Annotated in this window: 43 protein-coding genes and 1 pseudogene (1 of these 44 running past the window's edge); 25 read left to right on the forward strand and 19 right to left on the reverse strand. The window is 63.9% G+C overall.

All coding sequences use genetic code 11. The features are described 5' to 3' along the window. Both G3446_RS09895 and G3446_RS09900 read right to left on the reverse strand, forming a co-directional pair. Positions 1-185 (reverse strand): transposase (locus tag G3446_RS09895; RefSeq protein ID WP_164451031.1); only part of this gene is annotated, 185 nt, incomplete at its 3' end. Between the two features lie 183 nt (positions 186-368). Beyond that, positions 369-953, reverse strand: a complete 585-nt coding sequence (locus tag G3446_RS09900) for a hypothetical protein (RefSeq protein ID WP_164452673.1) — start codon at positions 951-953, stop codon at positions 369-371. A gap of 374 nt (positions 954-1,327) precedes the next feature. On the opposite strand from G3446_RS09900, the gene G3446_RS09905 reads away from it, so the two are divergent. Beyond that, positions 1,328-2,863 (forward strand): TMEM43 family protein, encoded by a 1,536-nt coding sequence (locus tag G3446_RS09905; RefSeq protein WP_164452674.1) that lies wholly within the window; start codon positions 1,328-1,330, stop codon positions 2,861-2,863. Positions 2,864-3,535: 672 nt separating this feature from the next. Here the strand turns inward: G3446_RS09905 and G3446_RS28955 are convergent. Beyond that, the gene (locus tag G3446_RS28955) at positions 3,536-7,231 is read right to left on the reverse strand and encodes a Calx-beta domain-containing protein (RefSeq protein ID WP_164452675.1); all 3,696 of its coding nucleotides are present in this window, start codon (positions 7,229-7,231) and stop codon (positions 3,536-3,538) included. 1,421 nt (positions 7,232-8,652) lie between these two features. Here G3446_RS28955 and G3446_RS09915 point away from each other — a divergent pair. From G3446_RS09915 to G3446_RS09950, 8 genes are all read left to right on the forward strand, one after another. Then, on the forward strand, positions 8,653-11,718 hold the full coding sequence (locus G3446_RS09915; protein WP_164452676.1) for a putative glycoside hydrolase: 3,066 nt from the start codon (positions 8,653-8,655) through the stop codon (positions 11,716-11,718). A 515-nt stretch (positions 11,719-12,233) separates the two neighbouring features. Beyond that, the gene (locus G3446_RS09920; RefSeq protein WP_164452677.1) at positions 12,234-13,028 is read left to right on the forward strand and encodes an SLBB domain-containing protein; all 795 of its coding nucleotides are present in this window, start codon (positions 12,234-12,236) and stop codon (positions 13,026-13,028) included. 34 nt (positions 13,029-13,062) lie between these two features. Next, positions 13,063-14,025, forward strand: a complete 963-nt coding sequence (locus G3446_RS09925) for a polysaccharide biosynthesis tyrosine autokinase (protein ID WP_164452678.1) — start codon at positions 13,063-13,065, stop codon at positions 14,023-14,025. Positions 14,026-14,351: 326 nt separating this feature from the next. Continuing rightward, entirely contained in the window at positions 14,352-15,371 is a 1,020-nt protein-coding gene (locus tag G3446_RS09930) for a glycosyltransferase family 2 protein (protein ID WP_164452679.1), read from the forward strand. A 7-nt stretch (positions 15,372-15,378) separates the two neighbouring features. Beyond that, positions 15,379-16,485 (forward strand): glycosyltransferase family 2 protein, encoded by a 1,107-nt coding sequence (locus G3446_RS09935; RefSeq protein WP_164452680.1) that lies wholly within the window; start codon positions 15,379-15,381, stop codon positions 16,483-16,485. Positions 16,486-16,510: 25 nt separating this feature from the next. Continuing rightward, positions 16,511-19,108, forward strand: coding sequence for a glycosyltransferase (locus G3446_RS09940; RefSeq protein WP_164452681.1), 2,598 nt, complete (start codon positions 16,511-16,513; stop codon positions 19,106-19,108). Continuing rightward, complete coding sequence (locus G3446_RS09945; protein ID WP_164452682.1) at positions 19,105-19,884, forward strand: ABC transporter permease; 780 nt, start codon at positions 19,105-19,107, stop codon at positions 19,882-19,884. Before G3446_RS09940 ends, G3446_RS09945 begins: the two co-directional genes overlap by 4 nt. Before the next feature lie 6 nt (positions 19,885-19,890). Further along, the gene (locus G3446_RS09950) at positions 19,891-21,120 is read left to right on the forward strand and encodes an ATP-binding cassette domain-containing protein (RefSeq protein ID WP_164452683.1); all 1,230 of its coding nucleotides are present in this window, start codon (positions 19,891-19,893) and stop codon (positions 21,118-21,120) included. Positions 21,121-21,231: 111 nt separating this feature from the next. Here the strand turns inward: G3446_RS09950 and G3446_RS09955 are convergent, their stop codons facing one another. The 10 genes from G3446_RS09955 to G3446_RS10000 all read right to left on the reverse strand — a co-directional run bounded on the left by G3446_RS09955 (position 21,232) and on the right by G3446_RS10000 (position 31,378). Next, a complete protein-coding gene (locus G3446_RS09955) occupies positions 21,232-22,500 on the reverse strand; it encodes an outer membrane beta-barrel protein (RefSeq protein WP_164452684.1) in 1,269 nt (422 codons plus the stop codon). Positions 22,501-22,943: 443 nt separating this feature from the next. Further along, a complete protein-coding gene (locus tag G3446_RS09960) occupies positions 22,944-24,092 on the reverse strand; it encodes a glycosyltransferase family 4 protein (RefSeq protein WP_164452685.1) in 1,149 nt (382 codons plus the stop codon). Between the two features lie 136 nt (positions 24,093-24,228). Next, a complete protein-coding gene (locus G3446_RS09965; protein WP_164452686.1) occupies positions 24,229-25,368 on the reverse strand; it encodes a radical SAM protein in 1,140 nt (379 codons plus the stop codon). 4 nt (positions 25,369-25,372) lie between these two features. Then, the gene (locus tag G3446_RS09970) at positions 25,373-26,716 is read right to left on the reverse strand and encodes a glycosyltransferase family 4 protein (RefSeq protein ID WP_209262337.1); all 1,344 of its coding nucleotides are present in this window, start codon (positions 26,714-26,716) and stop codon (positions 25,373-25,375) included. 370 nt (positions 26,717-27,086) lie between these two features. Further along, positions 27,087-28,352: an LbtU family siderophore porin gene (locus G3446_RS09975; protein ID WP_164452687.1), complete on the reverse strand. Its 1,266-nt coding sequence runs from the start codon at positions 28,350-28,352 to the stop codon at positions 27,087-27,089. Between the two features lie 839 nt (positions 28,353-29,191). Beyond that, positions 29,192-29,518: a DMT family transporter gene (locus tag G3446_RS09980; RefSeq protein ID WP_164452688.1), complete on the reverse strand. Its 327-nt coding sequence runs from the start codon at positions 29,516-29,518 to the stop codon at positions 29,192-29,194. Positions 29,519-29,761: 243 nt separating this feature from the next. Then, positions 29,762-30,085: a DUF190 domain-containing protein gene (locus G3446_RS09985; RefSeq protein ID WP_164452689.1), complete on the reverse strand. Its 324-nt coding sequence runs from the start codon at positions 30,083-30,085 to the stop codon at positions 29,762-29,764. Positions 30,086-30,122: 37 nt separating this feature from the next. Continuing rightward, the gene (gene crcB, locus G3446_RS09990; protein ID WP_164452690.1) at positions 30,123-30,506 is read right to left on the reverse strand and encodes a fluoride efflux transporter CrcB; all 384 of its coding nucleotides are present in this window, start codon (positions 30,504-30,506) and stop codon (positions 30,123-30,125) included. 276 nt (positions 30,507-30,782) lie between these two features. Next, complete coding sequence (locus tag G3446_RS09995; RefSeq protein WP_164452691.1) at positions 30,783-31,034, reverse strand: hypothetical protein; 252 nt, start codon at positions 31,032-31,034, stop codon at positions 30,783-30,785. Positions 31,035-31,120: 86 nt separating this feature from the next. Beyond that, on the reverse strand, positions 31,121-31,378 hold the full coding sequence (locus tag G3446_RS10000; RefSeq protein WP_164452692.1) for a hypothetical protein: 258 nt from the start codon (positions 31,376-31,378) through the stop codon (positions 31,121-31,123). Between the two features lie 390 nt (positions 31,379-31,768). Here G3446_RS10000 and G3446_RS10005 point away from each other — a divergent pair, with 390 nt between their 5' ends. Then, positions 31,769-32,338: a cell wall hydrolase gene (locus G3446_RS10005; RefSeq protein ID WP_342450083.1), complete on the forward strand. Its 570-nt coding sequence runs from the start codon at positions 31,769-31,771 to the stop codon at positions 32,336-32,338. Positions 32,339-32,398: 60 nt separating this feature from the next. Here G3446_RS10005 and G3446_RS10010 read toward each other — a convergent pair whose 3' ends face one another. The 3 genes from G3446_RS10010 to lexA all read right to left on the reverse strand — a co-directional run bounded on the left by G3446_RS10010 (position 32,399) and on the right by lexA (position 35,236). After that, positions 32,399-33,883, reverse strand: coding sequence for a Y-family DNA polymerase (locus tag G3446_RS10010; protein ID WP_164452694.1), 1,485 nt, complete (start codon positions 33,881-33,883; stop codon positions 32,399-32,401). Next, the gene (locus tag G3446_RS10015) at positions 33,861-34,487 is read right to left on the reverse strand and encodes a P-loop NTPase family protein (protein WP_164452695.1); all 627 of its coding nucleotides are present in this window, start codon (positions 34,485-34,487) and stop codon (positions 33,861-33,863) included. Before G3446_RS10015 ends, G3446_RS10010 begins: the two co-directional genes overlap by 23 nt. A 143-nt stretch (positions 34,488-34,630) precedes the next feature. Continuing rightward, positions 34,631-35,236: a transcriptional repressor LexA gene (lexA, locus tag G3446_RS10020; protein ID WP_245232416.1), complete on the reverse strand. Its 606-nt coding sequence runs from the start codon at positions 35,234-35,236 to the stop codon at positions 34,631-34,633. Positions 35,237-35,645: 409 nt separating this feature from the next. Between lexA and groES the strand changes: the two genes are divergently transcribed. From groES to G3446_RS10085, 14 genes and pseudogenes are all read left to right on the forward strand, one after another. After that, a complete protein-coding gene (gene groES / locus G3446_RS10025; protein ID WP_164452697.1) occupies positions 35,646-35,936 on the forward strand; it encodes a co-chaperone GroES in 291 nt (96 codons plus the stop codon). Between the two features lie 77 nt (positions 35,937-36,013). Then, positions 36,014-37,660, forward strand: a complete 1,647-nt coding sequence (gene groL, locus G3446_RS10030) for a chaperonin GroEL (protein WP_164452698.1) — start codon at positions 36,014-36,016, stop codon at positions 37,658-37,660. Positions 37,661-37,838: 178 nt separating this feature from the next. After that, entirely contained in the window at positions 37,839-40,262 is a 2,424-nt protein-coding gene (hsdR, locus tag G3446_RS10035; protein WP_164452699.1) for an EcoAI/FtnUII family type I restriction enzme subunit R, read from the forward strand. 55 nt (positions 40,263-40,317) lie between these two features. Beyond that, positions 40,318-40,857 (forward strand): REP-associated tyrosine transposase, encoded by a 540-nt coding sequence (locus G3446_RS10040; RefSeq protein ID WP_164452700.1) that lies wholly within the window; start codon positions 40,318-40,320, stop codon positions 40,855-40,857. Positions 40,858-41,022: 165 nt separating this feature from the next. After that, positions 41,023-42,039, forward strand: a pseudogene (locus tag G3446_RS28675) (class I SAM-dependent DNA methyltransferase); the annotation flags it as partial. 11 nt (positions 42,040-42,050) lie between these two features. Further along, positions 42,051-42,782, forward strand: a complete 732-nt coding sequence (locus G3446_RS28680) for an N-6 DNA methylase (protein WP_342450086.1) — start codon at positions 42,051-42,053, stop codon at positions 42,780-42,782. Beyond that, a complete protein-coding gene (locus G3446_RS10050) occupies positions 42,779-43,843 on the forward strand; it encodes a PDDEXK nuclease domain-containing protein (protein ID WP_164452701.1) in 1,065 nt (354 codons plus the stop codon). Before G3446_RS28680 ends, G3446_RS10050 begins: the two co-directional genes overlap by 4 nt. After that, positions 43,843-45,774: a restriction endonuclease subunit S gene (locus G3446_RS10055; RefSeq protein WP_164452702.1), complete on the forward strand. Its 1,932-nt coding sequence runs from the start codon at positions 43,843-43,845 to the stop codon at positions 45,772-45,774. The genes G3446_RS10050 and G3446_RS10055 overlap by 1 nt, the downstream gene beginning before the upstream one ends. A gap of 2 nt (positions 45,775-45,776) precedes the next feature. Next, positions 45,777-47,546 (forward strand): AAA family ATPase, encoded by a 1,770-nt coding sequence (locus tag G3446_RS10060; RefSeq protein ID WP_164452703.1) that lies wholly within the window; start codon positions 45,777-45,779, stop codon positions 47,544-47,546. Then, entirely contained in the window at positions 47,543-48,400 is an 858-nt protein-coding gene (locus tag G3446_RS10065; RefSeq protein WP_164452704.1) for an HNH endonuclease family protein, read from the forward strand. Before G3446_RS10060 ends, G3446_RS10065 begins: the two co-directional genes overlap by 4 nt. 76 nt (positions 48,401-48,476) lie before the next feature. Further along, a complete protein-coding gene (locus tag G3446_RS10070) occupies positions 48,477-49,403 on the forward strand; it encodes a D-hexose-6-phosphate mutarotase (protein ID WP_209262338.1) in 927 nt (308 codons plus the stop codon). Positions 49,404-49,412: 9 nt separating this feature from the next. Continuing rightward, positions 49,413-52,271, forward strand: coding sequence for a bifunctional [glutamate--ammonia ligase]-adenylyl-L-tyrosine phosphorylase/[glutamate--ammonia-ligase] adenylyltransferase (gene glnE / locus G3446_RS10075; protein WP_164452705.1), 2,859 nt, complete (start codon positions 49,413-49,415; stop codon positions 52,269-52,271). A gap of 101 nt (positions 52,272-52,372) precedes the next feature. Further along, positions 52,373-53,296, forward strand: a complete 924-nt coding sequence (locus tag G3446_RS10080; protein WP_164452706.1) for a branched-chain amino acid transaminase — start codon at positions 52,373-52,375, stop codon at positions 53,294-53,296. A gap of 59 nt (positions 53,297-53,355) precedes the next feature. After that, positions 53,356-53,550 carry a zinc-finger domain-containing protein gene (locus G3446_RS10085; protein ID WP_164452707.1) on the forward strand — a complete coding sequence of 65 codons (195 nt, stop codon included), beginning with the start codon at positions 53,356-53,358 and terminating at the stop codon, positions 53,548-53,550. Positions 53,551-54,008: 458 nt separating this feature from the next. Here the strand turns inward: G3446_RS10085 and G3446_RS10090 are convergent, their stop codons facing one another. Beyond that, positions 54,009-54,992, reverse strand: a complete 984-nt coding sequence (locus G3446_RS10090) for an MBL fold metallo-hydrolase (protein ID WP_164452708.1) — start codon at positions 54,990-54,992, stop codon at positions 54,009-54,011. A gap of 495 nt (positions 54,993-55,487) precedes the next feature. Between G3446_RS10090 and G3446_RS10095 the strand changes: the two genes are divergently transcribed. Then, entirely contained in the window at positions 55,488-56,276 is a 789-nt protein-coding gene (locus G3446_RS10095) for a DUF2189 domain-containing protein (RefSeq protein ID WP_164452709.1), read from the forward strand. Positions 56,277-56,352: 76 nt separating this feature from the next. Here the strand turns inward: G3446_RS10095 and G3446_RS10100 are convergent, their stop codons facing one another. Continuing rightward, positions 56,353-57,018: a sulfotransferase family 2 domain-containing protein gene (locus G3446_RS10100; protein WP_164452710.1), complete on the reverse strand. Its 666-nt coding sequence runs from the start codon at positions 57,016-57,018 to the stop codon at positions 56,353-56,355. Positions 57,019-57,157: 139 nt separating this feature from the next. After that, positions 57,158-57,671, reverse strand: the 3' portion of a protein-coding gene (xerC, locus tag G3446_RS10105; RefSeq protein ID WP_164452711.1) for a tyrosine recombinase XerC. Its footprint extends 470 nt past the window's final position; only the last 514 of its 984 coding nucleotides appear in the window; its start codon lies off the right edge, out of view; it ends in the stop codon at positions 57,158-57,160.

Consider the following 57,671-nt stretch of genomic DNA (forward strand, 5'->3'; position numbering starts at 1 on the left):
CACTGCAGCAGCGCTCGCGTGCGCAGGCGCACCGGTTCGTGCTGATGACCGCAGTGCGGGCAGATGAACCCCTGTGGCCAGCGCCAGCGCTCAAGGGCCTGCTCGCACTGCTCCTCGGTTCCGTAGTCCGCCAGAAACTGCTGTAGACTCAAGCCCTTCTGAAACTGAATCTGATTCTGTGCCATGGCGTCTCTCCAACCGATTGCCCTACTTGAAGTTTAGGCCGGTGGGGGCTGAGTCGGCTGAGATTCGTGAATAATCAGGTGCCGTTATGTGAGACAGCTTATCAGAGCCTAGGGCAAATGCCCGGTAGGGCGATCTGCCAGCTCCCTGTGCTGCGCGATTGCGGAACCGCTCCGTGGAAGGCCCTACGGCTGCTGCGTCAGACGCTCGATCAGGAGCAGGATCTCGGCGGACATCTTGTAATCCAAGCCCTCGGTGTCGGCCAAGGCGGGGTCGCGGCTGCCTTGGCAGATGGTCAGCAGAGACTGGAGGAAGGAGCGCGCCACGTCGGGCAGGTCCTGGTGCGCGAGTCCCTCGCTCAGCAGCGCCTCGGCGGTGGCTGAGTCGTCGGCGAGCAGGAGCTCGCTAATTCTCAGAGCCAATTGGCCTGGAGGGGAGCGGTTCTCGCCGCCATCGCGCCGGTAGGCCAGATAGGCGGCCACGGCTTTGGCGCGGGCGTCAAGGGCGGCATCCGGATTGCCGGTGTCTCGTTCGATGTCGGAGAGAATATCCCAGGTCTTCCAAGGCTCGGCAGCATGACCGAATTCTGCCTTGCATTCGCTGCTCCGATGCACCTCCCGGCGCGCCTCGTCAAGACGGCCGAGCCGGCGCAGAATCGCGGCCAGGTTGCTTCTGGCAACGCCCTCCTTGGCTGAATATCCGATCTCCCGATAGCGATCTGCCGCCTGACTGGAGAAGCGCACCGCGGCGGTGGGCGAGATTGTCGCCAATCGCCTCGACCGTACGCGGCGCCGAAGACCTGGCCGCGCGCGTCGTCGTCCTTCAGCGTTCGCTGACCTTCGATCGGTCGGTGACTGCTGGGACAGCTGAGTCAGTCGGCTTGGCCCCGTCGGTGACCGCTCTAAGTCGATTCCCGACCTTCCTTAGCGAGTGCCAAGTGCCGCTCCGGAATCGGGCAGCTTCGGCGAATTCCGAGAATCTTCGGCAGAATTAAGGTTCCTGGAAGTCGCCCAAGTGTCCGATTGCGAAGAGGAGCCCACTGAAGGCCGGCGGCATCCTTCAGGGTAAACTCTCGTCGAAGCGCGAGCCGAGTGGGCAAGGCGTGCGGAATTGACCCGAGCTGCGGTGTGGATGGGGCGAGATCATGGCGAGGAAGAAGAACAGCAAGCTTGCGGCCCTGCTCTTTGGGCCGACACTGGTCATCGGTGGGGGCATGGCCCTGTGGCAGAACGAGGGCCGTTTCGATTACTACGCGGCAGCGCGGGATGCCCGCGTGATTGCGGCGCCTGCCGAGCTGGCTGGCGATCCCATCGCCTACACGGATAGGCTGCGCACCGACATCCCGATCGCGGGAGACTATGTGACCGAGCTGACCGGTTACCACGTGGTCTACCGCAGTGCCGAGATCTACTCCTGGGACGAGTCGACGGATTCCGACGGCAACACCACCTGGAGCCGCGGCTGGCACTCAGGGCTAGAGAGCAACTCGCGCAATTCCGGCCTCAGCCAACGCCTGTCCTCGACGACGCTCTATCCGGATCGCTATGAGCTCGGCACGCTGGAGATCGCGCCGCGCGACATCCATTTCGTCGACGAGCGGATCAGGATTCCGATCCGGCAGATGGCTCTGAGCCCCCGAGGCGTCTCGTTCGGGCTCCGCGCCTCGGCGGATTACTTCTACCTGGACAAGGGACGCGGCGACGGTCTCGGGGACGAGCGCGTCAGCTATCGTGCGATTCCCAACAGCTCGGACGCCTCTTACTTCGGCACCATCTCCGGTGGCCGGGGCGTGAGTCTCGAGCTCGAGAAGCGGGACGGCTTCATCGCCGACATCATCGCCGACGACGGGATTCTTCACCATCTGGTCAATGGCGACCGCGAGACGGCGCTGGCCAAGATCAAGGCGGATCTCGTCAAGAAGCGCTGGCTCGTGCGCGGCGGCGGGACGGTGGCGCTCATCCTGGGCTTCTTCATCTTCTTCAGTGTCTTTGCGAGCCTGCTCTACCGCATTCCTGTGATCGGCAGGGTGGTCGAATCAGGTGTCTTCCTGCTGAGCCTGGCACTTGGCGTCTCGCTCGCACTGCTGCTGATGGTCACAGGTCTGCTGTTTCACAACCCGCTCACGCTGGCCCTTCCGCTGGCGCTGCTCGTCGGCGGGGGCATCTGGCTCCTGCGCCGCTCGAGCCATGCGAGCCGCAATGCCAAGTCGGCCCTGGATCAGCGTCTTTCTGTCCAGCGCGCTCCCGAGTCCCGGTCACTGCCCCCGGGGGCGGCACCCAGGGTGCAGCCAACCGCCGCGTCCGGCCGGCCTCAGGAGGCGTTGATCCCGGAGGAGGGGCCGGTCGAGCGCACCTTCACCCATCTGGCGGCCCTGGCGATGGCGGATGGACAGCTGAGCAAGAAGGAGCTGAAGCTCCTCAGCAACTGGGCAGGCGCCAATCGCATCACCCCCACCCAGATGAAGACACTGGTTGCCGCCGCACAGCGAGATCCAGCCGCGGCCGGGGAGGCGACGCGCGACGACCTGGAGCTGCTTGCGCTGATGGCCCTGACGGACGGCTCCGTCTCGACCGCGGAATGGGCCTTCCTGAATCGAATCGCCGCCAAGCTCGGCTTGACGAAGCAGGATTTGCGCGGCCTGCTGAGTGATATCGAAACCGGCAAGCTTATGCCTGCTTGAGCGATCCGGCAGGCGTTGCTCCGACCGTCGATGGTGGTCGCGATTCCGCCTGTGAGCGCTTGTCTTGCCGCTGCCTGCACTGGCGAGTGCTAGGCGAAGTCGACCGCTCTTGGCAAGGCTGTCTGCTCGGGGCCGGTCTCCCGCTGGGCCGGAGTAACCGAGAACACCCAAGCAAAGCGCGGAAAGCGCCGTCGGAATTCGGACTAGCCTTCGGTCCTGACTCGGGCCGGCAGGCGGCCTCGCGGCGGCTCTGTTGCAAGAACGGCCTGGGGCCAGGACGGTACAGGGTCTGCTTCGTGTCTCGGCTCAATGTGCCGCATTTCCGCGCGCGCGGGATGACGGACGCCTTTGCGACCAAGATCGTCAACTGTCTCGTTGGCACCTTTCACCAAGCCCGGTAGTCGGCCCCGCCTTGTGTCGGGCGTGCTCGCGAGCCTGGCTGCCCTGCGGGTCGGATCTGGCCGCGCTGGGCATTGGCGTGCGGTCTGGGGCCGCTCTGGATCTGACTGGGAGCTCGAGCGTCTGGAGGGGTGGGATCTGAGCGCAATTCGATCTTGCGCGTCTGAGGAGTGATGAGTCCCTTCCAGGTGCGGCCGCCAGTCTTGGCAAGACTGGCGGCCGCTTTCATGATGCCGTCCGTGGTCCCTCGGCGTCCCTGCCGAGTCGAGGCCGCTAAGGCACAGCGCAGGCCCCGAAGCCGGGAACCCCTACCGGAGAGCCGACGTCGGTGCCATCCACCCCGCCGAACACCGAGACATCCGTCGGGCTGTCGAGGGTGAAGCAGGCGCTCGACCCTTGGCTCAGGGTGAAGTCGATGCCGTCCTCGTAGATGCCGCCGACGATCAGGCCGAAGTCGACTTGGCTCGCCGTGATGTCGAACGTGTCGTTGGCTTCGATCGAGACGCCATCGACCGAGACGAAGGGCGCGTCCGCGACCAGGCTGCCGACGTGGCCGACGTACTGCCCGTTGCCGCCGCCGGTGATGCGCAGGTGCCAGTCGTCCGTGCCGCAGTCTTTCCAGAGGAAGGCGCCGCGGTCGCTGGCTGGATCGAAGCTCGGCATGCCGCAGGTTGGATCAGTGGGGTCGCCACCGCCACCGTCGCAGGCACCGAAGCCAGGCATGCTGACCGGCAGCGTGACCGGGTCGGCGTCGACCCCACCGAAGACCGAGAGGCCGCTCGGACTGGTCAGGCTGAAGCACACGCTTGCCCCTTCGGCGAGGGTGAAGTCGATGCCGTCCTCGTAGATACCGCCCACGATCAGGCCGAAGTCGACCTGGCTGGCGCCGATATCGAGCGTGTCGTTACCCTCGATCGAGACGCCGCTGACATCCAGGAAGGGCGCGTCCGCAACCAGTTGGCCGATATGGTTGAGGTACTGGCCGCTGCTGCCACCCGTGATGCGCAGATGCCAATCGTCCGTGCCACAGTCTTTCCAGAGGTAGACGCCACGGTCGCTCGCCGGATCGAAGGTGGGCATGCCGCAGGTCGGATCCGTGGGATCCCCGCCACCGCCGCCGCAGTCCCCGAATCCGGGCATGCTCACCGGGAGGCTGACTGGATCCGCATCCACTCCTCCGAAGACAGCGAGTCCGCTCGGGCTGGTCAGGGTGAAGCAGACGGATGCGCCCTCGGCCAGGGTGAAGTCGATGCCGTCCTCGTAGACGCCGCCGACGATCAGGCCGAAGTCGATCTGGCTGCCCGCCACGTCGAGCGTGTCGTTGGCTTCCACCGAGAATCCATCGACGGAGACGAAGGGTGCGTCAGCGACGAGGGTCCCGAGATGATTGAGGTACTGGCCGCTGCCGCCGCCGGTGATGCGCAGGTGCCAGTCATTGGTGCCGCAGTCGTTCCACAGATAGACGCCTCGGTCGACCGCAGGGTCGAAGGTGGGCATGCCGCAGGTCGGATCGCCGCCACTGCCGTCGTCATCCTGGATGGTGGCAGTTCCGCTTGCCGGGCTGGCCTCGCTGCTGCTGGCCTGCAGGGTGAAGGTCTCGTTGGGCTCGGCCGTGCCGTCGTCGAGGATCGGCACACTGACCGTCAAGCTGCTGTCGCCCTCGCCAAAGCTCAGTTGACCGCTGGTGCTGGTGTAGTCGCTGCCCGCCTGCGCGCTGCCGTTGGCCGTCTGGTAGTCGACCAGCACCGTCTCGCCCGCGCCTGGCGCCGGACTCAGATTGACCGTGAAGAGCGCTTGCGTGTCGCTCCCCTCGGTGACGGTCGGGTCGTCGACGCTCAGGCTGTAGCTTGGGCCAGTCCCGCCAGTTCCTTCCACCAGCTCGACCACCTGATCGGCTGCGACGTTGGCGAAGGTCTCGACGATCCCGCTCGGCCAGTGGACCTCGAGATCCACGCTCTGGTTGGTGCCCAGGCCGATGTGGACGCGCTGATAGTCCTGAGCCTTCTTGTGCTTGCCGCCGTTTTGGTCACGCTTCTGGACCGTGCCGTCGGGTGTGGTGGCGTAGACGATGGCGCCGATGCCGTCGCGGTTGGAGACCGTGCCCTCCAGGTCGATCTGGATGCAGTGGTTGCCATCGCTGGTGGTGTTGCGGAAGAGCTGATGGATGCCTGCGTAGGAAGACGGCCTGAAGTGATGCCCGTTGGTGACATAGACGTCCATGCGGCAGTCTTCGTCATAGTCGGCGACCATGACAGAGTCGGCCCGCCCAAGCGGCATTTGACCCTCGGCGCCGCCGGCCGCGGGTAAGGCAACGAAGGTGCCGTTACCCTGATTCTCATAGACGATGTCGGGCAGATTGGACAGCTGTCCGGAGCAGGCGAAGAAGACGTCGAGGTCCATGTCGTTGTCGAAGTCCGCCGCGGCCGCAGCAGTGCAGGAGCGGTTGACGGCCTGTACATTGCCGCCGCTGAAGACAAGCTCGTGGTCTTCGCTCTGGAGGAAGAGCAGCGCGTTTCCGCCGGTGTCCTGACCGATCTTTGTACCGCCGACCGAGGTCAATCCGGAGATGCCGCTCTGGGCGGTGATGACCATCCCTACATTCCAGCGCTCGATGCCGGAGAAGCGCACCCGCCACTCGCCGTCGACATAACCGATGAATACGCCTGTTATCGGGTCGCCGTCGTTGTCCTCAGGCACGAAGATGGGCGCGAGCCCTTGCGCCTCGGTCGGCGAGAGCGTCACCACGACATGATTTGGATCGCCATGACCAAGCTCTTGAAAAGGCATGGTCGGTAGATTGGTGGCCAGGTCGGGATTGCTCCCGTCGGCGCCGATGAAGATATTCGGCGTTTCGGTCCACCAGTCGAATTCGAAGGTCACGTTGCCGGTCGCCGAGAAATTGAAGCCGCTGTTGGAGGGAACGCTCGTGTTGAACCAGCCGTGCAGCGTCTGACCGTCCACGACGCCGACCAGGTTCCGCACGTAGTCCGCGCCCGCGAAGGTTGGCGCCATGATGTCGGTGCGCAGGTCGTTGTTGAAATCGCCGATCGCCAGGTCCGCGGGGTAGCGGTTGAAGATCTCGTCCCCGACGACTGGCCGCAGATCGGCGAAGGGCAGCTGTGAGACATCCCAGATTGCGCTGATCTGGGAGTCGCTACAGATGACGTCCAGCACGCTGTCGCCAGAGAGCTCCGCCATCGCTCCGAACTCGCAGGCGGTGCCTGGGAAGGGGCCAGTGCCCTCGTCTGGCACGACACCGGTCGACTCGTCGAGCGTGAAGAAGGACTCGCCGCCGATCCGCTCCTGGCGGAAGATGGCGGTGGGGGTCCGATAGGCGGAATAGTTCTCCCGCGCCATGACCATGGCGTCCAGCCAGCCGTCTCGGTCGTAGTCGAAGAAGAGGGAGTCTCGGCCGCCGATCGGTGGCCTTTCTCGGCGCTCCCAGGTCAGGGGGTAGGCGAAGCCGAGCTCATCGCCACGGTACTCGAAGTTACCCAGCCCGTCGTTCTCCCAGAGGGGGAAGATGTAACCGGCTCCGGTCACTTCCAGCACGTCCTGGTCGCCGTCGTTGTCCCAGTCGGCGCTCGTCTGGCCGTGCGTATCGGCGAAGTAGCTGAACTCGCCGGGTCCCGTCTCGGCACGAGGAATATTGAAATCGGTTTGCGGGCTCGGGACTCCCTCCTCATTCTTGAGGACGTCGTCCGCTACTTCGGTGAAGCCGCTGCCGCTCAGGTTGTAGAAGATTCGCGTCGGCGTGTACTGATGCTTGTTCAGCCAGATGCCGGGGAATCCCGTGCCCGCGAAGTCGCCCCAGCCGGTCGAGAAGGTCTCGCCCGTGTCGGTGATTCCAGAGGATCCGGTGACATTGGAGAAGCTGATCTCAGCCGTGGCGGGGGTTGCCGCACCGGCTAGACCGATTGCTAGCAGACAGCCACCGCCGACTCTGCTCAGGAAACGTGATCGATCCACAATTCGCACCTCATAGTCCAGTTTCGACCCTAGATTCTTTTCAGGAGCTCTCTAGAAACAATCGCTTGGGGCGTGCTCCATGCAGCTTCCTTGAGCTCCGCCGGTACCCCGGCTGAGTCCATTCGGAAAGGGAGCCAGTTGGGAAGGGAGAAGGTCGCGCTCGAGAATTCCTGAGTGGTTGACAGCAATCATTTGCTACCGAGACTGCGGGAGTTGATCAGCAACTAGGGTGCCAAGGGGTGCGTCCGGGGCGTCGTGGTCTTCAGCTCGAGATGTCCGAGCGCCTGGCTCGCTCAACGAAACGTGAAGTGCGCCCCAGGGGGGAAGGCTGGCCGAGGCCTGTCGCCGGGCGAGCTAGGCTGGGCCTGTGTGGCGGGTATTCCTCAGCCTTCGAGCCTGTCGTCCGTCGTCCGACGCCCGTGTCGAGGGGGCTACCATCGAGCCGTCCTCATCCTGGCCATGGCTGGGGCGGGAATCCAAAGTGTTAGGCTCGGAATACAGCTTTACGAAAGCCGACCAGATCCCGTTGGTCCGCGTTGAGCCGGAATCCGAAGTCTCGGCCAGTGGCGCAACTGCTCTGGCATCCTGCGGTGCTCGGGCTTGGCAGCGATGCGTCTGCGGCCGTTGAGGCCGCCGCCGCAGATCTCTCCTTCCATGCTCGCGGAGCATCCCGTGCCGCTCGGTGCGAGCGACTCTTCAACCTAGATCCGGCAGTTGGCCGCTTCGTGCTTCACGCAAGGCCTTGATCACTTTCAAGATCGGGGTTTCCTGCTGGCTCACCCGCCGGGTGAAGCCCGTCCAACCGCCGGATCTAGGCTCAACAGCCAGGCTCGAGACCTCGGCTTCTCTCTTCGCCGCAGGGTCTGGCAATGAGCCCGCAACCTCCCTCTCGGGCTCGAATTACTCATAATGTGCTCTTCTGGCCGGCTCCGCGTGCAAGATGTCTATGCAGTTCATGCAAGCTTTTTGAGTTTTTTGAGCAATCTAAGAAGCCCTTTGAAACTAGTGGCTTAAATATGTGATTTCGCGCAATTGAGCTGCGGAGGGCGGTATCCGAGGGTGGGGGATTTTCCTAGACTGCGCCCGCAGTCGCTTGTGGCCAACTAAGGCTGCGTCTACGGTGCGTGTGATTGTGGCTCGAGGCACGTCGTTGGGCGTGTGAGGGGGCCAAGACTTGGGATGGCCTAACGTCGTTCTAAAGAGCAGGGCTAGCACATCCGTTGGCGTTCGTTGTGGGCGTTGCGGCGCTTTCTCAAGGGACTCTCTTGGGGTCGAGAAAGCACCGGGCGCACGGGGCAGGAAATCGCATTCCGGAGATTGCCCACCGCAGCGCGACTTATCCACGACTAAGGATGGCTTCAGGGGCCCGCCCTAGCGGCGGGCCGGACTTAAGAACGACGATGTCGTTGGAGACATCCCAAATGATTGATAGACGTACATCTCTCGCGCGGTCGCCGCGGGCATTGGCCGGCGCGACGTTGCGCTTACGCTCGATAGGTGGCTCCTTCCGCCTTCGCCACGGGCACAAGCTGCCTGGCGCCGGCGCGCTGCTGCTCTTGGCTTGGCTACCTGGAACCTGGGTGCAAGCCGCCCCTGAGGTTTGCGGCGCCCCTTCGCTCCAGGCCTCATCGGAATCCGCGGTCCTGCTGTGGCAGGATTGCGCGACAGGCGTTTGGACGGTCACCGCGACCGCCGGCGGCAGCCAAGTCCCCATCGCGCATTCCGGCGCCATCACCGGCAGTCAGGGCGTCACGACGGTGGTGCGCAGACTGTTGGAGGCCAACGACGTCGTCGACGTCAGCGGCTCCACGGACATCGACTTTCAGCTCAATGTCTTCGGAAGCTGGTACGACGCCTTCGACTTCAGCTACCCGGATGGTGCCGAGGCCTGTGTCGACCTCACTAGCACGGGCGCTCAACTGCTCGTCGGACCCGGGCGCACGCCCGTCACGACGCCTTTCAGCCTCTTGACCCTCGGGGCTTGCGGCGCCTCTGACTTTTCTTGCGGCGCGCCGAGCTATAACGCCTCGACCGATGCGGGGACCTTCCTCTGGCAGGACTGCGATAGCGGACAGTGGAGTCTGCGGATTGCGGGTGGAGGCCACCAAACCTACGCGACCAATTCTGGCGCAGTGGTTGCGGATCAGTCCTTTCTCTCCGTGTCGCCGGTATCCCTCGAGGCCAATGACGGGCTGGATACCTCCGATCCCAGTCGCATCGACTACGACCTGATCGTCGGCGGCGTCTATCAGGATGGCTTGAATTTCCGTCTGGCCGGGGGCTCGAGCGCCTGTCTCGATACCGGCAACGGTGACGCCAACGTCTTCGTCGGCCCAGGCCGGAGCGCTGTCGGCGCGCCCTTCGATCTGTTGACGCTCGGCGAGTGCGGGGGCGGCTCCAATCCGCCCGATGATCCTCCAACCGACCCGACGCCGACCGGCCAGTATCCCTATCTGACCGATGCGCAGAGCGGCGATCGCGTGACGACCTCGCTCCCGTCCGATATCGACGACGTCCCCTTTCCGCGACTGAGCACCGGCGACACCAAGGGCTATGGGACTGCTCAGCAGTTCTCGAAGTATGACGTCGTCCATCTGAAAGGCTTCTCGTTCGGCTATCTCGATGATGTTCAAGCGATCAACCCAGAGGTTAAAGGGTTCCGCTTCTTCTGCCCCCTGGAATACCAGGGCTGGCCCGAGAGCAACGCTTGCTACCAGGGCTCCGGCATGCCGTTCGGCGGAACAGGGCCTGCATCGCAGGGATGCAATATGTATGCCGGGCATTGGCTCTATGCCCCTGGGTCCCGCCTCCGAAGCTGGGTCAGTGCGGGCGCGACCACCTTGCAGGTCGACGATGCCAGTGGGTTCACGGCAGGCCGTTACGTGGTCATCTATGACGGCGGCCCGGGTGCGTTCAACAACGCGGAGCACGTCCGCGTGCAGTCGGTGAATCGCAGCAACAACACCCTGACGCTCGCGAGCCGCGGCTACAAATCGACTGCGGTTTCACACGCGGCGGGCTCGATCGTCGCCGAGCATGTCCTGGGTAACGGGGAGGCTCAGAACCCGCTGAATTGGGCCTACAACCTGAGCACGGCCTCGCCTCGGGATGCGAGCGGGCGAACGCTCGGCGAGGTCATGGCCGCGTGGCTTGCCGAGAACTATGACCTGGGGGAGCGCGGCAATGTCACTGGCGCCAGGATCGACGGCATCCTGTTCGACTCGGACTTCCATTTCCTCGAGCAGTCGGGCCACAACAAGCAGCCGGACGTGAACAACGACCTGGTGCTCGACAACGGCATCGCCGCGGACGGCACCAATCTTTGGGGCGAGGGGGTCGAGCGCTTCTATCGTCTGCTGCGTCAGCGCTTGCCGAACGTGATCATCACCGGGGGCGTGACCGAGGCGCGCGGCTACGACAGTCTCAACGGCACCCAGCTGGAAGGCTTTCCGAAGAGCGGCAATTTCAACAGCGCCGTCCCGGATTATCGGGATCTCGATGGAAAGTTGTCAGCCTACCTTGTCAATATGCACCATCGCGGCATGGGGCCGAGATACACCGAGCTCTCCAGCAAGATGCCAACGCTCGCCTATCCCAATCAGGCGGACGTCTGGCCGACCAGCAACGCGCCCTTCCGCTTCAGCTTCGGCTTGGCGCTGATGAACGATGGCTATTTCTCGCAGGAGAATTGGAACACCGACGACGCCTGGTACGACGAATATGCCGTCGACGTGGTGCCCGGCTCCTCGACCTTCGGGCAGGCGATCGCGTCGAATCCGAGCAACGAGTCCGCCATCAGGCGCCACAAAGGCTGGATGGGCTATCCCCTCGGGCCGAGCTATCGCGTCTATGACGAGGCCAGCTTCGCGCCTGAGCGCAATCTGCTCAGTGGCGGCAGCTTCGACTCGGCCCTCGGCGACTGGTCGGGGCGCAACGTCTCCGTCTACCGAGATACCTCGCCGGGCGATTTCCTCGACGGCTCGGGCGCCTTGCACATCAGCCGCCACAATAGCTTCACCGCGTCGAAGTCGGGCGCTCAGGTGGTGGGGCCATCCGTGCGTCTGACGGCGGGCAGGGAATACACGCTGGCCTTCGCCGCCAAGTCGAGCGAGCCGCGAACCCTCCAGGCCGCGGTTGGCTGGCAGACGGTACAGAAGATGGAGGTGCCCGATGCCTGGGTCCGCCGCGTGGTGACCTTCAGGGCGACGGGAACCGGGAGCTACGATATCCGGTTCGAGGTGGGGCGCGAGAATACCGAGGTCTGGATCGACTCGGTCTATGTCTTCGAGGGCAATGCGAACGTCTTTCGGCGTGATTTCGACAACGCCGTGGTCGTGGTCAATGCGACGCCCACCCGCCGGACGGTCGCGCTCGGCGAGACCTTGAGGCGCATACGTGGCACGGGGCAGGATTCCATCAACAACGGGGCGAGTCTGAATCAGGTGACGATCGACCCCTATGATGCGGCGATCCTCATCCGACCCTAGACCAGATCGGGGCAGGGACGCCCCGGGGCTCGCGATCCTCTGCCAATTGGGATGGTCCGCGGGCTTCGTCCATTCACTCCCTCCTCGGAAGCGCGCTGGATTCCTTGCATGCTCGTCGCCCCGAGCTATCCGGCCGCGTCGAGCACCCCGCACCCCAGCGGCTGCTCCGTGCGTCGATTCGATTCCGGCTCGGCGGTCCCTCGAGCTGGGTACGAGCCCCTGAGCTCGCTTGCTCTGGAGCCTAAGCATCCTTACCTCTGCAATGGTAGGGTCGTCTCGGCGCCACCTTTTCCGTCCGGCATGACGAAGCATGGCGCCTTTCCTGCGTTGTGGTCTCAGTCCTGCCTCCAGTGACCTGACTCCAACGGCATCGCTCGCGGTTTCGTGACAACCACAAGTCAATCTGCATCGATTTAGGTGCGGAATTTGCTCGCGCACCTTCGAGGGTTCTGTGCCGACTGCTTCCTCGCGGGCCTCACCTCGATCTCTCGGAGCTGAAACACAGGAAGACTACGATGAAGCGTCAGAGCCTGTTTCTTATCGTTATCCTCTTTGCGACCGCTTGTTCCGCGCTCGCGGGTCGGTCCGATCCCTATCGACTCGGCGTGGACGACGTCGTGCGAATCAGCGTTTACGGTCACCCCGACCTCGAGCTGCTCGTCCAGGTCGCAGACAACGGGAGCATCAACTTCCCCAACGTCGGCGAGGTCGTCATCGCCGGCTTGACGACGCGCGAGGCCGAGCAGCGGCTGGCGCGCGCCCTCTCGCAGCGAGAAGTCGTCAAGTCGCCCCAGGTCAACCTGATCATCGATCGTTATCAGAGTCAGATGGTGACCATGCTGGGGGAGGTGGCCAATCCAGGGGTCTATGTCATTACGCGGCGGAGCAATCTGATGGATCTGATCTCTCAGGCGGGCGGCTTGAGCGATGAGGCCGGAGACGAGGCAATCATCATTCACGCGGCCGGATCCGGTGAGACGCGCACGCGCGTGAGCTTGGACGCGCTCATCCAAGGCGGCCTGGGGGCTCAGGTGCCTCGTCTCGTCGCCGGCGACAAGGTCTACATCCCAAGGGCCGATCGCTTCTACGTCTATGGCGAAGTCAACAAGCCTGGTGCCTATCGGCTCGAGCCGGGCATGACGGTGATGCAGGCGCTCGCGGTCGCCGGCGGACTGACCGACAAGGGGACCGAGCGGGGTATGAAGATCCGGCGCCCCAACGCCTCTGGTGGCGAGGACGTGCTCCCGGCCGACCTGACGCAGCGCGTCCAAGCGAGCGACGTCGTACAGGTCAAGGAAAGCCTTTTCTGACCGACCTTTCCGACTCCTTGCAGGTGATCTGACGATGCAACGAAACCAAGCCTCTGATGCCGAAAGAGCCGTCGCCGCGGGTGCGCCGCGCGCCTATGCGGCGGACCATCTGCTCCCGGCCGTCTTTCGCGAGCGTGCCTGCCCAGCCAAGAGCATCGCAAGCGGCTTCTCGCAAATGAAGCTGGGCGAGATCCTGGTTTCGCTCGGCGTGATCGACGGCGAGGATCGGGACTTCGCGCTGCAGCGGCAAGGCGACCTCGATATCCTCTTCGGGGAGTGCTGCCTGCGCCTGCGACTGATCAGCGGGGCCGAGCTCTCGTGGGCCTTGGCACGTCAGTTCGATGCCGTACACGCGCCCCTCGTCTCGTCGAGATACGGACGCGACCTGGTGACCATGACCGCGCCCAGCGGTCCCTACGCGGAAACCTTGCGCGCGCTGGCGGGGCGCCTGATGTCGAACGTCCTGCTTGGAGGACGCAAGGCGCTCGCCGTATCCAGCGCCGAGCCAGGCGAGGGCCGCAGCCATTTGGCGGCGAACCTGGCCGTCTCTTTCGCTTGCGCGGGCTACCGCACCCTGCTGCTCGACGCGGATTTCAGGCACCCGAAGCAGCACGAGAACTTCGGGATCCGTCAGTTTCCTGGGCTGAGCCGGCTGCTGTGTGGATACACGCCGGAAGACGTCGTTCGCCAGGTGCCCTTCGTCGAGAACCTCTCTCTGGTGACGGCCGGTCCACTGCCGCCCAACCCATCGGAGCTGCTGGGACGCGGTCAGCTGGCGGGCCTGATCGAGGAGGCCAAGGCGCACTATGACGTCATCCTCGTCGATACGCCCGCCGGCGATCGCTTTCCCGATGCCGAGCTGGTCGCGCCGGCCGTGGACGCTGTGCTCATGGTCGCGCGTAAGAACAGAACACGGGAGCGTCAGCTCAAGGCCTTCGCCGATCGCCTGGCGGCGACCGGCGCCTTCTTCGCCGGTACCTTGATGACCGATCATTGAGCTTGATGCCCGGTCGCTGAGGCATTTCAGTCGATCCGACTACGATTGGTGTGCGTCAGGCGTGTAGGCGCATGCCCCGGAGGCCCTCCGAAAGTCGGGGAAGCTGCTACATTAGGACTCAAGATGCGATGGTCGCGTCGCCCAAGGGACGACGCCGTCTCGGCGCGACTTCGACGCTAGGCGCTGTGCTCGAGGAGCTGAGCAGACCTTGGTCTAAAGCCGGCTAGCTCGGCCGTCTGGCGGGAATCGCCCGCTGACCGCGGGCTGTTGCCGAGAGCTTGGTCACCGCGCTCTCACCTGGGCTAGCGAGAGACTCCACGTCAGCCATGGTCACGACATCCACGGGACTGGTCAGTGTCGTCATCACGAATTTCAACTACGGCGACTATGTCTGCAGTGCAATCCAGAGTGCTCTGGACCAAACACACCCCTCGGTCGAGGTGATCGTCGTCGACGACGCGTCGAGCGACGACTCCTGGAAGAGGATGCGGACGTTCGAGCCGAGGGCGAGGTGTATCCGCGTAGCCCGCCGAGGTCAGATCGGCGCGGCAATGGCGGGCTTCGAGCAAAGCGGCGGCGACGTCGTGCTGTTTCTGGACGCCGACGACGTCTTGCTGCCGGATGCGGTCGCGATGCTGTCACGTCCATTCGCAGAGCGTGCCGATGTGGTGAAGGCGCAGGGCTACATGCTCACCATCGACCGCTTGGGCAAGCGGCTCGGTCAGCGTCTCCCCAGGCGTCTGCCCGCGTCGGGCTGCTATCGGGACGCAGTGCTGCGCCACGGACTCCTGCCCCTTGCGCATGCCTACACCTCTGGCAATGCCTGGTCGCGATCCTTTCTGAGCAGCGTCTTCCCGCTCCCCCGCAGGGGCTGGCTCGACGACTACCTGCCCGACCTCGCCCCCTTGTACGGACGCATCGAGTCCGTGCCGCGAGCCGTCGTCGAGTATCGGATCCACGGCAAGAATGCCTGGTATGGCAGCCGGGTGCTGACCCAGGACAGCATGCGGGCCTATCTCGAGAAGCAGGATTGGAAGGTCGATTTCCTCGCCGATCACGTCGAGGCGCTCGGGCTGCCAGCGGATCGTGCGGCCTGGAAGCGCTGGAAGCGCTCTTGGCGCGATATCCTGATCGAATTCGTGGTGGCGCGTGCCAGTGGGCGCGCTCGCCCCCAGCGGCTCACCCGCTTCATGGCCGCGCCCTTGCGGGCGGAGTGGGCGAAGCTCCCACCAGCCATCGCAGCGTCGCTGCTGCTCGGTCTCATTTGGCTGCTGCCGAGGTCGCAGGGTCTCGCCGTCGCCCATTGGGCGCTGCGCGCGCGGGGGGGATGGGCCGATTTGGCCTGACAGGAGCATGCAGCCGCTGATCTCTGTCGTCATTCCTCTCTTCAATGGCATGCGCTTCATCGGCGCGACGCTGAGCTCGGTGACGCACCAGACCTACCAGAGTCTCGAGATTTTGGTCGTCGACGACGGCTCGACGGACGCGAGCGTGGACGTCGTGCGCGCGCGTCAGCGGCAGGACCCGCGGATTCGGCTGCTCCGCCAGCCGAATCGGGGAGTCGCTGCGGCGCGGAATCTCGCGATCGATGCGGCGCGCGGCGACTACATCGCCCCGCTCGACGCGGACGATCTCTGGCACCCGCGTAAGCTGGAGAGACAGCTGCGGCAGTTGCGCGATGCGCCCGACGTGGTCGGCGTCGTCTATTCACCTCAGGTGAGCATCGACGAGCAGGACCGAATACTCGCGACCTGCGCACTTCGGCGTCCCGCAGAGGGCGTGGTTTGGCTTCAGCTGCTGCTCGGGAACCTGCTCGGGAGCGCCAGTACCCCTTTGATCAAGCGCACCTGCCTGGAGCGCAGCGGGCTCTATGACGAGCGTTTCTTCGCGGCTCGCGCCCAAGGGTGCGAAGACTGGGACCTCTACTTCCGGCTTGCCGAGCACTGCGAGTTTCGCTTCCAGCCCGAATGCCTGGTCGCCTACCGTCAGCTTGCGCACAGCATGTCGCTCGACACGCGCGCCATGCTGCGCTCTTACGCCTTGATGCTGGAGCATCTTCAATCGCGCGGGCGAGCCATTCCGCGTCAGCTCATGCGTTGGTCACGGGCCAGATACCTGCTCTATCTCCTCGAGCGCTGCACGCGACAAAGGCTGTGCCCCGCTTGGCCACGCCTGGTGCTCTCGGTGTCGCGATCGGATCCTGCCTGCCTCCTCGATCGGCGATTCTGGCGTAGCCTCGGGCGTATCGGATTGGCCGGCGTTGGCTTGCGGCGTCCGCGCGCAGGAGGGGCCTTGCCCAGGCTTAGCGACTGCGGCGGAGACTGGGGCGCAGCGACGACCGTTCAGGTCGGCTCGCAGGTGCCTGACGGCAGTGCGCTCGCCACACAGATCGAGATCCGCCGACGCAGGCGTATCGATGCATGGCAGCGTTGCTTCGACCTCCCAGTGACGAGCACTTGAACTGGCGTTCTTCGAGGAGCATGGGATGACCCATCCGATAAAGGTGATCGATCTCGAGCTGACGGCGCCATTGACGGACGTCACCGGGCTCGACGGCTATCAGGGGCTGCTGGCGATCGTGCGTCTGCGGGGCGCGCCCATCGCCTATCTGCGTGCGCCAGTGACGCTCGGCCGCTGCTCGGCGGCAACCTTGGGTCGGCGGCTCGTGGAGACCATTCGGCCCGATCTTGCGCGGGCGCTCGCGCGGGCAGGTTTGCTGGAGGAAGCGCCGGCGACGGACCGCTTCGACCTCGCTCGGCTCTTGGCGCCCTGGGTCCATTCGGATGGCTTTTCGGACCAGCTCGGCGTGCTCGCGCCCAAGGTGACGGTCGCCGTTTGCACCCGCGATCGCCCCGAGGATCTGCGCCTTTGCTTGGCTGCGCTGTCGCGGCTCGACTACGACGACCTGGAGCTGCTTGTCGTCGACAATGCGCCGGCCACGCAGGAGACGGCAGCGCTCGTCCGCGAGCATTTCCCCGCTGTCCGCTATGTCTGCGAGCCGCGCCCGGGGCTCGACTGGGCCCGCAACCGCGCGATCCTCGAGGCCCAGGGCGAGATCCTCGCTTACACCGACGACGACGTGGTCGTCGACCCTGGCTGGGTCAAGGCTATCGCGCGCGGCTTCCTCGAGCACCCGGATGTCATGGCGATCACCGGCCTGGTCGTTCCCTTCGAGCTTGAGACCGAGGCGCAGGTGCTGTTCGAGGAGTATGGCGGATTCGGGCGCGGTTTTCGGGCACGCTGGTGGCGCGTGCCACGGGGGCAGCCCCTGCCTTGGCAGCTGCTCGGCCTGGGGCAGTTCGGCACAGGCGCCAACATGGCCTATCGGCGCAGTCTCTTCGATCAGGTCGGCATGTTCGATCCTGCGCTGGACGTGGGTACGCTCACGCGCGGGGGCGGGGACTTGGAGATGTTCTTCCGCGTGCTCGCGACTGGCCATACGCTGATGTACGAGCCTCGTGCACTGGTTCGCCATCGCCATCGCCGTACTTTGGAGCAGCTCAAGACACAGATCGCCAGCAATGGCGCGCTCTTCGCGGTATGGACGGCGATCTTTCGTCACGACCCAAGGCAGCGGCGCGCTTGTTTGCGAATCGGCGCTTACTGGATGGCCACCTGGAACCTGCGCCGCTGGCTGCGCTCCTGGATCTATCCACGGCGTTTTCCCCGCGCGCTCGTCAGCGCCGAGCTGCTGGGGGGAATCCGCGGGACGACGAGCTATCCGCGATCTCGGCGTCAGGCGCGCGAGATCGCGCGCCGCTCCGGACCACAGGGGCCAGCCTGGTCTGCACCAGGTCCGCAGGAGTCAGCGCAGGCGAGCGATGCGGTCGCCGTTCGGGACATCGACCTCGGCCAGCCGCTCGTCCCACTCGAAGGACTTCGGCAATACCGCGCGGTCCGACTCTTCGTTCGGACCTGTGGGCGTCTCCTCGGCCATGTCGAGATCCCCGTGCAGGGTGCTGGCGTGAGTCGGCTTCAGCAGGCAGAAGCCATCGCCGACCGGCTCGCGGAGCCATTGCTGGCGCTCCCCGAGCGGCTCGACCCGCGTCTGCGGGAGACGCTCATGACCGCCGCATTGGCAGGATACTTCGGCTATCCGGCCTCGGGAGTCGAGCCTCAGCTCCCAGACAGCATTGCCGTCAGTATTGCGGTTGCGACCTATGATCGCCCGGACGATCTGCGCAATTGCCTTGAATCCCTGATTGCGCTGGAGACCCGCCGCCCTGTCCAGATCATCGTGGTCGATAACCATCCATTGTCCGGGCTGACTGCGCCGGTTGTCGCCGACTTTCCGGAGGTCGAGCGCGTCGAAGAGCCGCGACAAGGGTCTGCTTATGCGCGAAATGCTGGGATCCTCGCGGCGACCGGAGAGATTCTGGTGACCACCGACGACGATGTGACGGTGCCGCCGGCTTGGCTCGAGCGGCTGATTGCGCCTTTTGCGCGCGCCGATGTCATGGCCGTTACGGGACACATCCTGCCGCTAGCGCTAGAGCAGAGGACTCAGCAGCAATTTGAGCGCTACGGTGGGCTTGGGCGCGGCTACGAGCGGTTCGAGGTCGATGGACGCTTCTTCGAGGCTAGCGCACGTCGTGTCGTGCGTACCTGGGATTTGGGCGGTACCGCCAACTCCGCTTACCGATGCAGCCTTTTCGACAACACCGCGATTGGCTTAATGGAGGAGACCCTTGGCGCCGGCATGCCTTCCGGAGTGGGCGAGGACACCTATCTCTTCTACCGGATCCTGAAGGCCGGACACGCCCTTTGCTACGAGCCCGACGCCTATGTCTGGCATAGGCACAGGTGCGATGATGCCGCGCTGCGCAGCCAGCTCTACAACTACAGCAAGGGCCACGTCGCCTACCATCTCACGACCTTGCTCAAGGATGGCGACCTGCGCGCCTTGAAGTATCTCCTCTGGAATCTGCCGGTCGCGCAGCTCAAGCGGCTGGCTCGCGCCATGCTCGGCAGAGGCCAGTATCCGGGGGCGCTGATGCGACTCGAGATCCGCGGCAACTTGGCCGGACCCTGGGCGCTCTGGCAATCCTATCGTCGCGTCCGTCGCGAAGGCCGCAGCAGATGATGTCGCTCGGCGACCAGCGCGTCGTTCATTACCTGGATCTCCTTTGGGTGCTGGTCGGGCGCGAAATGAAGATCCTCTACAAGCGCTCCGTGATGGGGGTGTTATGGACGCTGATCACGCCCTTGCTGCAGCTGCTGACCTTCGTCCTCATCTTTCGGCTGGTTCTGGCCATCGAGGTCGAGCACTATGCGTCCTATGTGCTGACGGGCTTGCTCGTTTGGCAGTGGCTGCAGAAATCCACGCTTCAGGCCACGGGGACCATCATCGGCAACCGCGCGCTCATTCGCCAGCCGGGATTCCCTGTCAGTATCCTGCCCGTCGCGGTCGCGGTGACCGGGCTCATCCACTTCGCGCTGGCGCTGCCGGTGCTGCTCGGCTTCCTCATCGTCGACCAGGCCGACTTGGGGATGGCCCTCGCCTGGCTGCCGCTGCTGATGCTGATCCAGCTCGGCGTGGTGGTGGCCGCGTCCTATCTCCTGGCCGGCTTGAACGTGGCGTTTCGCGACACCCAGCACATCCTCACGAGCTTGCTCCAAGTGCTCTTCTATCTCACGCCCGTCTTCTACTCGGTCGAGCGGATCCCAGCCGAGTACCGCGATCTCTACGCGCTCAATCCGATGGTGCCCTTGCTGACGGGCTATCGACAGATCCTCATCGAAGGTCAGCCACCGAGCTGGGGGTCGCTGCTGCCGGTCGTCGTGCTGGTGCTGGTCTTGCTGCCGCTGAGCTATCGCGTCTTCGAGCGTCAGAGCCAGCGTTTCGTCGAGGAGATCTGATCCGTCGTGTCGGTCAGCGTCCAGAATCTCGGCAAGCGGTTTCGCGGCGGTCGTCGGGATCGGCCGCCGACCTTGAAGGAGCGTCTGCTGACCTGGGGGCACTCGAGGCGCTCGCCTGGCGATTTCTGGGCTTTGCGGCATGTCAGCTTCGAGGTGGCGGACGGCGAGATGCTGGGCATCATCGGCCAGAACGGCGCGGGCAAGTCCACGCTGCTGCAGCTCATCGGTGGGGTCGGCCGCGCGGACGAAGGGCGCGTTCGTACCCAAGGAAAGGTCGGTGCCTTGCTGGATCTCGGCGCTGGGTTCTCGCCCGATCTCACTGGGCGTGAGAACCTCTTCGTGATGGGCATCGCAGCCGGCCTGACGCGTCGGCAAGTCGCGGCGCGGGTCGATCGGATCCTGGCCTTCGCCGAGATCGAGCAGGCGATCGACAATCCGGTTCGCACCTATAGCAGCGGCATGCAGATGCGTTTGGGATTCGCCATCGCGGTGCACACGGACCCCCAGGTCCTATTGGTCGACGAGTTTCTCTCGGTGGGCGATCTCGCCTTCCAGTCCAAGTGCCTCGAGCGCATTCGCGCGCTCAAGTCGGATGGGTGCGCGATCCTGCTGGTGTCGCATAGTCCGGAGCAGATCGCGGGCCTTTGCGATCGCGCGATCTGGCTGCGTCAGGGCGAGGTGGTCTCCGAGGGTCCGCCGGAGATGGTCACGCAGCGCTACCGCGAGGAGATGCGTCAGGAGACCAAGCGCCGCACGCCACAACGCGCACCCGAGCGCTCCGCTTCCGGAGCCATGCTCGAGATGGAGCACAACCGCTTCGGCTCCCTGGAGGCCGAGATCTTGGAGGTGAGACTGCATCCCTGCGGCTCGCTCGAGCCTGGCGAGGCGTTGCGCATCGAGATCGGCTTTCGCGTCGACAGGCCGCTTCCTTCCCCGCGTTTCAATGTCAGTATCAGCCGCGCGGCGGACGGTTTCATCTGCCTGGACTTGAGCACTGGGCATGCGAGCGAGCAGGCGCTCATCGACAACGGGACGGCAGTCTTGTCATTGCAGCGACTGGATCTGGCGAGCGGCGCCTATTTCGTCAACGTGGGCATCTTTCGGACCGATTGGCGCTATGCCTATGACTACCATTGGCACGTCTATCCCTTGCAGATCACCGGGGGCTCGGCTGGCGAGGGGGTGCTTGCGCCGCCCTTCGCCTGGCAATTGGAGCAGGGCGCGCCGCCGCGGTGAGATGGGATTCCGGGAGGAGGGCCCGAGGGCTTCTGAGGTCGGGTCTGACGCTGGACAGGGGCTTGGCGCCAGACTCGGGGCAGGGCCAGCCGAGAGGCAGGCGCCAAGACTTCAGAGTCCGATGCTAAAGCCGATGCGGGCGTAGTTGGTGTCGTACTCTCGAAGTGCGCGGTTCGAATCGCGTGACTGCGTGCCGACGCTGAGGTTGACCGCGATTCGCTGGCGGGGACGCCACTCGATGCCAAGCTCGAGTGTGCGAAGCTCATCCTCACGGTCTTCGAGTCCGGCGATGAGCTGGCCGTCTCCAATTCCCCGAAAGTCACGGCGCTCGTAGCTTGCCAGGGCGCGAATGCGCGTCTTCGGCATGACTTGCCAGGCCGGCTCGACGCGGACGCCGTCGACGATCGCATAATCCGCGACCTCATCGTCGAGGTTGCTGATGTCGCGCCACAATGCGGCCTTGATGGAGGTCTTTCCCGTGATTCGCCAGGTTGCCGCGAGGCCTCCCACGAAGCCGTCGAAGTCGCGCTCGGACAGGCTGTCGTGCGTTCTGGCCTTGTATCCCGCCGTGGCCTCGATGCGCGTCTTGCCCGTCAGTTTCCAATCCAGCGTCGGGCCGACCTCGAGGTCATAGAAGTCCCTCTCGCTGACGGAGTCGAAGGCTGTCGTGGCGTATCTCGCCCGCAGTCCGACGCGGTTGTCCGCCTTGCTGATGTAGTCGAGCCTGAGACCATAGCCGTTGATCGCCTTGTCCAGAGAAGGGGTCTCGCTCGCTGACACCCTTGTCCAATCGATCTCGCCCCCGAGTCTCCAGCGTGTCGTCAGCCAGCGGTTGGCACTGCCGAAAACCCGATGACGGTCGAGCATGTCTTTCGCGGGAATCAAGTCGTTCGCCAGGTCTCTGAGCCTGTGCTCGTAGCGGTATCCGAGATCCCCCTCCCAGAGCCTGCCAACCGCCCATTTCCAGACGAGGCGCGCGTCTCCGGCCGTATGGTCGAGCGCGTCCAGACGATCATAGTCGTTGTGGACGACGCGACCGTCGATGAGGAGCCGCTGTCGACTCAGCTTGAGCTCGGTGTCGAGACCGGCCTCCAGGCTGAGGATCTCATCCGACTCGTCGCCGAGCCCGTCGGGATTTCTGAGCACGTTGGAATCGCTGGTCAGTGCGACGCCGGCATAGGGATGGATGGCGCGCAAGCCATCGAGCCAAGGGGTGTCGCTCGCCCGGGCCGGGCCGAGAGCGATGAGGGTGCAGACGGCGAGCGCGAGCGGCGCGCGGCAGGTCGGGGGCGACGCCTCGGCGGGCAGCTCTGACCGATCTGTCTTCCCGCCCGCCGACGCCTGTAGCGCCGAACGGCTGAGGGTATGGGCTTGCGGCATTTCCTGGACCTGCATCGACACCCTGCCTTTGTTGGAGTCTCGGATTCGATTGGCTTGCTCGAGCATAACCCATGTGTACTGCCTGGGCGTGGCTGAGGCAGATACCTCGATGAGTCGGTCGGAACGATGATACTAATCCGGCGGTTGTACGACCTCCAGGGTGCGTCCAGCGTGGTGTCTTGCAAGGCGCAACGAGGCGTCGTCGTGGTGCTACGGCAACGCGCTGCAACGCAGCCAGGCGCCGCGCGGGGCGTGCACTGGGGGCCGTAGCGGGCTTCACCCGGAGGGTGAGCCAGCAGGAACCCCCGATCTTGAAAGCGATCAAGGCATTGCATGAAGCACGAAGCGGTCAACTGCCGGATCTAGGATGATGGCCCTGCCAAGGTCTGGCCCATCCGGGGCGGTCGAGCGCGCCGCCTCTGCGCGCCGGGCTGTCGGCCTCGCTATTCGGGCATCCAGGCCATTTGGAGGCGCTGGCGCCAGCCGTTCTGTCGGACGCGCTTATAGACCCCGAGCGTCGAGCGCGCGATGTCTTTCCAATCGTAGTTGCTTCGGACCCATTCCTGGACACGCATCCGATAATCCGAGGGGCGCTGCTCACTGCTCACCTCGACGAGACGCTTCGCCAAGTCCGCCGGGTCGCCGACCCTGAAATAGTGGTCGCGATCCAGTCCGACCTCCAGATTTGCGGGGATATCGCTGGCAATGGCGGGAAGCCCATGACTTAGCGCCTCCAGCAGCGCGATCGGCAGCCCCTCGTGGGTCGAAGGTAGAACGAAAAGGCCTGCATTGGCGAACAGATCGGCGAGCGGCTGCCCGGTTTGGAATCCCGCGAGCACCACTGCGTCCGAGTGCCGTGCGGCCTCCCGGACGCTCTCGACGTAAGGCGTCTCGGCGCTCAGGTCGCCGACGAGGACGAGCTTCCAGCCGCTGAGTCGTGCACGCTCGAAGCCATCGATGAGGTCCAGATGGCGCTTTTCCGGCACCATGCGGCTGACTGTCAGGATGTAGCGCTCGGGTGTCAGGCCAAGCTCCGCCAGCGTTCCTCCTTGCGCGGTCGCCTTTGGGATCTCGACGCCGTTCGGAATGCGGAAAGAGCCCTTGCGGTATTTCTCTTTGACGATGTCGCGGATGACGTTCGAGATGACGATCCGCTCGTCCGAATACTGAACGCCCATGCGCTCGCCGAGCCGCAAGACGGCCTTGGCCGTCTTGCCCCATTTCTCGCGGTCATAGTCCGGTCCATGGTGCGTGACCACCACGCGCAGACCGAGCAGCTTGGCGAGCGGGGCGAACAGCGAAGGCCCGATGGCGTGTATATGGAGGACGTCCGGGCGCTTCCAGCCCGCGTAGAGCACGCCGAGAAAGGAGTGCACGAAGGCCTCCGCTCCGTTCTTGCGCGGACACCAGAGGCGCGAGAATCGAATGCCGGGGATGCCGCCGTGCGTCGCTTGGCTCCAATAGGGCGAGCGGACGGCCACTTCGATGTCGCAGCCCATCTCCCGAAGTCGCGGGTACAGCTGCTCCGCATGCGTCTCGACGCCACCCTGTATCCCTGGGAAGCCGCGCAGTCCAAGTACCATGATGTGCATGTCCAGGCTCCGCCGTGCTGGGATGAAGATCGACTGCGAAAGACAGCAGCCGCAAGCGCTGTCGCATGCGACTGGTCTCGCGCACCTGCCTCGGGGCGAGGCGCCGGCCGTCGCGGCGCGGCACCCGGGACGAAGGCTATTGGTTGACGAACTCCGCGAGCGGGTAATGCTCGGCGGGCGTGGCGAGATCGCGCTGAACCTTGATCTCGGACTTCACCTTGCGTCCGAGGAAGGAGGTGCGCGGCACCAGTGGGCTGTCCTTGACGTGTCCGTAATCGACGTAGGCGCCGAAGTCGACCTTCCGGCCCAGGGTGACACGCAGCTTGTTCAGCGCGACCCAGCTCATGGGGCCCAGCTTCGGCAGCTGCGGGATCAGGCGCGAGCGCATCGCCGTGCGTGCGGTCGTCACCATCCAGCAATTCTGCGTACAGGCATCGACCTTCTTGCGGGCCGCGGCGGCCTGCTCGCCATTCATGATCTCGTCCCACTCCTGCCGGGCGAGATTGCCGAGCGGCAGGTCGGACCTGACGTTGCAGGCCCAGACGTCGGACCAGGGATCGATGAAGGCGAAATCGCGGGCGGCGGAGCAGGGGATGAGCCGGTCGTGCCCGAGGATCTTCTCGATCAGGCCGAGGTTGAGGTAGGCGCGGAACCAGTTCTTGACCTTGCCGGTCTTGAGCATCTCCGTGATGAGCGACTCGACCTCCTTGGCCACCTTGCGGCGGTTGTAGAAGTAGTTGTCGTTCTTATAGAACTGCCAGGCGTTGTGGAGCGTCGAGGTTGCCAGCTCGACGCCTTCGCGGCGCGCGAGGTCGTAGACCTTGACCAGCTGCTCGGCGTTTTCGTCCTGGATCACCATGGCGAAGCCGAGATCCGTACCGCCCGCCTCCTTGAGCATGCGGATGCCGTTCAGCTTGGTTTGGAAGCCGTCCTTCTCGCCGCGGATGGCGTTGCTGGTCGCCTCGTCGCCCTCCATGCTGAAACGGACCTTGATGTCCGGGTAGCGCTTGATGATGGGGACGAGGCGCTCCGGGTTGAGACCGTTGGAGCTGATCTCCAGGATCCTGGCCTTCGGGTAGAGCTCGTCGACGAGCTCCGAGAGGTCTTTGCGCAGCGTGGGCTCACCGCCCGAGAAATTGAGGTTGTCGAAACCGTTGGGCAGCTTCGACACTGTCTCCAACGAGATCTCGTCCTTGGGCTCGGTCGGATTCTTCCAGATGTAGCACATCTGGCAGCGCGAGTTGCAGCGGAATGTGGAGATGATCGTCAGATCCATGGTTCTACTCCTGTGGAGCCGAGATGTGGGTGGGCGAGGGTGTCTGACTGGCTGGGACCGCGCCTTCGAGGACGTCGCGGTAGAGTTTCAAGAGCGCCTGGTTGTGCTGTTTCAGCGAAAAGCGCGCTTCGGTACGCCGACGCGCCGCGGCGCCGTATCGGCTGCGCAGGTCGGGATTGCGCATGAGGGTGAGCAGGTGCTCGCGCAGGGCGGCCTCGTCTTTGGCCGGGAAGAGCAGCCCGGTCTCGCCATTGGCCACCAGCTCCGGGATGCCGCCGATCTCGCTGGCGATGACCGGCTTGCCGAAGGCCATGGCCTCGAGGATCGACATGGGACAGTTCTCGAGCCATTCGGACGGAACGACGATAACGGATGCCCGTCGAATGCTGTCCTCCAGGGCCGCACCGGCGAGGTAGCCGAGATACTTGGCCTTGGGGTAGGCGCCGTGCAGTGCCTTCTCGAGGGGGCCCGTGCCCGCGATCCGAAGCTCCACACTGTCGGCGATCCGGTCGTGAGCCGACAGCAGGGTCTCGACGCCCTTCTCCGAAGACAGGCGTCCGAGATAGAGCGCATAGCCGTCGTCTTGCTCGGACTGCGCGATGGCGTCGCAGTCCACACCGTTGTAGATGACCTCGACGCGTGCTCCCGAGAAGCGTCGCTGGGTGACCGAATCGCGCATGAAGGCGCTCGGCGCGATGAGCTTGTCGAGCTTCTCGTAGGAGCCGAGCAGACGCTGAGTCCAGGCTTCTGCCAGGAGCAGGGCGCTCTTGCCGAGCGAGCCGTCCGCGCAGCGGTTCCTGAGGACATTCCAGGGACTGCCCTCGACACAGGCGGAGCAGACCTCGCCGCCTTGCAGGCGTGTGTAGACCGGGCACACTGGCTTGTAGTCATGCAGCGTCAGGACGACAGGGATACCGCGGCGCTTTGCCGCGCCAATGATCGACGGCGTCAGCTGGTGATAGATGTTGTGGCAGTGAACCAGGTCTGGCTGGGTGCGGTCGATCAAGCGTCCGAGCCTGCGCACCGCCTCTGGGGAATGCACCAGCTTCAGGGCCGCTGTGAGCTTGTCCCGGGCTCCGCGTGCTGCCTCGTAGGATTGGTTGTCCACGAAGTCTTCGCTGTAGGCGCTTGGGAGATTGCGCGCGTCCCGCATGGCGAAGTCGATGACTTCCACGCCGAGGCTCTGGAGGAAGTGGCGCTCATCGAGCATGACCGCCTCGGAGCCGCCGTTGCGAAAGAAAAATTTGTTTGCGATCAGTATTTTCACAGCTTGGCGCCCCTTGATGTCTCGGTGCGTCAATAGGAAGAAGCGTGCCAGCTGGCGCCGCCGCGGCTCCGCCGCGTGCATTGCGGCATCTGAAAGCCGCGGTGCGGTCGAAATCCGAGTCGCCAGGTGGGTTTTGGGCGGTGCGCGGGTGCGAGGTGCAAGCGCCGACCCGGGCTCGTCGGGCGGCAGCGTCCTTGTCAACCTGTTGCGTGTGGCTTACAGGGTCGGAATCTGGGCTGGCCGGGCGGCATGGGGAGGGGCGAGGACTGGCGCCGGCGGGTCCGATCTGCGGCCTCGGACAATCAGGCGGGCGAGCCGAAGGGGACTTGGAGCATGAGCGAGAGGGCGGGGCGGGGAGGGCGGGGCCGATCGGGGCCTTATCCTGTGCAAAGCCGACCGGCCTGGCGGCTGGTCGGCGCGAGATCGGAGCTGTGCCGCTTGGGCGCGCGCGTCAGAATTCGACGGCGAGCTGGGCGGTGAATGTGCTGCCCGTCTCCCCAGTTCCGCCTTCCGAGCGATCGTAATCCCGGTCGTAGGCCCATTCGAGTGAGAGGGAGGTCTGCCGGTAGACCTCGGCCGACCAGCCGACCAGCCAGCGCTCCTGCGGCAGCTCGAGTGCGACCGCTTCCCGCGTCCCCTGGTAGGCGACCGCGGCGACGGAGTCGCGCCCCATGACGTCGAATCGAATGCCGGCCTCGATGTTCCAGGCGGCCGTTTTGGCGCCTGCGTCCTCGTAGGCCAGGCTGTCCATGTCGAAGCTGTCGGTCGCGGCGAGATACTCGCCGATCAGGTTGAAACGGCCGAGCTCGGCGGCCGCGTTGAGGGTCCAGCCGCCGATGCGCTCGCTAGGGTCCAGGCTATATCCGCTCAGGTCCTGGCCTTCTTCTTGGGCCGTCGCCAAGGTCTCCGTGCGGTTCTCGTTGGTGACCTCCTGCAGGGTATCCGAATCGCCGAGGTCGCTGATGTAGCCGGCACCGAGCGCGAATGCGCCCGCGTCGCTCTCCCGTGCATAGCCCAGGGTTGCGCCCCAGGTGCCGATCTGATTCTCGCCGTCGATCTTTCTGTCGCCGTTGAAGACATAGGCGCTGCCGGAGAAGCCGCCGGAGACGAAGCCGAGCTGTAGGGCCGTCTCGCGGGTTTCACCGATCTCGAGCGTTAGAGGGTCGGAGACGAGGTTGGTCTCGTAGCTGCCGAAAGGGACATAGAGCTGGCCGGCGGCGAAGAAGATGGGGGTGGCCTCGGGATTGGAGACGGTGATGGACGCGATGTCGACCTCGAGGTCGGTTGCGTCTTCTTCGTAGAGGAACGAGATGGCGGCATCCCCCCAATCGTTGATTTGGGCGGCGATGCCCAGCTCTGCGGTGGCTAGGGTGATGTCGCTTTCGCTGCCCCCCTCGTAGGGCGAGACGTAGCTCGTCTCGACCTCGATGAGACCGGCGATCTCGATCCTGTCGAGCCAGGACTCGGCGACTCCGGCGGCCGGCTCGGCCCGCTTCTCCTCGATGTCCTTCTCCAGTCGCTTCAGGCGCGTCGGGGTGCCTTCGAGAGCGGCCTGTTGCTCTGCGATCTGGGCATCTTGCTGCCTGACCCTGGCTTGAAGCGCCTGGTTGCTCCTTTCCAGCCGAGCGACGCGAGACTCGAGATCGTTCGCGGCGTACAGGATCGATGGACTGGTCAGGGAAACCGCAATCGCGGCGCGAAGCATGGCCATTCTCATGTTGGGCTGACTCCTTGGATCGAGACTGGATAGGGGGCTGGACGAATCGAGGACGATCTCGCCGGCATGGACGTCGAGCGCTGGGCTGCTCAGCCGATCAGGCGCCGAAGGCAGATGCCTTGCCGAGGGGCTCGAAAGTCTGCATTTCTGAAATTGGATTATAAATACGAATCAATCGCATTTATATCTCATTGCATCCTGGCTGTAAATGGCCGTGCTGCCGATAAGGTTAGATTACGAAGGAACAATTCGTAATATTCAACCTGGATACCGCCACCTGGAGTCGCAAGGGCTCGGAGGAGGCAAAGAAAGACAGAGCTTGGGCCGATGTAGGGCGCTGACCCGCCGAGTGATCCCGGAGGGGCTCTGCTCGATGGGTAGGGATGGTGAGGCGAGGATCGCCTTAGGCTGGGAGCTGTCAGCCTAGAAAGAGCTGTCAGCCACCAGCAGCCGGCTCAAGGTGATTTCCGGGAAACAGATTCCCCGTAGGATGGGCAAAGCGCAGCGTGCCCATCGTCCAGGCGCCTGAGCGACCTGGGTGGGCACGCCCCACAAACGTCTTCCCAATGCGCGCCGGCGTGCCAGGGGCTTTGCCCATCTGACTACTGGAGGCGCTGTTCTGGGTAGGATCATTTCAGGAAATCACCCAAAGCTTTGTTTGGGCTGCTTTCAGGTCTTCTCCGAGTCAGCCAAGGGGTGAGCGGCTGGCCGGCCAGAGCATCCGACCACTGCATGATTTTCCTTCGCCGGCGGCTGGTAGCTGGAAGCTGACTGCGCCGATTGGAGGCGGCGGTTGTCCGGGGGAAGGCTGGCGCGATGCCGAGACCGCTGTCGCGGTCTCAAGAGGGCGAGACGAGCTTCAGGCCGACGATGCCGACGATGATCAAGCCGACGAAGAAGAACCGGCCTAGTGTTGCGGGCTCATCGAAGAGCAGGAGTCCAAGCACGAAGGCGCCCACTGCTCCGATGCCCGTCCAGACCGCATAGGCTGTCCCCATCGGGATGCTCTTCTGCGCGATCAGGAGAAGTCCGCCGCTGCCGGCGATGCAGAGCGCCGAGAAGCCGATCCATCCCCAACGTATTCCGGACTCGGTGAGTCCCAGTTTCAACCCGACTGGCCAGCCCCACTCGAAGATGCCGGCGATGATGAGGTAGAGCCATGCCATGCGGGCTGTCTGGTCCTTGTCAGAGTCTCGCGTCGGCCGATTGGCGTCGATCGGAAGCCGTTTGCGTTCTGCTGAGAGGGCCGACCAATGGGGAAACCGATCGGTGAGCGGCTTGCCAGTCTACCTGATCGGATCCAAGCGCTGCCGGGGATGGCTTCGGTTTGGTCACTCAGGCGAAAACATCGAGCATCCGACGTTCATCCTGGCCTTTGACTGGGCGACGCATGACGTGCCGTATCGAGGTCAGGCAACGGGATTCGTGAGCCCGTAATGCACAGGCACTCGCACGTAGAAGAGACTGAGCCCCTGTGTGCGGATGTGGTCGATCAAGCGATCGGCCTCTTCGTCCGTGACGACGAAGCCGACCTCGACGGGCAGATCGCCGGCAAGCTCGAAGAAGTGCTCTTCGTGCAGTCGGCCGTGACGCCCGAAGCCGGCCAATGCCCGAAAAGCGGAGCCGCCCGAAAGCCCGAGCGCTTTAGCCTCTTCCAGTAGCCACTCATAGACGAGCCTGTGCTTGTGTCGGCGATTCTCCGCGACATAAAACTTGAGGAAACAGCCTTGCATGATGGTGGTCCTCATCTGGCGTGCTGAGACGATCGAGCTAACCGCGCGCCAAGATGGCGTGGGCGAGCCAAATGCCGATTGCGGTCATGCCGAGAGAGCCAAGGAGGTGGACGAGGATCGCCCCCAAGCCCCAAAGCAGCTCACCGCGGCCGAGAAGATTGACGACCTCCGCGGAGAAAGTCGAGAAGGTCGTGAGTCCGCCGAGGAATCCGGTGATCAGGAAGAGCCGCAGCTCCGGCGGCAGGCCCGGATGGCGTCCGAGCCAGGCGAATGCGAAGCCGATGAGCAGTCCACCGAGCAGGTTCGCGGCGAGGGTGCCGAGAGGCAGGGTGGGAAAGACCGGGTTGAGTCGGCTGCCGAGCACCCAGCGAAGGATCGCGCCGAAGCCGGCACCGGCGAAGACGGAAAAAACGGATAACAAGGACGGGTACCTCTTGCTGGCCAGGGCGTCGTCATGAGGATTCGCGCCCGAAGGCTAAGAGATCTATTGCCGAGATGGAAGTTTCGGCACCTTTTCCTTGGTCGGCCCAGGTCGGTTGGTCGCGCGCGCTCCTTGGCGGGGCTGAGATCCGTCCTCTTGTATCTGGATCCTCTTGGCTGGCTGATACGGCGGGGCTTGCGATGGCCGGGGCGTGCAGTGTCGCTCAGGGCGGACAGCAGGCCGGTTTTGCGTGTGGAAGGTGACGGTGCGGTAGCCTTAATGCGATCGGCTTTGCGGCATGCTGTCGGGGGTGCTCTCGGCAAGCTCGCGCGCGATGCTCATGAGGCTGACGCCATGGTTCTTCGCCCAGCTGATGGCTTGGGAAGGGGCAATCAACCGGATCGAGGTGGCGTCGGCAAGAAAGAGATGTCCGCGTCTGGAGCGGTATAGGGCCTCGCCGGCGATGTTTTGGGCGATCCAGGTCGAGGCGTCGGTATCAAAGTACTCGCCATCGATGACGCGTCGCATGGTGGTGCCTCCTGCCGTGAGCTAGCTGCCGGGGGAGACAAGTGGGTGCCGGGCAGATCTCCGATGTCTCCGTGCTCGCGGCTTGGTCAGTCTTGCCATCGGGCTTGCTCGATACGGCGCCTGATGGCCAGCCAAAGCCGCGTCGAGACCGCTTGTAACGCCTCCGTTTGACTATTGCGCCACTCGAGATACGCCTCGAGCTGCTGCGCCAGCTCGAGGGCGGTCGCACTGCCCTCGTCGGTCCGCAGGAGCTCCGCGAAATGTTCAGAGTCATGCTGGAGCATTGCCTGGGCCGCCTGCCTGACCGGCTCCCAGCTCTCGTGTGCGCGCTCGATCTTTGCCATCTGATCTTCTGTAATCAGTGCCTCGAACCCGCGCTTCATCCCATCGTCCCCTGGTACCTATCGTGCCCTGGTATCTGTCGCGATGTTGACCGGTAAATCCCGCCTCTATTATTTCGGCCTTCCGGTCGTCGTGTCTCTTCCGTGCGGCTACGGATATGGTGAGCCTAAGGGCTTTTCCATGCGACTGTTTCGGCCGGTGGATTGAGTGTCTGTACTTAAAGGCGCGCCAGGACTCACTCGCCGCCAAGGTCTAGCATTCTCATTCTGTGCTCGATTGCGCATAAATACGCATTAGGGATTTCCCTAGTGCGGTTGATTGGGTTAGGATATTCGCAATCTTCATATTGTGTGTAGCACTCGAGAATTCCGAGCATGCGAGTATTTTCTCTGGTGGCATTGTCCATCATGATTTTCCCTAGGCTATTGGGGTCGGGGCAATTTGAGCCGGCGCAATTGGGGCTGGCACAGCTCGATCCTGGTAAGTCGGCGGCCGTTGCCAAGGCACAGGTATCCAATCTCGTCGAGCAGGTTGATGCAGCGCCCGAAGCGGCCCCCGCGTTCAACGAGCAGGATTTGCGCTGTCTGGCGCTCAATATCTATCACGAGGCACGATCCGAGCCGAAATCCGGCCAGGTCGCCGTGGCTCGCGTGACCTTGAATCGTGTCGCGTCGCGGGCGTTTCCCGGGTCCATCTGCGAGGTGGTGAAGCAGGGCGGCATCAAGCGTAATCGCTGCCAGTTCTCCTGGTGGTGCGATGGTCGCTCGGATCTCCCGACGGAGAAGCGTGCTTGGCGACAGGCCATGGAAATCGCACGAAACGTGCTGGATGATGCCGTGCCGGATCCGACACGCGGCGCGCTTTACTATCACGCCAACTACACCAAGCCCTCGTGGTCGAGGGTGTATCACCGCACCACGCGGATCGGCCGCCACCTCTTCTATCGCCCGACGAAGATCTAGCGGGGGCTGGCGCGCCGCTCGGCGCGCCGAATGCGCGGCCGCTCGATGCCGGCCGCGTCTCTACTCGACTCTCCCGTGTATGAGCCAGCGCCGTCGCACCCGATCGTAGAAAACCCACAGCAGCTCGCCCTTTTGCGTTTCGGCGAAGTGATATTCGCGATGCACCTGGCGTATCCACCAGCCGCCGGCGACGACATAGGGGCCGGAGACGCGCACGACCGGTCCTTGCTCCAAACCATGCAGCATCCAGCCGTCCGGCTCTTGGCGAGGACGTGGCGGAAGCGGGATGGGCTGCCGGTAGAAGCGACGGATCAGACGGCGGTGCGCGATCGGCATGGGCCGCGCAGGCTCGAGCTGGGGAAAGGGCTCCCAGTCGAAGCCGTTTTCGGGGAGGTGGCCGGCGCTCAGCCGGGCGCGTGTCAAGGCCTGATCCCCAAGCATGGCACGCACGCGTGCCAGGGAGCGATTGGCGGCGTCGAGGTCACGTTGCGGACGCTCGGCAAGCAGCTCGAGCTGCTGCTGCTCCGGCGTGATGGCATGGGCGAGCAGGCACACTTCTTCGACACCATCCGGCAGCTGTGTCCCTGCCAATCTCAGTGCGATCAGCTCTAGGAGCTGAGGTGCGTCGAGCGTCGGCGCTGCGGGGCGGATGTACTCCTTGTGCAGGCCTAGGCGCTCGAAACGGAAGAGTAGCCGAAGCTCGTCGAGGACCTGGCTGCGCCCGGAGAGCGCATCCAGCAAGGGCGTCAGCAGGCGCTCGATCAGGTGCATCAGGCGCTCGGCATCTGTCTCCACATGGTCCAAGGCAATGCTTGCCATGACTGGCTCGCGCGGGCGCTCCGGCTGCAACGGAACGCCGAGGTCGCCCGAGGCGAGGCGGTGCAGCTCGAAGACGGCGGCCCCGTAGCGTCGCCGCATGCCTTCCGGAGAGAGCTTCAATAACTGGCCGATGGTCAGCACGCCGAGCTTGGCGAGCGCGTCCCGGGCTCTGGGCTCGATTGCTAGTCGATCGAGTCGGACGCGCTGTAAGGCGCCTTGCTCCTCGTCCGGATCGGACAGGATATGTACACCACGGCTGGATTTGGCGAGCGCATAGGCGGCGAAACGCCGAAAGCCGACGACGATCGTCGCCTGAAGGCGCTGCGCGCCGAGATCGGCCTCCACGCCCGATGCCCAGTGCATGAGCGATGGGTAAAGACCCTCGAGTCCGGAGGCATCGAGCCAAAAGACGCCCGGCTCGCGCTTGGCCGGCTCGACATGGGGCGTGTGGCGGCGTAGCCGCTTGGCGATGGCCGCCACGGCTTGGTCGATGCGTGCTTCTGGCACCTCCGCGGCACGTAGGTCTCCATTCAGCGATAGGGCGGTCGCGAAGCGCATACCAGTGCGGATGCGTGCGGAGCGTGCCGCCTCGTTGACCCAGAGCAGGACGCCGCCGGGCGTGTCGCGATCGACGACGGCGGCGGGGTGTCCGCGCCAGTCTGGATGCTGCTTGAGCAGGAGCTGGAGCGGGAAGGCCGGAAGCTCAACAGAGGCCGTTCGGTCCATGATAGAGCCCGCGATGGCTCCAGCCAGGTCCCAGGCGCTTGTCCTTGATGATGTGGGCCTCGCAGCGGAAGTGCTGTTGACTACGGTCGGTGCGGGCCGCCTGCGCGCGCAGCGACACGAGCGAGCCGATCGATGGCTGATGGGCTTCCTTGGAGGTCAGGCAGAGCAGGGCGGTGTCGTGCTTCTTGGCGAGCGCGGCGAGCCGGTTCTGCGCCGCGAGCGGTAGCTCATGGCGCTTGCCCAGATCCATGACGACCAGGCCAAAGGCGCCCGAGCGCAGCAGGAGGTCGGCGGCGCGCGCGGCGTCCAGGGGGCTTGCTGTCCAGATGACCGGCAGTGCGCCGAGGTCGACGCCGGTTGCGGCGACGTCGGGCGGATAGAAACTGCTCTGGCGCTGCGTCATCCAGGCGACCGGCTCACCGCGCTGCTGGGCTTCGCCGATCAGGCCGACGGCCAGGGTCAAGGCGGCCGTTGCCTCGTTGCCCGAGATCTCGCTGAAGCGGCCGATGAAGGTATCCAGGCCCCAGACAATGGGCGTTTCAGCCCGTTTGAGGCCCTGGCGAATGTCGGCGGCGGCGATGGCTGTCGAGCCTTGGGTAAGCATGGGCGTGGTTTCAGAGGAATGGTCGAACCGCAAAGGCGCGAAGGTCGCAAAGGAATTTAATAAGGGATTTCAGCGGATTGGGCTTCTGGACCCTGTGCTCCTGTGGTGTGGGTCCAAGGGGCTTGTGCCTGGCCGCTCTTCGGTTAATCCAAATACCGTCGTACCTCAATGACGCGCCCGACGATCTCCAGCTGCTTGGGGTCTGGCGTCATCACCTGGTAGTCCGGGTTCTCCGGGTGCAGCTCGACCCTTTCTCCGCGCAGGCGCAGGCGCTTGACCGTTGCCTCCTCGCCGACCAGGGCGACGACGATGGCGCCGTCGTCGGCTTTCGGCTGGCGACGCACGATAACGATGTCGCCAGGCAGGATGCCGGCGTCGCGCATGCTCTCGCCGCGAACGCGTAGACCGAACACTGTGTCCTCGGCGCCGGCTCGATCCGGGGCGATCGGGAGATAGCCTTCGAGATCCTCGACCGCTAGGGAGAAGGCACCGGCCGAGACACGACCGAGCAGGGGGATCAGGCGGGGGGGCATCGCGGCCGATCCTCCGCCGGGCTCGCGCCGCGCTTCCCCTGATCCCGCGTTGAGTCGATAGCCGCGCGACTTGCCGGGATCCTTGTCGAGTCGACCCTCGGCGACCAATGCCTCTAGATGCTCGCGCGCGCTCTGTACGGAGCGGAATCCAAAGGCCTCCTGAACCTCCCGGACCGTTGGCGGCCGGCCGGCCAAGAGTCGCTCACGCATATACATGAAGATCCGGTCTCGGGTCTGGCCTGTTGGTGTTCGGCCCAAGCTGCAATGCCTCCAAGGCGACGCAGGTGAGTGTGATGGAGGTTATATAGCATATATTTGTATGGTTTGCGAGGCGATGCTCAGGCGTGCCTGACTCGAGCCCGGCGCTGCATTGCGGCTTGCGAGCGGTCGGCTGCGACGGTTTTGGGATTGGCTGCGGGCTTTGTCCAGGCTGGCTTTGCGGCATGGGCCATCGCACCGGCAAGCGGTTGGACCTGGGACAGGCAAAACCACAGTCGTCGGCTCTTGACAGCCGAGGATTTCGCCCTACCATTAGCACTCGTTTCCGGTGAGTGCTAACAGCCGGGCATCTTCCCGCTTTGCGGGCACTCGACAACCACTTCTCAACCTATCGAGGAGCAACTGAATGAACATCCGTCCTTTGCATGATCGCGTCGTCGTCCGTCGCATGGAAGAGGAGCGCACGACCGCCGGTGGCATCGTGATTCCTGATTCTGCGACCGAGAAGCCAATCCAGGGCGAGATCATCGCCGTCGGCAACGGCAAGCTCCTGGACAACGGCGAGAGCCGTCCGCTGGACGTCAAGGTCGGCGATCGCGTCCTCTTCGGCAAGTACTCCGGCACCGAGGTCAAGCTCGACGGCGACGATTTCCTGGTGATGCGCGAAGACGACATCATGGGTGTCGTCGAGGGCTGATCGTCCTCCGAGCCCGACGCTGACCGCACCACGCAGACAATTCAAGACACAGAATCGAAATCCGAGGAATCTAGAGAATGAGCGCAAAAGACGTAAAGTTCGGCGGTGACGCCCGTGCCCGTATGATGGAGGGCGTCAACGTCCTCGCCAACGCCGTGAAGGTCACCCTGGGTCCCAAGGGCCGCAACGTCGTTCTGGAGAAGTCCTTCGGCGCACCGACCGTCACCAAGGACGGCGTCTCCGTTGCGAAGGAGATCGAGCTGAGCGACAAGTTCGAGAACATGGGCGCCCAGATGGTCAAGGAAGTGGCTTCGCACACCTCCGACGTCGCTGGCGATGGCACCACCACGGCGACCGTGCTGGCTCAGGCCATGGTCCGCGAGGGTTTGAAGGCGGTCGCCGCCGGCATGAACCCCATGGACCTGAAGCGCGGCATGGACAAGGCCGTCGAGGCCGCGACCGGCGAGCTGCGCAACCTGTCCAAGCCCTGCACCGAGAGCAAGGCCATCGCCCAGGTCGGCACCATCTCCGCCAACTCCGACGAGTCCATCGGCAACATCATCGCCGAGGCGATGGAGAAGGTCGGCAAGGAAGGCGTCATCACCGTCGAGGACGGCACCTCCCTGCAGAACGAGCTGGACGTCGTCGAGGGCATGCAGTTCGATCGCGGCTACCTCTCGCCCTACTTCATCAACAACCAGCAGAGCCAGAGCGCCGAGCTGGAGAATCCCTACATCCTGCTGCACGACAAGAAGATCTCCAACATCCGCGATCTCCTCCCCGTGCTCGAAGGTGTCGCCAAGGCCAGCCGTCCGCTGCTGATCATCGCCGAGGACGTCGAAGGCGAGGCCCTGGCGACCCTGGTCGTCAACACCATCCGCGGCATCGTCAAGGTCTGCGCCGTCAAGGCGCCTGGCTTCGGCGACCGGCGCAAGGCCATGCTGCAGGATATCGCCATCCTGACCGGCGCCACCGTCATCTCCGAGGAAGTCGGTCTGTCGCTGGAGAAGGCCACCCTCAACGATCTGGGTACCGCCAAGAAGGTCCAGGTCGGCAAGGACGAAACCACCCTCATCGACGGCGCCGGCTCCGAGCAGGACATCAAGGCCCGTTGCGAGCAGATCCGCGCCCAGGTCGAGGAGACCAGCTCCGACTACGACAAGGAGAAGCTTCAGGAGCGTCTGGCCAAGCTGGCCGGCGGTGTTGCGGTCATCAAGGTTGGCGCCGCCACCGAGATGGAAATGAAGGAGAAGAAGGCGCGTGTCGAAGACGCCCTGCACGCCACTCGTGCGGCGGTCGAGGAAGGCATCGTCCCAGGTGGCGGTGTTGCGCTGGTTCGTGCTCAGAGCGCCGTCAAGGGTCTCACCGGCTCCAACCATGATCAGGACGTCGGTATCAGCATCGCCCGCCGCGCGATGGAAGAGCCGCTGCGTCAGATCGTCGCCAACGCCGGCGAAGAGCCTTCCGTCATCCTGCACAAGGTCGTCGAGGGCTCCGGCAACTACGGCTATAACGCCGCCAATGGCGACTATGGCGACATGGTCGACATGGGTATCCTGGACCCGACCAAGGTCACCCGCTCCGCGCTGCAGAACGCCGCTTCCGTGGCCGGTCTCATGATCACCACCGAGGCCATGGTCGCCGACGAGCCGAAGGACGAGGCTCCGATGCCAGGCGGCGGCATGGGCGGCATGGGCGACATGGGCGGCATGGGCATGATGTAAGCCCAGGTTTCGCACCTGTCTGAAAGAGCCCCGCTTCGGCGGGGCTTTTTCGTGCGCGATCGTTTCACTTCACCCTTCGCCTCTGCCGCACAGAGAATTTGGTCACATGCTGAGCCCTTCGGGCGGATCCACGCTTAAACTAGCGGGTTAGGATCACGAGAGCAGGGTCAGGCTCGGCATGGATATTTTCTCGCTCAGCGAGCGCGACATTTGCACCAAGTACATCACGCCAGCGATTCAACGTGCTGGCTGGCAGCAGGCTCAGTTCCGCGAAGAGGTTCGTCTCACTGACGGGCGCGTGATGGTGCGGGGCAAGCTGGCGGCGCGGATAAAAAATCCTGACGCTAAAGGTGGGCCGAAGCGAGCCGACTATGTTCTCTATGCGCGGCCCGACCTCCCGATCGCGGTCATCGAAGCCAAACATGCTGGATTTGCCGTTGGCCAGGGTATGCAACAGGCGTTGCTCTATGCGGACCTTCTCGATGCTCCCTTCGCGATCAGCACCAATGGTCAGGCCTTTCTGCTACACGACCGCACCGGCCTGACCCAGCCGGCTGAGCGCGAGATTCCCCTAGATGCCTTCCCCTCTCCGGACGAGCTATGGTCGCTCTATCAAGAATGGAAAGGCTGGACGGAGCCGCATGCACTCAGGTTGATCGAGCAGCCGTTCCACAGTGATGGCAGCGGCAAGGAGCCGCGCTACTACCAGCGCGTCGCTGTCAACCGCGCCATCGAAGCCGTCGCCAAGGGTCAGCAGCGCGTGCTGCTGGTCATGGCCACCGGCACCGGCAAGACCTACACCGCCTTCCAGATCATCTGGCGCTTGTGGAGGGCCAAGGCCAAGAAGCGCATCCTCTTCCTGGCCGACCGCAACATCCTCGTCGATCAGACCATGCAGCAGGACTTCGCCCCCTTTGGCGAGGTCATGCACAAGGTCGCCAACCGCGAGGTCAAGAAGAATTACGAGATCTATCTGGCGCTCTATCAAGCCGTGACAGGTCGGGAGGAGTGGAAGCAGATCTACCGCCAGTTTCCGGCGGACTTCTTCGACCTGGTGGTGATCGACGAATGCCACCGCGGCAGCGCCGCCGATGATTCCGCCTGGCGCGACGTGCTCGACTACTTCAGTAGCGCCACACACCTGGGCCTGACCGCCACGCCCAAGGAAACCAAGGAGGTGAGCAACATCAGCTACTTCGGCGACCCGGTCTACACCTACTCGCTCAAGCAGGGCATCGAAGACGGCTTCCTCGCCCCCTACAAGGTCATCCGCATCGCCACCGACGTCGACGCCCTGGGCTACACGCCCGAGAAGGGCAAGCTCGACAAGCTCGGGCAGGCCGTCGAGCAGCGCCAGTACAACACCAAGGACTTCGACCGCAACCTGGTCCTGGAAAGGCGTACCCGCCTGGTGGCCGGAAAAGTCTGGGAATACCTCAAGGCCACCGACCCCATGGCCAAGACCATCGTCTTCTGCGACGACCAGGACCATGCCGAGCGCATGCGCCAGGAGCTGGTGAAGATCATCCCGGCCGCGGCCAGCAACCGCCGCTACGTGATGCGCATCACCGGCGACGACACCGAAGGCAAGGCCCAGCTCTCCTACTTCATCGACAACGACGAGGCCTATCCAGTCATCGCCACCACCTCCAAGCTGCTCACCACTGGAGTGGACGCCAAGACCTGCAAGCTCATCGTGCTGGACCAGAACATCAATTCCATGACTGAGTTTAAGCAGATCATCGGCCGCGGCACCCGCCTGCGCGAGGACTACCAGAAGCTCTACTTCACCATCATGGATTTCAAAGGGGCTACTCGCCTGTTCGCCGATCCCGACTTCGACGGCGAGCCGGTGGTGATCTACGAGCCCAAGCCCGACGACCCCGTGGTGCCGCCGGAAGACCCCAATCCGCCCGACATCGGCGAGCCCGAGCCGCCGCCCTATGACCCCGGCTCGCCAGGCGACGATGAGACAGACGGAGGGGGTGGCGGCGAAGGCCGCCTCAAATACGTGATCGACGACGTGAACGTGCGCGTCGCCGTCGAGCGGTCCCAGTACCTCGACGCCGACGGCAAGCTCATCACCGAGGACTACCGCGTTCTACTCAAGGACGACATCAAGAAGGCCCTGCAAGCCGAATTTGGCAGCCTCACCGAGTTCCTGCGGCGCTGGAACAGCGCCGAGCGCAAGCAAGCCGTGCTGGAAGAACTGATCAAGCAGGGCGTGCCGCTCGACATCCTCCAGCAGGCCGTGCCCAACGGCGCGGAGCTCGATGCCTTCGACCTGGTCGCCCACGTCGCCTTCGACCAAGAGCCGCTCACCCGGCGCGAGCGCGCCAACAACGTCAAGAAGCGCGATGTCTTCGGCCAATACGGTGAGCAGGCCCGCGCCGTGCTCGAAGCACTGCTCGACAAGTTTGCCGATCACGGCGTGCAGGATCTGGAGGACCCCAAGGTGCTGGAGCTCCCCCCGTTCGACCGGCTCGGCAGCAAGACCCAGATCCGCCGTGGGCTCTTCGGCGGCGCGGCGCAATACACCCAAGCCGTTCAGGCGCTCGAGCGCGCCCTCTACGACGCCGACCCAGAACAGCAATCAGCCTAATCCCGAGTAGGATGGGCCGAGCGAGAGCGATGCCCATCTTTGTCGCTCAACACAGATGACGGACTACCGACGCCTCTACATCCCTGGCGCGACCTATTTCTTCACGCTAGTCAGCGAAAGCCGCCAACCGCTGCTGGCCTCGGACGATGCGGTCGGTCGCCTGCGTGAGGCTTTCCGATATGCGATGAGGCGGCGACCGTTCCGTTTCGATGCAGTGGTCATTCTGCCCGACCATCTGCACGCGATCTGGACACTGCCGCTAGACGACGCGGATTTTTCGGAGCGCTGGCGGTTGATCAAGTACCGCTTCTCACACCGTTCGGCCGAGCGAGGGACGACGCGTCCGTCCCTGTCGAGCAAACGGGAAAAGGGACTCTGGCAACGGCGTTTCTGGGAGCACTGCATACGCGATGAAGCCGATTTTGCCGGCCATTTCCATTATCTCCATTTCAACCCAGTCAAGCATGGCTTGACAAAGCGCGTGGCCGATTGGCCGCATTCGAGCTTTCATCGTTTCGTCGAGCTGGGTGTCTACACGCCGGATTGGGGATGTGCGATCGATACGTTCGATATCGCGGGGGATGGTGGTGAGTGATGGTTATGATGGGCATCGCTCTCGCTCTGCCCATCCTACCCGCTCTTCGGGATCGCACAGCTTGTAGGATGGGTAGAGCGTAGCGATGCCCATCTTGACCGCTACCGATACGACACTGAAGGCACCATGAACCTCAGCAGCACCATCAAATCCATCCAGGACATCATGCGCAAGGACGACGGCGTCGATGGCGACGCCCAGCGCATCGGCCAGCTCACCTGGATGCTCTTCCTCAAAGTCTTCGACCAGCGCGAGGAAGAGTGGGAAGACGACAACCCCAAGTACAAGTCGCCACTGCCCGAGCGCCTGCGCTGGCGCAATTGGGCCGCTTACCTGCCCGGCGCCGATGGCAAGAAGGCACCGCAGACCGCGGCGAGCGATATCATCGGCTTCGTCAATAACGACCTGTTCCCAACGCTCAAGGGTTTGAACGCCAATGCCAGCCTCAGGCACAAGGTCATCCGCAGCGTCTTCGAGGACGCCAACAACTACATGAAGTCCGGCACCCAGCTGCTGGCCGTGATCGAAAAGCTGGAAGACGCCATCGACTTCCACGACTTCAAGACCCGCGCCAACCTGGGCGACGTCTACGAGCAACTGCTCAGCGACCTACGCGGCGCCGGCAATGCGGGGGAGTTCTACACGCCGCGCGCCATCACTCAATTCATGGCCGATCGCGTGAGCCCCAGCTTGGCCAAGCGCGAAAAGGTCATGGACCCGGCCTGCGGTACTGGCGGCTTCTTGACCGCCGTCATCGATCACTTTCGCAACGAGTTGGAGCGGATGAAGTCTCCCCGCCCAGACGACAGACGCGCCATCGAAACGCTGATCCGCGGCATCGAAAAGAAGCAGCTGCCGCACCTCCTGTGCACCACCAACATGCTCCTGCACGGCATCGACGTGCCCAGCCAGATCGAGCACCGCAACACCTTGGGCATCGCCTGGAACGATTGGAGCCTGCACGACAAGGTGGACTGCGTCATCACCAATCCACCCTTCGGCGGCTATGAGGACGACGGCGTCGGCAGCGACTACCCGGCCGATCTGCGCACCCGCGAGACGGCCGATATGTTCATGGCCCTCATCGTCAAGAAGCTGCTCAAGGAGAACGGCCGCGCCGCCGTGGTCCTGCCCGATGGCTTCCTCTTTGGCGATGGCATCAAGGCCACATTGAAGAGACTGCTGCTGCGCCAGTGCAAGCTGCACACCATCGTGCGGCTGCCGAAGGGCGTCTTCGCGCCCTCACCACGATCAAGACCAACCTGCTGTTCTTCACCAAGGGCGCGGTGGTGGCCGACGGCAACGAACGCTTCCACACCGACACCATCTGGTTCTACGAGCACCCCTATCCGCCGGGCTACAAGAGCTACAGCAAGACCAAGCCCATCCGCTTCGAGGAGTTCAAGGCCGAGCAAGACTGGTGGGGAAGCGAGACCAACGACTTCGCCGACCGCGTCGAGACAGAATTCGCTTGGAAAGTCGATTTCAAGACCAAGCGCGAGCAGGCCGAGTCCGCCGCCCAGCCGCATTGGGACCGCGCCGAGCAGCTGGGCAACGAGGCCAGCGCGCTGGAAAACCGCATCCGCGACCTGCGCGACTCCATCAAGGGCGTGAGCGACGCCGGACAGCGCCAGCCGGTGGACGACGAGATCGAGACCCTGCGCACCCAGGCCGAGGGGCTGCGCCTGCAAGCCCGCGACGCCCAGGCCACCGGCGATCGCCTCTACTGGCCCATCTACAACCTGGACCTCAAGAACCCCAACGCGCCGGAAGCGGAAAGCCACGACCCCGACGTGCTGCTGGCCAAGTACAAGACCCTGCTCGGCCAGATCGAGGAAACCGAGAACCGCCTCAAAAGCGAGCTGGCCGCCGCGCTGGCGCACCACTTCACGGCAGAGGACACAGCCGCAGAGGCCGAGCAATGAGCCGGCCTCTGCCCCAACCGCCGCTCGCTCAGATACCCGGCCTACTGCTCGGCGACATCCGTCAGTTGATCGAGCAGAGCCGCCAGCAATTGGCCGGCGCCGTCAACAGCGCCCTCACTATGCTGTACTGGAACATCGGCCAGCGTATTCGCGCCGACGTCCTTCAGGAGGCGCGGGCCGGCTACGGCGAGCAGATCGTCTCGGCACTGTCGAGACAATTGGCGGCCGACTATGGCCGCGGCTTCTCCGAGAAGAACCTGCGCCACATGCTGCGCTTCGCGGAAGCCTTCCCCGACCCGCAGATTGTCTCGACACTGTCGAGACAATTGGCCTGGAGCCATTTCCTCGAGCTGATTTACCTGCCCGATCCCCTGGCCCGCGACTTCTACGCCCAGATGTGCGCGCAGGAGCGCTGGAGCGTTCGCCGCCTGCGCGAGCGCAAAGACACCCAGCTCTTCGAGCGCACCGCACTCTCCAAGCAGCCCGAGGCACTGCTCACCCAAGAATTGGCCGACTTGCGCCAGACCGGCGACATGACACCCGCCCTGTTGCTCAAAGACCCCTATGTGCTGGACTTCCTGGGCCTGAACGACCGCTACCTGGAGAAGGACCTGGAAGACGCCATCCTGCGCGAGCTGGAAGGCTTTCTGCTGGAGCTGGGCGCCGGCTTCAGCTTCGTCGCGCGCCAAAAACGCATTCAGATCGACCAAGACGACTTCTACATCGACCTGCTCTTCTACAACCGACGCCTCAAGCGCCTGGTGGCCATCGACCTCAAGCTCGGCGACTTCAAGGCCGAGTACAAAGGTCAGATGGAGCCCTACCTGCGCTGGCTCGCCAAGTACGACCAAGAGCCGGACGAGGCCCCGCCGCTCGGCATCATCCTCTGCGGCGGCAAGAAGCATGAGCAGATCGAGCTGCTGGAGCTGGATGCCAGCGGCATCCACGTCGCCGAATACCTCACCCTGCTGCCGCCCAAGGAAGTGCTGCAGGCGAAGCTGCATGAGGCCATTGCGCTGTCGCGCGCCCGACTGGAGAACCGTGGCGGGGAGGAGGGGTGATGGATGCACAGCAGTTCTTGGCTGAGTTTGGGTATATCGCCAATGCGCCTGGGGGCGTGGCGCGGTTGCGGGAGCTGGTGCTGTCCTTAGCCGTTCAGAGCCGGTTGGCAAGTCAAGATGAGCTTGAGGAGCCCGCTCAGTTCCTGCTCGAACGCATCCAGGACCTGAAAAATCCGACTGGTAAGAACAAGCAAGCAACCCTGAGCAGGCCAACTGTACAGACAGATCAGCCACATCAGCTTCCTCGCTCCTGGCGGTGGGCTCGCTGTGAAGACTACTTTCTTGAATTGTGCACGGGCCCGTTCGGCTCAATGATTCATCGAGAAGACTACGTAGTTGGTGGCGTACCTCTCATAAACCCATCACATATGGTGAGCGGCAAGATTGTTCATGACCCCGCGGTGTCCGTCAGCCAACAAGACGCACAACGTTTAGTCGCATACGCATTGAGTAAGGGCGATCTTCTCTTCGCTCGCCGGGGAGAAGTTGGTCGCTATGCCGTTGTGGAGGAAGAACAGCAAGGATGGCTCTGCGGTACGGGCAGTTTCTTCGCTAAACTATCGCCTGAATGCAATCGGCAGTACCTGGGCCTGGTTTTTCGTGAATCAGGTTTCCGACGTCGTCTTCTCGGCGAATCGGTTGGGAGCACGATGACAAATTTAAATCAACGTGTGTTGCTAGATGCGTTGATACCCATTCCTCCCCTGAATGAGCAATGCCGCATCGTCGCCAAAGTCGATGAGCTGATGGCCTTGTGCGACAAGTTGGAGGCGCAGCAGAAAGACCGCCGCAAACTGCAGAACGCCCTGCGCCAGTCCACCCTGCAAGCCCTCGCCAGCGCCGAAAGTCCGCGCGAGCTGCAAGACGGCTGGCAACGCCTGCAAGCCAACTTCGGGCACTTGTTCACTGAGCCGGAGGATACGCGCGACCTAGAACAGTGCATCAAACAATTAGCTCTTAAAGGTCTTCTGACTTTGGGAAACCCGAGTCTGGCAATCTCCGCGGATCTCGCGCGAAAAACCAGCACACCGGCAGCTGTGCGATCGCCAGAAGAGGATTGGTCGATTCCAAAGCATTGGATCTGGACTCGATGTGCATGGTTGGGAGAAGCACGCCTTGGAAAGATGCTTGATGCCTCGAAGAACAAAGGTGAACTGCGACCATACCTCAGAAACATTAATGTTCGTTGGCATCATTTTGACCTGACTGATGTCTTGCGGATGCGAGTAGAAGAGCACGAACTCAGTCGCGTTACGATTAAGCGCGGTGACTTGGTAATCTGTGAAGGTGGTGAGCCGGGAAGAGCAGCAATCTGGGATCGTGATGAAGAATTCTTGATTCAGAAAGCGCTGCATAGATTTCGGTGCGGGCCAGATCTTCTTCCGGAGTACCTGCTGCTCTGCCTTGAGCATGACTTCTTCTCTGGCAGGCTGGCCCGCTACTATACCGGCGCAACGATTAAGCATTTGACCGGCAAAGCACTGGCGGCGTATCCGATACCATTGCCATCTATTAGTGAGCAACGCCAGATCTTGAGCGTTGCCGGTGCTTTGTCGTCCGTTGTGGCTAGCCTGAGAGATGAATTAAGTCGATCGAAGAGATGGGCTGAGCTGCTGTCAACGGCCGCTGTTGCCGCCCTCACCGGCATCACCACCGATCAAGAACAGGAGGCCCCCGTGAAAGCCCCGCAAACCGAGCTGATCGCCCCGGTGCGCTTGGGCACACCGCCCGACGTGAAAGCCCATGCCCCGCTCGCCACCCTACTGGCCCGCCATAACGGCGAGATGTCGGCCCGCGACCTGTGGCAGCGTTTCGGCGGCGAGATCGACGCCTTCTACGCCCAGCTCAAGACCGAGGTGGCGCACGGCTGGATTGCCGAGCCTGCGGGGGCCGAGGTGCGCGAGAAGCCCGTCGAAACCGCAGGGGACTGAGCATGCAGCTGCGGCACCTGGCCATCCCGCACTTCCGCAACCTGCGCGGCGTGGTGATCGACTTCGCGACCGAGCTTGCGCCGATGCCGGGTGCGGCAACCGACGCAGCGCCTAAGGCCATCCGCAGCCATGCCCTGATCGGTCAGAACGGCACCGGCAAGTCCAACCTCATCGAGGCGTTGATCACCATCTTCCGCAACCTCGATCTCGACCTGCCCGCGGAAACGCACGACAAGCAGCCGCTGGACTACACCCTGGAGTACGAGATCCGAGGCCGCAGGGTGCGCATCCAGGCCGACACCGCCAAGCAGAAGCGCCCCTTCGTCTGGGTGGATGGCAAGCCCGAGTCGCAAGGCTACTTGCTGAAGAATCGCGAGCTGTTGCCTTCCCACATCTTTGCCTACTACTCCGGCCGCAACGAGCGCATCGAGGCCCTGTTCCAGGAGCATCAGCGCCGCTTCAACCAGCGCCAGGAGATCACCGCCGATGAGGTGCTACCCGAACAGCTGCTGGAGCGCTTCACCGCCAGCGAGTCGGACATCCGCGCGCTGGAAGAGGCCAAACGCCGACGCGAGGCGCGACTGAAGCAGGCCGGCGACGACCGCCTGCGCCGTCTCTTCTACTGCCGGGGCGGCCACAGCCAGCTGGTGTTGCTGGCCTGTCTGCTCTCGGATGACCCGGTGTTTCAGAAGGTGCTGAGGAACCTGCACATCGAGTCGCTGGAATCCGCGCTGTTCGTCCTCAAAGAGCCGCACCGGCTGCGCGAGAAACGCCGCACCGGCAAGTTCGAAGAGAACGAGCTGAACGCGGGCGACCCGCGCTTCTGGTATGCGCGCGGCAATGTGGTGAGCGAGTTCCTCGACAAGCTGTGGCAGGTGGCCTGGGCGCCCATCGAGCAGGAAGCCACCAAGCAGATCGACTTCCGTGGGCGCACTGAACGGCAGAAGCAGCTCTACCTCTTCGTGCCCAGCCACGCCAAGCTCAAGCAGCTCGGCGAGCTGGTCGGCGGCACCGACAGCTTCTTTCGCTACGCCGAAGGCGCCTACATCGGCGACCTGATCGAGGAGGTGCGCATCACCGTCAAGAAGCGCGACGACCATGGCGGCAAGGTGAGCTTCACCCAGCTCTCGGAAGGCGAGCTGCAGATGCTGACCGTGCTGGGCCTGATGCGCATCACACGGGGAGATGAATGCCTCTTCCTGCTCGACGAGCCGGATACCCACCTGAACCCGATCTGGAAGCTGCGCTACTTCGACGACATCGAGGGCGTGATCAGCCCGCGCGAGGGGTCGGTGGCTCAAGGCGAGTCGCAGATCCTGGTCACTACCCATGACCCCATGCTGATCGGCGGACTCCGCCGCGAGCAGGTACATATCCTCCGTCGCGACGGCGAGCGGGTCGTGGTGGATGTCCCGGACGAGCACCCGCAGGGCATGGGCGTGACCGGCTTGCTCAAGAGCGACTTGTTCGGTCTCTCATCCACGCTGGACTTGGAGACCGAGCGGCGTCTGTTGCGCCGCAACGAGCTGTTCGTGAAGGCGCCGCGCACAGCCGAGGAAGACCAGGAGCTGAGCCGCCTGAGCGCCGAGCTGGCGGATCTCGGCTTTGCGACCTCGGATTTCCGAGATCCGGATTACGCCCTCTTCGTGCGCAAGATGGTGCAGCATCGCCGCCTCCGCCGCCCAGCCCTGACACCGGAGCAGCAGGCCGAGCGAGACGCCATCGCGGATCAGATCATCGACGAGATCCTGCGGGAGGAGGACGCGCCTTGATCTGGATCGATCTGGAAGGCCGCTTGCCCACGGACACGGACATTCCAGGCTGGGAGCCCTGGACGCGAGCACGCTGGGAGGCGTGGAAAGCGGAGTCCAAGCGCTTGGTCGATGAGTTGGCTGAATTGGACGCGGCAGGTAGGAAGAGCGAGCGCAATGCGCTGATCGACGCGCGTCGTGACCATTGGAGCCAGCTCAAGCCTTGGCTGCAAGCGCTGTCCGCCGGGAAATGCTGGTTCTCTGAGGTGAGGGAGCTGTATTCGCACTACGACGTGGAGCATTTTCGCCCTAAGAAGGAGGCTAAGGCGCTCGATTCCACCGTCCGCGATGGCTACTGGTGGCTGGCCTTCGATCACATGAACTTCCGGCTGTGCGGCAATGTCGGCAACCGCAAGAAGGGCGGTTGGTTTCCGCTGAAAGAGGGATCGCTTTGCTCGACGTACAATTGTCGGCGTGAAGCTTCAGAGTTTGCCTACCTAATTGACCCCATCGAATACAGCGACGTTGCCCTATTGGCGTTCGACGAAGAAGGCAAAGTCATTCCGGTTCCCGGCGCATCGCCGTGGCAGAAGGCTCGCGTCGAGGAAACGGTGAAGCGGCTCAAGCTAAACGAGCATCCTCCGTTGCCTGAAGAGCGGCGCAAAATTTGGCAGAGCGTCAATTGTCTGATCGACAAGTTCAAAGATGTCAACACCAGCGTGGCGGGGGGCGACGATCCGTCGGCGAAGGGAAGGCTCAAAGAAATCTGCCTGCAACTGAGAGAGATGACGCAACCTGACGCTGAGTTATCGGCTGTTGCGAGATGGTGCATCCTCGTGCGCAACGATCTTCAGCTGACGCGCTTGATTGGCTGAAGTCGTGCGATTCGGCAAGTCAATGGCCTCCAATGGAGTCTGTCGATTTATGTCACTGATCGGGTGCCCACCATTCATGTCGGGAGCCACCGTGGAAATCGACGCCCTAAACGCCGAGCTCGGCATCGCCGATCGTCTGCGCTTCACGAAGGGGCGAGGCGGTTTCACGATGATCGAGATCGAGAACGCCTTTGCGACGGCGACGATCACGCCCTATGGCGGGCAGGTTCTGCATTACCGCCCGAAGGGCGCGGCTGATGACCTGCTCTTCGTCAGCGGGCGCGCGCATTTCACCCCGGGCAAGGAGAACAAGGGGGGCATTCCGATCTGCTGGCCCTGGTTCGGCCCGGATCCGGCGGGGCAGGGGAGGCTGATCCATGGCTTCATCCGCTGTCTTCCCTGGAGGCTGTCCGCCTGCGCCGAGCTTGAGGACGGCGCGACGCGGATTCGGCTGAGGGTCGCTGATGACGATGCGACGCGCGCGCTCTGTCCCTGCGCGTTCGAGCTTGGGGTCGAGATTCTGGTTGGCTCGACCTTGTCTGTCAGCCTGACGACTTGCAACAGGGGCCAGGATCCGCTGCGCATCACCCAGGGGCTGCATACCTATTTCAACGTGGGCGATGCGCGTCGGATTCGCGTCCTGGGCCTGGAGGGCTGCCGCTACATTGACAAGGCGAGAGGCGCGGGCGACGCTCCTATCGTCCAAGACGGCGCGATCCGCGTGGGTGCCGAGGTCAATCGCATCTACGAGAAGGCTCCCGCCCGGCTTGCGATCGAGGACCCGGTGCTGGGACGCCGCCTTCGGATCGACACCCGCCATAGCCGGACCTGCGTGGTCTGGAATCCCTGGGTCGAGGTCTGCCGCGAGATGGAGGACCTGGGCGATGAGGACTATCGGCGTTTCATCTGCGTCGAAACGGTCAACACCGCCTCCGAGGTCATCGAGATTCCACCGGGCCAAGCCGCCCACATCGGCGCGGAATATCGCGTCGAATCGCTGTGAGTAGACTGCATGACCGAGCAAAGCCCGTCTGATCTGAGCAACGATGCCCATTGGCAGACCTGGTGCGAGTGGGCCTCCGAGGCTGGTGTCGCCATCCCCGAGGGGGGCGATTTCGAGGAAGCCCGTGCGCCTGTCTGGGAGGCGAGCGAGTATGTCGCGGTCTCGGCCGCGCGCCATCCCGACGAATTCGAGGAGCTGGCTGCGAGCGGTGACTTGGCGCGATCCTACGCCCCAGGCGACCTGGACCAGCGGTTGCGGCGGCTGCTCGCGGAGGTGGCCGACGAGCCCGCGCTGCACAAGGCGCTGCGCCTGTTTCGGCGGCGCGAGATGGTGCGCATCATCTGGCGCGACATCGCCGGCACGGCACCCCTGGCGGAGACGCTGGAGGATCTCTCCGAGCTGGCCGATGTCTGTATCAGTCAGCCGCTGGACCTGCTCTACGACTGGACCTGTGCCGAGATCGGCACGCCGCGCGATGCCGAGGGGCGGGCGCAGCGCCTGGTCGTGCTCGGCATGGGCAAGCTGGGTGCGCGCGAGCTCAATCTCAGCTCGGATATCGACCTCATCTTCGCCTTCGCGCAGTCGGGCGAGGTCGAGGGCGGGCCGCGCGCCTTGAGCAATCAGCAGTTCTTCGTCCGCTTGGGTCAGCGCCTGGTTCAGGCCTTGGCGAACAAGACGGTCGACGGCTTCGTCTTCCGGGTGGACACACGGCTGCGGCCGTTCGGCGATGTCGGTCCCTTGGCGATGAGCTTCCAGGCGATGGAGGACTACTACCAGTCCCAGGCGCGGGAGTGGGAGCGCTACGCCATGATCAAGGCGCGGCCCATTGCTGGCGACGCGGATGATGTCGCCTCTCTGATGGACATGCTGCGGCCCTTCGTCTTCCGCCGCTATCTCGACTTCGGCGCCTTCGAGTCGCTGCGCGCCCTCAAGCAGATGATCGCCAAGGAGCTGCATCGTCGCGGCATGGACGCCAACATAAAGCTGGGGCAAGGTGGGATTCGCGAGATCGAGTTCATCGGCCAGGCGTTTCAGCTCGTGCGCGGCGGACGAGACGCGGATCTTCAGATTCGCCCGATTCGAGAGGTCCTCGCCCTCCTGGGCGAGCGCGCACTCCTGCCCGAAGACGCGGTGACCAAGCTGGATGCCGCCTATTGCTTTCTGCGCTTGGTCGAGAATCGGCTGCAGGCCCATCGCGACAAGCAGACCCATTTGCTGCCGAGCGACGATCTCGGCCGGCTGCGCTTGGCGAGATCCATGGGTTTTGCCGATTGGGCGGGCTTCAATAGCCGCCTCGAGTCGCATCGACAGTTCGTCCAGGCGCAGTTCGACGACGTCTTCGCCGCGCCCGCCGCCGAGGGCGAGTCGGGGGAGACTGGGCTGACCGCGGTCTGGCAAGGCGAGCACTCCATAGACTACGATCACGGCCAGCTCGAAGGGGTGGGCTTCGAGGATCCCGCCGCGGTTCGCACGCGGATCGAGCAGTTCCGCGACGCCACCGCGCGCAAGGGCCTCAGCAGCCGCGGCCGCGAGCGACTGGGCCAGCTGATGCCACAGGTGCTGCGGATCGTCGCCGGCAGCGAGCACCCGGACCTGGCGTTGGAGCGCGTCCTGCGCGTCTTGGAGGCGGTCGCGCGACGCACCGCCTATCTGGCGATGCTGATCGAGCATCCGGTGATCTTGTCGCATCTCGCGCGTCTCGCGAGCATGAGCCCCTGGTTCACGGACCACATCGGTCGCCATCCCTTGCTGCTCGACGAGCTGATCGACCCGCGCCGCCTCTATGCGCCACTGCGGCGCGAGGATCTGGAGGCCGAGCTGGATGCGCTGCTGGCCCACATCGACGCCGAAGACCTCGAGCAGCAGATGGAGCGGCTGCACCAGTTCGCCCAGGGGAACATGCTGCGGGTGGCGGCCGCCGATCTGACCGAGGTCATCCCGCTCATGGTGGTGAGCGACTACCTGACCGAGATCGCCGAGGTCGCCGTCGGGCGGGTCTTGCAGCTGGCCTTCGATCATCTGATCGCGCGTCATGGACGCCCGACCTCGATCCTGGGCGCGGACACGGGCTTTCTGGTCTTGGGCTACGGCAAGCTCGGCGGGATCGAGCTTGGCTATGGATCGGATCTGGATCTGGTCTTCCTGCATGGCAGCGAATCCATCACAGCCATGACCGAGGGCCCCAAGGACATCAGCAACGAGCAGCTCTACGCGCGGCTCGGGCAGCGCATCATCCATATGATGACGACGCAGACGGCCTCCGGGACCCTCTACGAGGTCGACATGCGGCTGCGCCCGGACGGCAACAAAGGCATGCTGGTGCGCTCGCTACGCTCCTTTGCCGCCTATCAAGAGACCGATGCCTGGACCTGGGAGCATCAGGCGCTGGTGAGGGCGCGGCCGATCGCCGGCGATCCGGCGCTGTTCGGCCCCTTCGCCGAGATTCGCCGCAGGGTGCTGTGCCGCGAGCGCGACCCCGAGCAGCTGCGCGTCCAGGTGCGCGATATGCGATACAAGATGCGCGCGAGCCTAGACAAGACCCGGGATGGCCGCTTCGACCTCAAGCAAGGCGTCGGCGGTATTGCGGACATCGAGTTTATGGTTCAATACGCTGTCCTGCGCTGGGCGGCCGTGCACCCCGAGCTGACCGACTGGACGGACAATGTGCGACTGCTCGAGACCCTGGCACGGCTCGATCTGCTGCCCGGGAAGGCGGCCGAAGACCTCACGGATGCCTACAAGGCCCTGCGCGCCGCCTATCACCGCAGCGCGCTCCAGGAGCAGCCCAAGACCATCCCCGTCGATCAGCTGGCCCCTGAGCGCGAGCGCGTGGAGTCCTTGTGGCGTGCCTTGATGGAGGATGCGTGACATCCGTTTCGGGTAACGCAAGCAGCGGCTGACGCAGGCACGCGGTACTTTCGAATTCAATCGGGATCGGGGCAAGGTCCCGACCTTTGCGGAGTTGAAACATGGCGACGATGGCAGACCGTGATGGCCTGATCTGGCTGGACGGTGAGATGGTGCCTTGGCGTGAGGCCAAGACGCATGTGTTGACCCATACCCTGCACTACGGCATGGGCGTCTTTGAAGGGGTCCGGGCCTACAAGACGCCGCAGGGCGCTGCCATCTTCCGGCTCGAAGAGCATACGGATCGCCTCTTCAACTCGGCGCATATTCTCGGGATGAATATCCCCTGGGACCGCGAGACGCTGAACCGGGCCCAGCGCGATGTCGTGCGCGAGAACCAGCTGGATTCGGCCTACATCCGCCCGATGTGCTTCTATGGTGCCGAAGGAATGGGGCTGCGCGCGGACAACCTCGACGTTCACTGCATGGTGGCCGCCTGGTCTTGGGGCGCCTACCTCGGCGAGGACAATATTCGCAACGGCATCCGCATCAAGGTCTCGTCCTTCACCCGGCACCACGTCAACATCACCATGTGCCGGGCCAAGGCCAACGGCAACTACATGAACTCCATGATGGCGCTCCAGGAGGCCTTGCGCGACGGCTATGACGAGGCGCTGCTCCTGGATACGTCCGGGTATGTGATGGAGGGGAGCGGCGAGAACGTCTTCATCGTGCGTGACGGCGTCCTCTACACGCCGGACCTGACCTCGGCGCTGGACGGCATCACCCGCCGCACCGTCATGACCCTGTGCGACGAGCTTGGCCTCAAGGTCGTGGAGAAGCGCATCACCCGCGACGAGGTCTACATCGCCGACGAGGCCTTCTTCACCGGGACCGCCGCCGAGGTGACGCCGATCCGCGAGGTCGACGGGCGGGCGATCGGCAGCGGTACCCGTGGTCCGATCACGGAGCGGCTGCAGAGCCTCTATTTCGACCAGGTCCACGGCCGTCGCGACCAGCACCCCGAGTGGCTCAGCCTGGTCTGATGCCCTCGGGCTCTCCAAGTTTTCGATATCGCAAGATTGTGGAGTAGGGAGGAGTCAAGATGTCAGAGGCCGCAGCCGCCCAGACCCAAGAGGCACCCATCCAAGTCAGCCGCAAGGATCTGCCGCTCTCGTGCCCCATGCCCGGAGCCCCGCTCTGGAACATGCATCCGCGCGTCTATCTGCCGATCGAGGATGAGCCGACGAAGGAAGCGACCTGCCCCTATTGCGGCGCGCACTATGTCTTGAAGGACTGAGCACAGCGCGGAGCGTCTTCGTAGGGTGGGCGAGCAAGAGAGACTGTGAGAGTCATCCAAGCGCACCGCGAAGATCGCAGATTGGTGTAGGTTGGGCCGACGCAGGAGGCCCAACAATCAAAGCGTTGGGCTAGCCGCCATGTTGGGCTTCGTACCTCAGCCCAACCTACGCAGAATTTCTTCACAGTCTCAAGAGCGAAGTCCACCAGAGCCCCGCGCTATTGGTGGACTGCGCTGCGCTTGTCCACCCTACGCGAGATAGTTGGTCGAACGACGATGGAGGCGGTCACCCTTCATCGCGATATGAGCAATCGAGCTGCAAAAAGCGCAAGATCTTTCAATGTCTTGCGTCGCCTTTTGTCCACGTTCGGGGGGGCGAAGGACGCGCATCGGTCAACCTGCTGTCTTTCTTCGCATCCTTTGAGCCTTTGCGGCTCAAACAACCCGCCCCCGGTCGCTCAGCTCGCGGCGCGCTTCTCGCGACGTCTTAGCCAAACCTCCAGGCCTTGTGCATTCAGCTCGGTATCCACGGCGAGCAGCTCCTGGATGTGCGTGTCTTCCAGGTCGACCCCGCACGCGCGGGCGCTCTCCGTCAAATGATCCGTAACGGCCGCCTTTAGACGCGTCTGGCGTTGGTCGTCGGCCTTGCCCTCCTCGGCCAAGGCAAGCTCGGCGAGGTTGCGGATGCTCTGGCGCAGGTCGTCGACGAGCCTGGCCGGGCGGTCGACGCGGCCGAAGTGCGTCAGGTACATGGCCTCGGGCTCATAGGCCATCAGCTTGTCCAGACTGCTTTGCCATGATTCCGGATCGAAGGCAACGGGCGTCGTGGGCGCGAACAGCCAAGGTCCTTTTGGCGTGTCGAATTCCCGGTAGGCGATGCCAAAGGTGTCTCCGGTAAAGAAGCCCTTGGTCTGTGCGTCGAAGATGCAGCCGTGGTGGTTGGCGTGCCCAGGGGTATCGAGGAAGGTCAGGAGACGGCCGTTGAGGTCGAAGGTCTGACCGTCCTCGGCGAGGATCACCCGATCTTCAGGCACCGGCACCAGCTCTCCGAAATCCTTCGCGAACCCCTCTTCACCATAAACGGCCGTTGCGCCTGCGATCAGCTTGCTGGGATCGATCATGTGCGGCGCCCCCTTGGGATGGACCACGAGGCGGGCGCTCGGGCAGGCCCGCATCAGATTTCCCGAGCCGCCGGCATGGTCGAGGTGGACGTGCGTCGGCATGACGAAATCCACGTGCGCCGGGGTCAGTCCGAGTGCCTCGATGACGCCGAGCAGGCCGGGGAAGGTCTTGGCCGTCCCCGTATCGACGAAGGCCAGGCGGTCTCCGGACCGCAGGAGATAACAGGCGGCGAGGCCGTGGCGATAGAGGCCGGTCTCGATACAGAAGATGCCGTCGGCAATCTCTTTGAAAGGGGCGTGGGATATTCTGGCATGGGTCATGCTGTGGGGCTCCGGGCAGTGGGCAGGGCCCCGGTTGGGGCGCTTGGTTGTCGCTCGATCCTCGGTCGGGGGGAGCCTGGCGACGCCCCTCGCCGCATTGGCCGCTGCGTCTTCGAAACGAGACGCGAAGTCTAAACGATGGGCGTCGGCCTGAGCAGGTGGGGCGCGAGCGAAGCGCCCGCGCGCGGCTGTCGCTCGATGTGGTCATAGAAGATCCGCATACTCAAGATTTGCAAAAGCCCTTGTTTCTCTTGCGCGCGCGTCGAAAGTAAGGGATGTTTGAGCGCTGGTGCCGCGGTGAGCGCGTTGAGGCTCGTCCTCTGCAGCACCAGCTTTTCGGCGTCCTGATCCACCGATAATGGTGAGCCCGAGCCCAGCCTCGCTCGGCGCGACAAAACAATTGGCACAGGACACAATGGCGTGCTCGCCCGGCTCGACGGGCCTGATCGCCGCTTGCTCGGTTCAAAATACAAGCATTCTTAGGAGGATTTCGCGATGCAGCAGACCGCGACTGCCGGCCGTATCGATCCGGCGGATGTCTTACCCGTCGGCACCATTCAACTGGAGCACCCCTGGACCTGGCTTCGGAAGGGCTGGGACGACATCTTGGCCGCCCCGGGGTTCAGCTTGACCTATGGCTTTGGGATCGCCTTGCTGAGCGTGACCATGACGGCCTTGATGATCTTCGGGAAGATGACCTTCATCGTTCCCTTTCTGATCGCTGGCTTCTTTCTCATGGCCCCCCTGATGGCCATCGGGCTCTACCAGATGAGCGCGCATCTCGAGCGTGGAGAATCGCTCGAGCGCTGCCAGGCACTCGAGGCGTTCAAGCGCAATCACGGCCAGCTCGGCATCTTTACCGGCATCCTCTTCGTCATCCTCCAGGCATGGCTGCTGACCTCGGTCGTGCTCGTCGTGCTCCTGTTCAACGATCCCTTCCCGACCTTCGAGCGATTCGTGCCGGTTGTCTTTCTGTCCGGCGAGCACAACCTCGTCCTGCTTGCCGTGACCCTGGTCGGCGCGGCCTTCGCGGCCTTTGTCTTCTGCATCAGCGCCATCACCGTGCCTCTGCTGACGGATCGGCATGTGGACGCCGTGACGGCGATGCGGACCAGCATGCGCGCCGTCATCGCGAACGCGCGCCCGATGGCGCTCTGGGCCGCGCTCATCGTCTTCATCGTGGGTGCCGGTCTGGTGACCTTCTATGTCGGACTCTTCCTCGCCATTCCCCTGGTCGGTCACGCCAGCTGGCACGCCTACCGCGATCTCGTCCCGCGCGCCTAGTCTCGGCGCCGTCTCGCGCTGCGAGACTCACCGATCCTGGGAGTGTCGGCCTCCAGGTCGACACTCCCTGCTGGCGTCAGTCGGTCGGATCGAACCCGTATCCCAGCATCGCGATATCGCGCGCAAAGTGGTCAGCGACCAGCGCCGCCGTGGCGTCCGTGTAGTAGCTTCGATAGTCCTTCTGGCGGTCTTTGGCCTGCCGGGCGTGGGGTAGCGCCGGGGCCTGGATCCCGATGCGTGCGCAGATCTCCGCGAAGTCGGGTTGCAGTCGCTCGTAACGGCCGATGTAGTCGACGACGAGCTCGCCGCTCAAGTCGATGAGGTAGTCCGTCTGAAGGGTAATGGACGTGTCGACGTGGTACTGGTAGGGGCGATCGGGGTCGAGCTTCCAGCGTAGGAACGCCTCGAAAGTCTCGTGACCTCCCAGATAGTGCGGGCGCTCGCGCCGGATGTGATGAAAGGAGCTGACCTGCAGGTCCCAGGGATTGCGGACGAAGGCGAACTTGAAGAGGCCCTTGAAATATTCCCTGGGCAGCAGCTCCTTGGCGGCCACGACCTTGGCGTGACGCGGCAGCTTGCTGGCGATGCGGTGCCCGCTCAGGTGACTGAGCCGACTGCACAGAAACATGGGGTAGTACCAGGGGTCGCGCCAGCGCAGGCGCTCGAGTGCGGCGCGCACGCTGGTCCCGCCGGTCTTGGCGATGTGGACGAATAGGAATTGGTATTTGGGAGAGAGCAGCACGAGATGGTGACTCTGATGTGTGGGGCGATATTGCGGCGCGGCGCCGGGTGATCGGCATCTGCGCCAGGCGGCGCGGCCGACTTTCAAGCGCCCTCGGCGGCTCGGCCTGCGTCGGCGCTTCGCAGCTCAAGGCCTTCTTCTACTTCGGTTCCTGCTCGTCGCTTGGCTGCTCTGCCCCAGTCGCTTCTCGAGACCGGCTTTCAGGTGCCTGGGCACGCTTGCCCTGCTTTCTCGCCCTTGGATGCGCCTGGTCGTAGACCTGGGCCAGGTGCTGAAAGTCGAGATGGGTGTAGATCTGCGTGGTGCCGATGTCGGCATGGCCGAGCAGCTCCTGAACGGCGCGCAGGTCTCCTGAAGACTCCAGGAGGTGCGTGGCGAAGCTGTGCCGCAACTGGTGCGGATGGAGCTTCTGGCCGGCGCCCTGCTGCGCTGCCCAGTGCGTCAGGCGTTGCTGCACCGTGCGCTGGTGAATGCGGCTCCCGCGGCTGCTGACGAAGAGGGCGGGCTCATCGAGCGTTGCCAGCAGTCCGCGTACCTGAAGCCAGCGACCGATGGCCTCGCGCGCCTTGCGTCCGACCGGAACGCGGCGGGTCTTGGCGCCCTTGCCGACCACCGAGAGCTCGCCGTCAGCCATGTCGATGTCGCCCAGGTTG

The organism is Thiorhodococcus minor (assembly GCF_010820565.1).
Classification (GTDB): Bacteria; Pseudomonadota; Gammaproteobacteria; order Chromatiales; family Chromatiaceae; genus Thiorhodococcus; species Thiorhodococcus minor.

Bases quoted from the DNA above. Each gene is read 5' to 3' on its own strand.
- groL (WP_164452698.1), top strand. From the start codon at position 36,014: ATGAGCGCAAAAGACGTAAAGTTCGGCGGTGACGCCCGTGCCCGTATG.
- G3446_RS09945 (WP_164452682.1), top strand. From the start codon at position 19,105: ATGATGTCGCTCGGCGACCAGCGCGTCGTTCATTACCTGGATCTCCTT.
- G3446_RS09960 (WP_164452685.1), bottom strand. From the start codon at position 24,092: ATGCACATCATGGTACTTGGACTGCGCGGCTTCCCAGGGATACAGGGT.
- G3446_RS10015 (WP_164452695.1), bottom strand. From the start codon at position 34,487: ATGCTTACCCAAGGCTCGACAGCCATCGCCGCCGCCGACATTCGCCAG.
- G3446_RS09925 (WP_164452678.1), top strand. From the start codon at position 13,063: ATGCAACGAAACCAAGCCTCTGATGCCGAAAGAGCCGTCGCCGCGGGT.
- G3446_RS10070 (WP_209262338.1), top strand. From the start codon at position 48,477: ATGTCGGGAGCCACCGTGGAAATCGACGCCCTAAACGCCGAGCTCGGC.
- G3446_RS09975 (WP_164452687.1), bottom strand. From the start codon at position 28,352: ATGAGAATGGCCATGCTTCGCGCCGCGATTGCGGTTTCCCTGACCAGT.
- G3446_RS10085 (WP_164452707.1), top strand. From the start codon at position 53,356: ATGTCAGAGGCCGCAGCCGCCCAGACCCAAGAGGCACCCATCCAAGTC.
- G3446_RS09995 (WP_164452691.1), bottom strand. From the start codon at position 31,034: ATGCGACGCGTCATCGATGGCGAGTACTTTGATACCGACGCCTCGACC.
- G3446_RS09920 (WP_164452677.1), top strand. From the start codon at position 12,234: ATGAAGCGTCAGAGCCTGTTTCTTATCGTTATCCTCTTTGCGACCGCT.
- G3446_RS09965 (WP_164452686.1), bottom strand. From the start codon at position 25,368: ATGGATCTGACGATCATCTCCACATTCCGCTGCAACTCGCGCTGCCAG.
- G3446_RS09905 (WP_164452674.1), top strand. From the start codon at position 1,328: ATGGCGAGGAAGAAGAACAGCAAGCTTGCGGCCCTGCTCTTTGGGCCG.
- groES (WP_164452697.1), top strand. From the start codon at position 35,646: ATGAACATCCGTCCTTTGCATGATCGCGTCGTCGTCCGTCGCATGGAA.
- glnE (WP_164452705.1), top strand. From the start codon at position 49,413: ATGACCGAGCAAAGCCCGTCTGATCTGAGCAACGATGCCCATTGGCAG.
- G3446_RS10080 (WP_164452706.1), top strand. From the start codon at position 52,373: ATGGCGACGATGGCAGACCGTGATGGCCTGATCTGGCTGGACGGTGAG.
- G3446_RS09955 (WP_164452684.1), bottom strand. From the start codon at position 22,500: ATGCCGCAAGCCCATACCCTCAGCCGTTCGGCGCTACAGGCGTCGGCG.
- lexA (WP_245232416.1), bottom strand. From the start codon at position 35,236: ATGTATATGCGTGAGCGACTCTTGGCCGGCCGGCCGCCAACGGTCCGG.
- G3446_RS09985 (WP_164452689.1), bottom strand. From the start codon at position 30,085: ATGCAAGGCTGTTTCCTCAAGTTTTATGTCGCGGAGAATCGCCGACAC.
- G3446_RS09940 (WP_164452681.1), top strand. From the start codon at position 16,511: ATGACCCATCCGATAAAGGTGATCGATCTCGAGCTGACGGCGCCATTG.
- G3446_RS09970 (WP_209262337.1), bottom strand. From the start codon at position 26,716: ATGCACGCGGCGGAGCCGCGGCGGCGCCAGCTGGCACGCTTCTTCCTA.
- hsdR (WP_164452699.1), top strand. From the start codon at position 37,839: ATGGATATTTTCTCGCTCAGCGAGCGCGACATTTGCACCAAGTACATC.
- G3446_RS09915 (WP_164452676.1), top strand. From the start codon at position 8,653: ATGATTGATAGACGTACATCTCTCGCGCGGTCGCCGCGGGCATTGGCC.
- G3446_RS09980 (WP_164452688.1), bottom strand. From the start codon at position 29,518: ATGGCATGGCTCTACCTCATCATCGCCGGCATCTTCGAGTGGGGCTGG.
- G3446_RS10000 (WP_164452692.1), bottom strand. From the start codon at position 31,378: ATGGCAAAGATCGAGCGCGCACACGAGAGCTGGGAGCCGGTCAGGCAG.
- G3446_RS10060 (WP_164452703.1), top strand. From the start codon at position 45,777: ATGCAGCTGCGGCACCTGGCCATCCCGCACTTCCGCAACCTGCGCGGC.
- G3446_RS10090 (WP_164452708.1), bottom strand. From the start codon at position 54,992: ATGACCCATGCCAGAATATCCCACGCCCCTTTCAAAGAGATTGCCGAC.
- G3446_RS10050 (WP_164452701.1), top strand. From the start codon at position 42,779: ATGAGCCGGCCTCTGCCCCAACCGCCGCTCGCTCAGATACCCGGCCTA.
- G3446_RS09935 (WP_164452680.1), top strand. From the start codon at position 15,379: ATGCAGCCGCTGATCTCTGTCGTCATTCCTCTCTTCAATGGCATGCGC.
- G3446_RS10040 (WP_164452700.1), top strand. From the start codon at position 40,318: ATGACGGACTACCGACGCCTCTACATCCCTGGCGCGACCTATTTCTTC.
- G3446_RS10010 (WP_164452694.1), bottom strand. From the start codon at position 33,883: ATGGACCGAACGGCCTCTGTTGAGCTTCCGGCCTTCCCGCTCCAGCTC.
- G3446_RS10055 (WP_164452702.1), top strand. From the start codon at position 43,843: ATGGATGCACAGCAGTTCTTGGCTGAGTTTGGGTATATCGCCAATGCG.
- G3446_RS10095 (WP_164452709.1), top strand. From the start codon at position 55,488: ATGCAGCAGACCGCGACTGCCGGCCGTATCGATCCGGCGGATGTCTTA.
- G3446_RS09930 (WP_164452679.1), top strand. From the start codon at position 14,352: ATGGTCACGACATCCACGGGACTGGTCAGTGTCGTCATCACGAATTTC.